Annotated in this window: 52 protein-coding genes and 1 other annotated feature; of the genes, 10 read left to right on the plus strand and 42 right to left on the minus strand. The window is 38.3% G+C overall.

Annotated elements, in window-relative coordinates:
- Positions 1 to 179: 179 nt before the first annotated feature.
- From pyc to M3210_RS12670, 3 genes are all read right to left on the minus strand, one after another.
- Complete coding sequence (gene pyc, locus M3210_RS12660; protein ID WP_251514919.1) at positions 180 to 3,620, minus strand: pyruvate carboxylase; 3,441 nt, start codon at positions 3,618 to 3,620, stop codon at positions 180 to 182.
- A complete protein-coding gene (gene ftsW / locus M3210_RS12665) occupies positions 3,598 to 4,794 on the minus strand; it encodes a putative lipid II flippase FtsW (RefSeq protein ID WP_251514920.1) in 1,197 nt (398 codons plus the stop codon). Before ftsW ends, pyc begins: the two co-directional genes overlap by 23 nt.
- Before the next feature lie 193 nt (positions 4,795 to 4,987).
- A complete protein-coding gene (locus M3210_RS12670) occupies positions 4,988 to 5,269 on the minus strand; it encodes an Fpa/YlaN family protein (protein ID WP_251515048.1) in 282 nt (93 codons plus the stop codon).
- A gap of 193 nt (positions 5,270 to 5,462) precedes the next feature.
- On the opposite strand from M3210_RS12670, the gene M3210_RS12675 reads away from it, so the two are divergent.
- Entirely contained in the window at positions 5,463 to 5,954 is a 492-nt protein-coding gene (locus M3210_RS12675; protein ID WP_251514922.1) for a hypothetical protein, read from the plus strand.
- 84 nt (positions 5,955 to 6,038) lie between these two features.
- Positions 6,039 to 6,644 carry a YhcN/YlaJ family sporulation lipoprotein gene (locus M3210_RS12680; protein WP_251514925.1) on the plus strand — a complete coding sequence of 202 codons (606 nt, stop codon included), beginning with the start codon at positions 6,039 to 6,041 and terminating at the stop codon, positions 6,642 to 6,644.
- Positions 6,645 to 6,725: 81 nt separating this feature from the next.
- Here M3210_RS12680 and M3210_RS12685 read toward each other — a convergent pair whose 3' ends face one another.
- Positions 6,726 to 7,013: a YbyB family protein gene (locus M3210_RS12685; RefSeq protein ID WP_251514929.1), complete on the minus strand. Its 288-nt coding sequence runs from the start codon at positions 7,011 to 7,013 to the stop codon at positions 6,726 to 6,728.
- Positions 7,014 to 7,155: 142 nt separating this feature from the next.
- On the opposite strand from M3210_RS12685, the gene M3210_RS12690 reads away from it, so the two are divergent.
- Entirely contained in the window at positions 7,156 to 7,359 is a 204-nt protein-coding gene (locus M3210_RS12690) for a YlaI family protein (RefSeq protein WP_251514933.1), read from the plus strand.
- A gap of 38 nt (positions 7,360 to 7,397) precedes the next feature.
- Here M3210_RS12690 and M3210_RS12695 read toward each other — a convergent pair whose 3' ends face one another.
- The 14 genes from M3210_RS12695 to citZ all read right to left on the minus strand — a co-directional run bounded on the left by M3210_RS12695 (position 7,398) and on the right by citZ (position 24,804).
- Entirely contained in the window at positions 7,398 to 7,709 is a 312-nt protein-coding gene (locus M3210_RS12695) for a YlaH-like family protein (RefSeq protein WP_251514936.1), read from the minus strand.
- Positions 7,710 to 7,929: 220 nt separating this feature from the next.
- The gene (gene thrS / locus M3210_RS12700; protein WP_251514940.1) at positions 7,930 to 9,873 is read right to left on the minus strand and encodes a threonine--tRNA ligase; all 1,944 of its coding nucleotides are present in this window, start codon (positions 9,871 to 9,873) and stop codon (positions 7,930 to 7,932) included.
- Between the two features lie 256 nt (positions 9,874 to 10,129).
- Positions 10,130 to 10,364 (minus strand) — a binding site (T-box leader).
- A gap of 71 nt (positions 10,365 to 10,435) precedes the next feature.
- Positions 10,436 to 11,284 (minus strand): sporulation protein YtxC, encoded by an 849-nt coding sequence (ytxC, locus tag M3210_RS12705; RefSeq protein ID WP_251514943.1) that lies wholly within the window; start codon positions 11,282 to 11,284, stop codon positions 10,436 to 10,438.
- A 143-nt stretch (positions 11,285 to 11,427) separates the two neighbouring features.
- Positions 11,428 to 12,354 (minus strand): primosomal protein DnaI, encoded by a 927-nt coding sequence (gene dnaI, locus M3210_RS12710; protein WP_251514946.1) that lies wholly within the window; start codon positions 12,352 to 12,354, stop codon positions 11,428 to 11,430.
- Between the two features lie 26 nt (positions 12,355 to 12,380).
- Positions 12,381 to 13,718, minus strand: coding sequence for a replication initiation and membrane attachment family protein (locus M3210_RS12715; RefSeq protein WP_251514949.1), 1,338 nt, complete (start codon positions 13,716 to 13,718; stop codon positions 12,381 to 12,383).
- A gap of 4 nt (positions 13,719 to 13,722) precedes the next feature.
- Positions 13,723 to 14,196, minus strand: coding sequence for a transcriptional regulator NrdR (nrdR, locus tag M3210_RS12720; RefSeq protein WP_251514952.1), 474 nt, complete (start codon positions 14,194 to 14,196; stop codon positions 13,723 to 13,725).
- 165 nt (positions 14,197 to 14,361) lie between these two features.
- Complete coding sequence (locus tag M3210_RS12725; protein ID WP_251514956.1) at positions 14,362 to 15,396, minus strand: glyceraldehyde-3-phosphate dehydrogenase; 1,035 nt, start codon at positions 15,394 to 15,396, stop codon at positions 14,362 to 14,364.
- A 176-nt stretch (positions 15,397 to 15,572) separates the two neighbouring features.
- Positions 15,573 to 16,184 carry a dephospho-CoA kinase gene (gene coaE / locus M3210_RS12730; RefSeq protein WP_251514960.1) on the minus strand — a complete coding sequence of 204 codons (612 nt, stop codon included), beginning with the start codon at positions 16,182 to 16,184 and terminating at the stop codon, positions 15,573 to 15,575.
- An 11-nt stretch (positions 16,185 to 16,195) separates the two neighbouring features.
- On the minus strand, positions 16,196 to 17,023 hold the full coding sequence (gene mutM / locus M3210_RS12735) for a DNA-formamidopyrimidine glycosylase (RefSeq protein WP_251514963.1): 828 nt from the start codon (positions 17,021 to 17,023) through the stop codon (positions 16,196 to 16,198).
- A 14-nt stretch (positions 17,024 to 17,037) separates the two neighbouring features.
- The gene (polA, locus tag M3210_RS12740; RefSeq protein WP_251514965.1) at positions 17,038 to 19,677 is read right to left on the minus strand and encodes a DNA polymerase I; all 2,640 of its coding nucleotides are present in this window, start codon (positions 19,675 to 19,677) and stop codon (positions 17,038 to 17,040) included.
- A 174-nt stretch (positions 19,678 to 19,851) separates the two neighbouring features.
- Complete coding sequence (gene pnpS / locus M3210_RS12745) at positions 19,852 to 21,213, minus strand: two-component system histidine kinase PnpS (RefSeq protein WP_251514967.1); 1,362 nt, start codon at positions 21,211 to 21,213, stop codon at positions 19,852 to 19,854.
- Positions 21,210 to 21,905 carry a response regulator transcription factor gene (locus tag M3210_RS12750; RefSeq protein ID WP_251514969.1) on the minus strand — a complete coding sequence of 232 codons (696 nt, stop codon included), beginning with the start codon at positions 21,903 to 21,905 and terminating at the stop codon, positions 21,210 to 21,212. The genes pnpS and M3210_RS12750 overlap by 4 nt, the downstream gene beginning before the upstream one ends.
- Positions 21,906 to 22,334: 429 nt before the next feature.
- Complete coding sequence (icd, locus tag M3210_RS12755; protein ID WP_251514971.1) at positions 22,335 to 23,603, minus strand: NADP-dependent isocitrate dehydrogenase; 1,269 nt, start codon at positions 23,601 to 23,603, stop codon at positions 22,335 to 22,337.
- A gap of 79 nt (positions 23,604 to 23,682) precedes the next feature.
- Positions 23,683 to 24,804, minus strand: coding sequence for a citrate synthase (citZ, locus tag M3210_RS12760; protein ID WP_251514974.1), 1,122 nt, complete (start codon positions 24,802 to 24,804; stop codon positions 23,683 to 23,685).
- A gap of 282 nt (positions 24,805 to 25,086) precedes the next feature.
- Between citZ and ytvI the strand changes: the two genes are divergently transcribed.
- Positions 25,087 to 26,199: a sporulation integral membrane protein YtvI gene (gene ytvI / locus M3210_RS12765; protein ID WP_251514992.1), complete on the plus strand. Its 1,113-nt coding sequence runs from the start codon at positions 25,087 to 25,089 to the stop codon at positions 26,197 to 26,199.
- Here the strand turns inward: ytvI and M3210_RS12770 are convergent.
- From M3210_RS12770 to dnaE, 8 genes are all read right to left on the minus strand, one after another.
- Entirely contained in the window at positions 26,196 to 26,585 is a 390-nt protein-coding gene (locus M3210_RS12770; protein ID WP_251514995.1) for an FxsA family protein, read from the minus strand. The two genes, ytvI and M3210_RS12770, sit on opposite strands and share 4 nt — an antisense overlap.
- Before the next feature lie 107 nt (positions 26,586 to 26,692).
- A complete protein-coding gene (gene pyk / locus M3210_RS12775; RefSeq protein WP_251514997.1) occupies positions 26,693 to 28,453 on the minus strand; it encodes a pyruvate kinase in 1,761 nt (586 codons plus the stop codon).
- Between the two features lie 25 nt (positions 28,454 to 28,478).
- The gene (gene pfkA / locus M3210_RS12780; RefSeq protein WP_251515049.1) at positions 28,479 to 29,438 is read right to left on the minus strand and encodes a 6-phosphofructokinase; all 960 of its coding nucleotides are present in this window, start codon (positions 29,436 to 29,438) and stop codon (positions 28,479 to 28,481) included.
- Positions 29,439 to 29,664: 226 nt separating this feature from the next.
- The gene (gene accA / locus M3210_RS12785; RefSeq protein ID WP_251514999.1) at positions 29,665 to 30,621 is read right to left on the minus strand and encodes an acetyl-CoA carboxylase carboxyl transferase subunit alpha; all 957 of its coding nucleotides are present in this window, start codon (positions 30,619 to 30,621) and stop codon (positions 29,665 to 29,667) included.
- A gap of 2 nt (positions 30,622 to 30,623) precedes the next feature.
- Entirely contained in the window at positions 30,624 to 31,481 is an 858-nt protein-coding gene (accD, locus tag M3210_RS12790; protein WP_251515001.1) for an acetyl-CoA carboxylase, carboxyltransferase subunit beta, read from the minus strand.
- A gap of 123 nt (positions 31,482 to 31,604) precedes the next feature.
- Positions 31,605 to 32,207 carry a FadR/GntR family transcriptional regulator gene (locus M3210_RS12795; RefSeq protein WP_251515011.1) on the minus strand — a complete coding sequence of 201 codons (603 nt, stop codon included), beginning with the start codon at positions 32,205 to 32,207 and terminating at the stop codon, positions 31,605 to 31,607.
- Between the two features lie 34 nt (positions 32,208 to 32,241).
- Positions 32,242 to 33,477 (minus strand): NADP-dependent malic enzyme, encoded by a 1,236-nt coding sequence (ystJ, locus tag M3210_RS12800; RefSeq protein ID WP_251515014.1) that lies wholly within the window; start codon positions 33,475 to 33,477, stop codon positions 32,242 to 32,244.
- Positions 33,478 to 33,601: 124 nt separating this feature from the next.
- Positions 33,602 to 36,946, minus strand: coding sequence for a DNA polymerase III subunit alpha (dnaE, locus tag M3210_RS12805; RefSeq protein ID WP_251515016.1), 3,345 nt, complete (start codon positions 36,944 to 36,946; stop codon positions 33,602 to 33,604).
- A gap of 244 nt (positions 36,947 to 37,190) precedes the next feature.
- On the opposite strand from dnaE, the gene ytrH reads away from it, so the two are divergent.
- The 3 genes from ytrH to M3210_RS12820 all read left to right on the plus strand — a co-directional run bounded on the left by ytrH (position 37,191) and on the right by M3210_RS12820 (position 38,361).
- Entirely contained in the window at positions 37,191 to 37,523 is a 333-nt protein-coding gene (gene ytrH, locus M3210_RS12810; RefSeq protein ID WP_251515050.1) for a sporulation membrane protein YtrH, read from the plus strand.
- Entirely contained in the window at positions 37,524 to 38,012 is a 489-nt protein-coding gene (gene ytrI, locus M3210_RS12815) for a sporulation membrane protein YtrI (protein ID WP_251515018.1), read from the plus strand.
- Between the two features lie 148 nt (positions 38,013 to 38,160).
- Entirely contained in the window at positions 38,161 to 38,361 is a 201-nt protein-coding gene (locus tag M3210_RS12820; RefSeq protein ID WP_251515021.1) for a YtzJ family protein, read from the plus strand.
- A 19-nt stretch (positions 38,362 to 38,380) separates the two neighbouring features.
- On the opposite strand, the gene M3210_RS12825 is transcribed toward M3210_RS12820, so the two are convergent.
- Positions 38,381 to 39,328 (minus strand): DHH family phosphoesterase, encoded by a 948-nt coding sequence (locus tag M3210_RS12825; protein ID WP_251515024.1) that lies wholly within the window; start codon positions 39,326 to 39,328, stop codon positions 38,381 to 38,383.
- A 130-nt stretch (positions 39,329 to 39,458) separates the two neighbouring features.
- Here M3210_RS12825 and M3210_RS12830 point away from each other — a divergent pair, with 130 nt between their 5' ends.
- The gene (locus M3210_RS12830) at positions 39,459 to 39,755 is read left to right on the plus strand and encodes a YtpI family protein (RefSeq protein WP_251515028.1); all 297 of its coding nucleotides are present in this window, start codon (positions 39,459 to 39,461) and stop codon (positions 39,753 to 39,755) included.
- Between the two features lie 33 nt (positions 39,756 to 39,788).
- Here the strand turns inward: M3210_RS12830 and M3210_RS12835 are convergent, their stop codons facing one another.
- From M3210_RS12835 to M3210_RS12865, 7 genes are all read right to left on the minus strand, one after another.
- Positions 39,789 to 41,096 carry a DRTGG domain-containing protein gene (locus M3210_RS12835; protein ID WP_251515029.1) on the minus strand — a complete coding sequence of 436 codons (1,308 nt, stop codon included), beginning with the start codon at positions 41,094 to 41,096 and terminating at the stop codon, positions 39,789 to 39,791.
- A gap of 69 nt (positions 41,097 to 41,165) precedes the next feature.
- Positions 41,166 to 41,393 carry a hypothetical protein gene (locus M3210_RS12840; protein WP_251515030.1) on the minus strand — a complete coding sequence of 76 codons (228 nt, stop codon included), beginning with the start codon at positions 41,391 to 41,393 and terminating at the stop codon, positions 41,166 to 41,168.
- Positions 41,394 to 41,901: 508 nt separating this feature from the next.
- Positions 41,902 to 42,666 carry a prepilin peptidase gene (locus M3210_RS12845; RefSeq protein ID WP_251515031.1) on the minus strand — a complete coding sequence of 255 codons (765 nt, stop codon included), beginning with the start codon at positions 42,664 to 42,666 and terminating at the stop codon, positions 41,902 to 41,904.
- 170 nt (positions 42,667 to 42,836) lie between these two features.
- Positions 42,837 to 43,517 carry a metal-dependent hydrolase gene (locus M3210_RS12850; RefSeq protein ID WP_251515033.1) on the minus strand — a complete coding sequence of 227 codons (681 nt, stop codon included), beginning with the start codon at positions 43,515 to 43,517 and terminating at the stop codon, positions 42,837 to 42,839.
- 192 nt (positions 43,518 to 43,709) lie between these two features.
- The gene (locus tag M3210_RS12855) at positions 43,710 to 44,393 is read right to left on the minus strand and encodes a PspA/IM30 family protein (RefSeq protein WP_251515034.1); all 684 of its coding nucleotides are present in this window, start codon (positions 44,391 to 44,393) and stop codon (positions 43,710 to 43,712) included.
- A 173-nt stretch (positions 44,394 to 44,566) separates the two neighbouring features.
- Positions 44,567 to 45,685, minus strand: a complete 1,119-nt coding sequence (ald, locus tag M3210_RS12860) for an alanine dehydrogenase (RefSeq protein ID WP_251515035.1) — start codon at positions 45,683 to 45,685, stop codon at positions 44,567 to 44,569.
- Positions 45,686 to 45,814: 129 nt separating this feature from the next.
- Positions 45,815 to 45,970 (minus strand): hypothetical protein, encoded by a 156-nt coding sequence (locus tag M3210_RS12865; protein ID WP_251515036.1) that lies wholly within the window; start codon positions 45,968 to 45,970, stop codon positions 45,815 to 45,817.
- Between the two features lie 125 nt (positions 45,971 to 46,095).
- On the opposite strand from M3210_RS12865, the gene M3210_RS12870 reads away from it, so the two are divergent.
- Positions 46,096 to 46,524 carry a universal stress protein gene (locus M3210_RS12870; protein WP_251515037.1) on the plus strand — a complete coding sequence of 143 codons (429 nt, stop codon included), beginning with the start codon at positions 46,096 to 46,098 and terminating at the stop codon, positions 46,522 to 46,524.
- Between the two features lie 89 nt (positions 46,525 to 46,613).
- Here M3210_RS12870 and M3210_RS12875 read toward each other — a convergent pair whose 3' ends face one another.
- The 5 genes from M3210_RS12875 to M3210_RS12895 all read right to left on the minus strand — a co-directional run bounded on the left by M3210_RS12875 (position 46,614) and on the right by M3210_RS12895 (position 50,483).
- A complete protein-coding gene (locus tag M3210_RS12875) occupies positions 46,614 to 47,795 on the minus strand; it encodes an acetate kinase (protein WP_251515039.1) in 1,182 nt (393 codons plus the stop codon).
- A gap of 23 nt (positions 47,796 to 47,818) precedes the next feature.
- Positions 47,819 to 48,805 (minus strand): class I SAM-dependent methyltransferase, encoded by a 987-nt coding sequence (locus M3210_RS12880; RefSeq protein WP_251515040.1) that lies wholly within the window; start codon positions 48,803 to 48,805, stop codon positions 47,819 to 47,821.
- Between the two features lie 72 nt (positions 48,806 to 48,877).
- The gene (gene tpx / locus M3210_RS12885) at positions 48,878 to 49,378 is read right to left on the minus strand and encodes a thiol peroxidase (protein ID WP_251515041.1); all 501 of its coding nucleotides are present in this window, start codon (positions 49,376 to 49,378) and stop codon (positions 48,878 to 48,880) included.
- A 109-nt stretch (positions 49,379 to 49,487) separates the two neighbouring features.
- Positions 49,488 to 49,934: a GerW family sporulation protein gene (gene ytfJ, locus M3210_RS12890; protein WP_251515042.1), complete on the minus strand. Its 447-nt coding sequence runs from the start codon at positions 49,932 to 49,934 to the stop codon at positions 49,488 to 49,490.
- A 21-nt stretch (positions 49,935 to 49,955) separates the two neighbouring features.
- On the minus strand, positions 49,956 to 50,483 hold the full coding sequence (locus M3210_RS12895; RefSeq protein ID WP_251515043.1) for a DUF2953 domain-containing protein: 528 nt from the start codon (positions 50,481 to 50,483) through the stop codon (positions 49,956 to 49,958).
- A gap of 215 nt (positions 50,484 to 50,698) precedes the next feature.
- Between M3210_RS12895 and M3210_RS12900 the strand changes: the two genes are divergently transcribed.
- A complete protein-coding gene (locus tag M3210_RS12900) occupies positions 50,699 to 51,499 on the plus strand; it encodes an NAD kinase (RefSeq protein WP_251515044.1) in 801 nt (266 codons plus the stop codon).
- 120 nt (positions 51,500 to 51,619) lie between these two features.
- Here the strand turns inward: M3210_RS12900 and M3210_RS12905 are convergent, their stop codons facing one another.
- From M3210_RS12905 to M3210_RS12915, 3 genes are all read right to left on the minus strand, one after another.
- Positions 51,620 to 51,811 carry an alpha/beta-type small acid-soluble spore protein gene (locus M3210_RS12905; RefSeq protein ID WP_251515045.1) on the minus strand — a complete coding sequence of 64 codons (192 nt, stop codon included), beginning with the start codon at positions 51,809 to 51,811 and terminating at the stop codon, positions 51,620 to 51,622.
- A 103-nt stretch (positions 51,812 to 51,914) separates the two neighbouring features.
- The gene (gene thiI, locus M3210_RS12910) at positions 51,915 to 53,114 is read right to left on the minus strand and encodes a tRNA uracil 4-sulfurtransferase ThiI (RefSeq protein WP_251515046.1); all 1,200 of its coding nucleotides are present in this window, start codon (positions 53,112 to 53,114) and stop codon (positions 51,915 to 51,917) included.
- A 5-nt stretch (positions 53,115 to 53,119) separates the two neighbouring features.
- Complete coding sequence (locus M3210_RS12915; RefSeq protein ID WP_251515047.1) at positions 53,120 to 54,259, minus strand: cysteine desulfurase family protein; 1,140 nt, start codon at positions 54,257 to 54,259, stop codon at positions 53,120 to 53,122.
- Positions 54,260 to 54,391: the final 132 nt, after the last annotated feature.

The raw sequence follows: 54,391 nt of genomic DNA on the forward strand, positions 1-54,391 counted from the left end.
CAACCGCCCATTTAACTTCACTAGAATAAACGTTTTTGCCCACGCAAAAACACCTCCGAATTAGTATTGGTTTGATTATACCATTTCGAAGGTGTTTTTTATTGTCTCATTTTATTGTGTTAGTCTAAATCTTGAGCGATGTTTTTTATTCATATGTTAATTGCTAAGTCAACAGATTATTATTCAAATTCGATCAAGATATCATCCACTTCAATTACCGAACCTTCTTTGACATAAACATCTTTAATTACACCATCGAAAGGCGCTTGAATACTTGTTTCCATCTTCATCGCTTCCGTTGTCAGCAAGTGATCGCCTTTTTTAACCTCGTCACCTTTATTGGAATTTACACTTAAGACAGTTCCAGGCATGGTGGCACCAATATGTTTTTCATTACCTTTTTCGACTTTAGGACGGAATGCAACCGATGAACGGATGTTTTTATCCTTAATGACAATTTCGCGAGTCTGGCCATTGAGTTCAAAGTAAATGACACGTGTACCATCAGGCTTAGGTTCTGATATGGATACAAGGTTGATAATCAACGTTTTTCCTTCTTCTATTTCCACATCAATCTCTTCACCAAGCTTCATTCCATAGAAGAAAGTAGGCGTATCGAGTAAGGACATGTCACCATATTGTTCACAGAATTCTTTATAATCAAGGAATACTTTAGGATACAAAGCATAAGCAATGACGTCTTCATCGGAAGCAGGCTGACCAATTTTCTTCTCAAGCTCTTCACGTAACGCATCAAAATCAACTGGTTCCAACAATTCACCTGGTCGGACGGTAATTGGTTTGCGATCTTTTAAAATCACTTTCTGTAGCTTCTCAGGGAAACCAAGATAAGGTTGACCAATATAACCAGATGCAAACTCAATAACTGATTCCGGGAAATCGATCTGATGGCCTTTTTCATAGACATCTTGTTCTGTTAAGTTATTTTGTACCATAAATAAAGCCATATCACCAACTACTTTTGAGGAAGGCGTCACTTTTACAATATCACCAAACATATCATTTACTAAACGGAAGGTTTTCTTCACTTCATTCCAGCGTTCGCCAAGTCCCACTGCCTTAGCTTGCTGCTGGAGGTTGCTGTACTGGCCGCCTGGCATTTCATGATTGTAGATTTCTGTATGTGGAGCCTTCATTCCACTTTCAAAATCACTATAATACTCTCTGATACCTTCCCAATAGTAAGATAGCTCTTCCACACGCTCAATATCCATTTCTGGTTGACGGTCATGACCCTCTAAAGCATGGAATAAAGTTTGTCCACTTGGCTGGGATGTCATTCCCGCGAGCGGACCGTTGGCAGTGTCGACAATATCCACTCCTGCGTCAATCGCTCTCGCATACATATAAATTCCATTACCACTTGTGTCGTGAGTATGCAAATGGATTGGCAAATCAACTTTTTCCTTTAATGTAGAAATAAGTTGGTATGCAGCTTCAGGTTTCAATAATCCCGCCATATCTTTTATCGCTAAAATATGTGCCCCTGCATTTTCCAATTGCTTACCCAAGTTTACATAGTAATCCAAATCATATTTAGAGCGGCCTTTATCCAACATATTTCCTGTATAACACATCGCGGCTTCCGCTATTTTATTGGATTTCCGAACTGCTTCAATTGCAAGTGTCATTCCTTCAAACCAGTTCAAGCTATCAAAGATCCGGAATACATCTATTCCTCTTTCTGCACTTTTCTCCACAAAGGCATTTATTAAATTATCAGGATAGTTTTTGTATCCTACCGCGTTACTCGCCCGAAGCAGCATTTGAAAGAGAACATTTGGCATTTTCTCTCTTAGTTTTTCTAGCCGTACCCAAGGATCTTCTTTAAGGAAGCGATAAGCAACATCAAAAGTTGCCCCACCCCACATCTCCACGGAGAACAAGTTCGGCTGTATTTTAGCAGTCGGTTCTGCTATTTCCAAAAGATCTTTCGTTCGAATTCGGGTTGCAAGCAGTGATTGATGTGCATCACGGAATGTTGTATCCGTCAATAACACTTTGTCCTGTTCTTTTACCCAATTCGCTAATCCTTCTGGTCCCTGTTCATCAAGTATTTGTTTTGTACCGTTTTCAAAAGGTTGTTGACGATTAACTTTCGGAACAATAGGCTTAGAAAATTCAGGTTTTTCAACTTTTAATGCACCCTCAACACCATTGACAGTGATGTCGCCGATGAAACTCAACATTTTTGTTCCACGGTCTTTCGCTTCTGCAAATTCGAATATTTCCGTTGTTGTATCAACAAAGGTAGTATCATACTTACCTGTAATAAATTTCTCATGATGCATTACTTTCTCAAGGAATGGAATATTCGTCTTAATACCGCGAATCCGAAATTCCCTTAAGTTACGTACCATTTTCTGTATTGCCTGTTCATAGGTTCTTCCCCATGTCGATACTTTTACTAATAATGAATCATAGTGAGGAGTGATGACCGCTCCTGGGAAACCATTCCCTGCGTCCAACCTTACACCGAATCCCCCACCTGTACGATAAGCAAGTATCTTTCCTGTATCCGGCATAAAATTATTTCTCGGATCCTCTGTTGTTACTCTTGACTGTATTGCATAACCATCAACTTTAATGTTTTCTTGGTGTGGTATTTGAATAACATCATCATGCAATTCAAATCCATCAGCAACTAGAATTTGTGTATGTACAATATCAATTCCAGTTATCATTTCCGTTATGGTATGTTCCACTTGAACACGTGGATTAACTTCTATGAAATAAAACTTACCTTCTGAAACAAGAAATTCTACAGTTCCAGCGTTAACATAATCGACATTCTTCATTAAGTCCACTGCAGCATTACAAATTTCGTTGCGCATTTCTTCACTTAAGGACAAACTTGGTGCAACTTCAATAAGCTTTTGATGTCTACGTTGAATAGAACAATCTCTTTCATACAGATGAATAATATTCCCTGCATTGTCTCCCAAAATCTGCACTTCGATATGTTCAGGATTTGTCAGTAATTTTTCAATATAGATTTCATCGTCACCAAAAGCTGCTTTTGCCTCTGATTTTGCTCGATCATATGCTTCAGGAACTTCATCAGCAGAGTTGACAATCCGCATGCCCCTTCCACCGCCGCCAAGCGTAGCCTTAATGATGATAGGATATCCATGCTCTTCGCCAAAAGCCAACACTTCATCTACACTGAATACAGCTCCACTTCCAGGTATAACCGGGATACCAGCTTTAATCGCTTGTTCACGGGCTTTTACTTTATCGCCGAACATGTCTAAGTGTTTGCTTTTAGGACCAATGAAAATAATCCCTTCTTCTTCACAGCGTTTTGCAAAATCAATATTTTCAGACAGAAAACCATAACCTGGATGAATCGCATCAATACCTTTATCCCTAGCGAGTTGAATAATCCCCTCGATATCAAGGTAGGCATCAATTGGTTTTTTCCCTTCACCGATAAGATAAGCCTCATCAGCTTTAAATCGGTGTAGGGAACTTCTGTCTTCTTTTGAATAAATTGCCACTGTCCGAATTCCCAGCTCGGTACAAGCCCGAAAAACTCGGATTGCAATTTCCCCTCGGTTTGCGACTAGAACTTTGTTAATACGCTTTAAATCTCCCATTATTTCCACCTCTATTAATATGTTTTATATTAGTATATTGTGATTCATTTGGGTCTCCTGCTTCACTCTCTCTTTTTCTTACATTCATTGCAATGTTATTTAAAATACCCATTGAGATGAGTAAAACCAGAAGTGACGTACCACCATAACTGACAAAAGGTAAGGTAACCCCTGTAATTGGTAAGATTCCACTGATTGCACCGAGATTAATAAACGCTTGAATTCCCACCATTGATGAGATTCCAATAGCTAGCAGTGCACCAAAACTGTCGGTACACTTCCTTGAAATGAAAATTCCCCTTAACACAATGATTGCAAGTAAACCAATAACGAGCACTACTCCCACAAAACCAAGTTCTTCAGCGATAACCGCCATGATGAAATCTGTATATGCCTGCGTGAGATATCCTAGCTTTTGAACACTTTGTCCAAGTCCTTCTCCTGTTAATCCACCAACTCCGATTGCTACATAAGATTGAATCAATTGGTATCCGTCAGAGTCCGGTGTTTCAAATGGCTTATACGCTCCTGTAAAACGTGAAATTCGTTCATCTGTCACCATGGACGGTGCCGCAATGGCAGCAAGGACAATGCCTATGGCAATTAAAATACCAATATGCTTCCATCGAATCCCTGAACTGATTATGACAGAGCAGGCGATTAAAAATACAATGGAGGCTGTTCCGATATCTGGCTGGATTACGATTAGTCCCACAAAGACACATGTCATAATTAATGGAGGCAATACTCCAATACCAAAACGATCGATGTAGGCTTGTTTTTTGGAATAAACGGAGGAAAGATACATAATTAATGCGAGTTTGGCAAACTCAGAAGGCTGTAAACTCATCGGGCCGATTTGCAACCAAGATTTTGCATTATTAACTTCTGTACCAGCGAATAATAAAGCAACGAGTAGAAGGAGTACAGATAATACAATTATCTTCATGAGCTTTTGGTAGTACTGATATGGGAAAATACTAGTAAAAATAAAAGCTATGAATCCAATTCCAAACCACATTGCTTGCCTTTTCAAATAATATGTACTCTCCACACCGTCCACTACAACCGCTGTTACCATACTAGCACTGTATATCATGACTAGGCCAAACGCTGTAAGAACAAGTGGTGTTATGATTAACGTATAATCATAGTATTTAAGTTTTTGTAACATCTTTCTTCTCCCCAACAGTAGATTTTATTGGAGGGATAAGCTTTAACTTTTTATAAAGTATATCACATTAAAACAAATAGTACATACTATTATAAAAGTTTTTTTATTATCCACATCCTTAATGATAAAACAAAAAAACCTTGCCGAATACTCTAGGCAAAGTTTTTGCTACATGACACACACAAAAAACCATTCACAATGTATTTTGTGATGCTTCATGTAATATATTAAGCTTCTTCTCCAAGTTATCTAGAAGTGCTTTACCTTCATTTTCACTGATCAAGTTCAAGCGCACAGCAAAATCAATCTCCTTTGAGAGACCAAACATTTGAGTATCTAATACTTCTTCGTATACTGGGCACTGTGGAGCCGTTAAATTTTCTATTTGAACTTCGATTAGTCGTAAAATTTTGTCAGCATCAGCCTTTAGAAGGGCATAAGCTTTTTCACGATGATTAACCGTCACCTCTGGAATCAAATATATCCCCTCCGGTAATAAGACTCTTTCTTATATATTAGCTCTTGATTAATAAAATTGCAAACATAATTAAGGGATTTACAGGAAAATATTAGTCTATTACTCATTAGATGAAAATAACGCTTACGTTTGTTATGATTAACAGAGTTAATTCCTTATTTAACAAAAAGATGGATGGGAGAGTTACAACATGCAGATTATACCAGTTTCCGGAAAGGTAAAATTTCCGATTACTCTTGATGCAGGTGTTTGGATATTCGATGATCGAAAGATAAAGTTGGAGGATGCTTTCAATAAAGAAGATCAATTAGAAAATATTGAAGAAAACAAGCACACTTTCAGCTCTGATGAACGATTCAACCGTGAAGTATATGAGGCTACAAATGACAATAAACCAATTCCTCGTAAAGAGGTCGACGAAATATTTAAGAATACATATGTTATGCCTTTTGAACCATTCTATAACAATGTTGAAGTGAGTGACGAAGCTACTGACGCCATTCTCGTTCAAGAAGATGGAAATGAAATTGCCATCTCACTGGACCAACTGAAACAAAGCTTTTTATTGTTCTCCCGCGAAGGGAAACCTTTAAAGGAAGATGGCCCAGTCCATGTTTACTTTGGAGATGGTTCAAATCGGGATAATCCGATTAAGGCAGTAAAGAAAATTATTATAGATTAAGCTTTCAATAATTAATTGCTTACGAATATTTTACTTCATTCTGCTAAAAATAAGCCCAGCAGCTTTATTTTAGGAGGAATGATCATGTATATTCGTAAGTGTTGCTTTTTAATTTTTTGTATGACACTTCTTTTTGGTTGTCAAAATCAAAATGCAGACGAAGCTAAACTTGAAGAGGACAACCAAACAAACAATCGATTCTTACAAGTGGAGAATACAAAAACAAATGAGACAGAGCAATTGTCAAATACAGAAATAGCAAACCATCTCGCTAAAGTCGCGAGTAGCGTACCTGAAGTCAACCAAGCTTCTGCATTAGTAGCCGGCCCATACACTGTAGTTGCGATAGATGTAAATGAAGACATCGACAGATCCCGTGTTGGGTCTATAAAATACTCTGTCTCGGAAGCTTTATATCATGACCCTTGGGGCAAAACTGCTGTCGTAGTAGCAGATGCTGATTTGATGGCAAGATTACGTGGAATGGGTGATCAAGTTCAAGAAGGTTATCCAGTTCGTGGAATTGTTGATGAACTCTCTGCTATAGTTTCCCGTTATATGCCAGAGTTCCCTGTTAATGATGATCAGCCGCAAGAGAACGACGATAACAAGGAAATATTGCCGGACGAGGAACAAAATCAATTAGATGATATACAAGAAGAACAATCAAATCATAGGAAGGAATTGTAACGGAATAAAAGCAATTTCCCATTAAGGAAATTGCTTTTATTCCGCTTGACTGTAGTCCATGTTATCAACTACTGACTGATTTTATTGAAGTGGAGTCTCTCCTCTTTTTTCATTATAGTATTGAACTCCGAATTGCGAGCCTTCAGATACCATCTTTGAATTTTCCAAATCAGCAATATCTCTCGCATCCACTTGATCCGGATGACCTGCTTTTTCAAACGTCAGTTCTTCGTTATCTTGTTTATTCATGAAGTTATTAATTTTGTCCTTGATTTTGGATTTTCTCTCATCATTCATCAGTAAATAGCTTGCTGCACCAGCTCCAAGTACACTTGCACCGACTGCAGTAATGATATTTCGTTTTCTCATCGACTTTCCTTCCTTTCCCTCTTTTGATACCTATATATTTCCCCGAATCAAATGAATCAAACATACTTCTATAAAAAGATTTTCCTAGTTTTTCCCGATTATGGTATACTTATTTCAACATCACAGGTCCCGAGGTGAAAAGATGCAAGTTAAATGTACAATATGTGATAATATAAATGAAATTCCTGACGATTCATTTAAAGCAAAACGCCTTAGGAATCGTCGTACATATATGTATCTGTGTGACGAATGTTATTATCGAGTTGAATCCAACACAAAAGCACGTCATGATACAGGCAAATTCCATTTATACCGTGATAAGCAAGACGAAGATGAATATATTTGACAATCTGGTTTTATTATTCAGAAAAACAAAAAAACGCTTCATGATGAAGCGTTTTTTGCTTTTCTTTGCATATACATTCTTGTCCGATAAATCGTTAATACGATTACAATGATAACTAAACTCTCTGTCATCGGCATTTTCATAATACTGAAAATCGTGGTTAAGTAATTACCGAGAAATAGCATGAAGTAGACAAATACGTTTTTCCACAAACTCAATTTTCTTGCAAAACCTAGTTTATAAGCAATTGCAGAAAGTACGAGATTAATGATATACATTTTCCAAAAAATATTTTGTACTCCATAATTTGCCACAATATAATCCAATACGATACTAAAAGATCCAGTCATAAATATTGTCCCCCATTAATCATCACTCTCTTTATCATACTAAATCTTTCAGCATCATGCTAGGTATAAGAAGGTGATTTTATGACACTTCTCTAACAGAATACGAGCCTTCCTACCGTTTTTCCCATCATTATACATATAGCGAATTAATGGGATGTATACTGCGACTTACTATAGATTAAAGAACAGACAGCTACAAAATAGCTGTCTGTTATCTTTTTTATTTAGTCGATTTATTGGCGATTTCTTCCTTCAACAATTCTTTAAATTCTTCTGTAGAAACAGTTGTTGTAGCTTTCTCGCCATATCGTCTGTAAGTCACTGCTTTCCCTTCAATCTCACTATCCCCTAATACCAGCGCGAACGGGACTTTCTCAGTTTGTGCCTGACGAATTTTATAACCGATTTTTTCGTCTCTTTCGTCAAGTTCTGTACGGATTCCTTCTCTTCTCAGTTCATCAGCAACTTGTTTCGCATAATCAAGATGGACTTGAGGAGATACTGGGATTACTTTTACTTGTACTGGAGCAAGCCAAGTTGGAAATGCTCCTTTGTATTCTTCAATAAGAAATGCAACAAAACGTTCCATAGTTGATACTACACCACGGTGGATTACAACTGGGCGATGTTCTTTACCGTCTTCCCCGATATATGTCAAATCAAAACGCTCAGGAAGCAACACATCAAGCTGGACAGTTGATAAGGTCTCTTCCTTACCAAGAGCTGTTTTCACTTGAATATCCAATTTCGGCCCGTAGAATGCCGCTTCCCCTTCCGCTTCCACATAATCAAGTTGTAACTCTTCCATCGTTTCTTTCAATTGACGCTGAGTCATTTCCCACATAGCATCATCATCAATATATTTTTCTTTATCTTCTGGGTCACGGTAAGAAAGGCGGAAACTGTAATCCTCGATTCCGAAGTCTTTATACACATGCTGGATTAATTCTACAACGCGTTTGAATTCATCCTTTAACTGATCAGGTCTGGCAAAGATATGTGCATCATTCAACGTCATCCCGCGAACACGTTGTAAACCAGCTAATGCACCACTCATCTCATAACGATGCATCGTTCCTAATTCTGCAATTCGTACCGGTAATTGGCGGTAACTCCACAATTGATTTTTAAACACCATCATATGGTGTGGACAGTTCATCGGACGCAATACAAGTGTTTCATTATCCATCTCCATTGGTGGGAACATATCATCTTGATAATGATCCCAGTGACCGCTTGTTTGATAAAGGTCCTTACTTCCAAGTACAGGAGTATAGACGTGATCATAGCCAAGTTTCTCTTCCAAATCAACAATATAACGCTCGATCAAACGGCGGATTGTCGCACCTTTTGGCAACCATAACGGCAACCCTTGACCTACCTTCTGTGAGACAGTGAACAGATCCAATTCTTTCCCTAATTTACGATGATCTCTTTCTTTTCTTTCTTCCAGGATTCGTAGATATTCTTCAAGATGGGATTTCTTTTCAAATGCTGTACCGTAGATACGTTGGAGCTGTTGGTTATCACTATCGCCTCTCCAATACGCACCTGAAATGCTGAGCAACTTAAATGCCTTTATTTTGCTTGTACTCGGAACATGTACTCCTCGGCATAAATCAAAGAATTCGCCTTGTTCATAAATCGTCACCTGTTCATCTTCAGGGATTGCGTCAATCAATTCCAGTTTTAAGTGGTCACCAATCTCTTCAAAACGTTTCTTAGCTTCTGCGCGAGAAACTTCCACTCGTTTAATCTCTAAATTTTCATCAATAATCTTTTTCATTTCTTTTTCAATTTTTGGCAAGTCTTCTGGAGTTAGTTTGTGCTCCATATCGATATCGTAATAGAAGCCCTCTTCGATTACTGGACCAACGCCAAATCGAACTTCCCCGTAAAGACGTTTAATCGCCTGTGCGAGCAGGTGTGCTGATGAGTGGCGTAGGATGTCTATCCCTTCATCATCTCTGTAAGTCAGGATTTGAATTTCTCCTCCTTTTTCTATGGGACGGCGGAGGTCTAGAGGTTCTCCGTCCAATTTAATTGCTAATGATTGTTTTTTTAGACCGGAGGAAATTGAGCCTGCAACTTCTTCTCCTGTTATACCTTTTGGAAATTCTTTTTGATTTCCATCTGGGAAAGTTAAAGTAATTGATTCTGCCATTGCTTTTCATCTCCTATGTTTAAAATGGTAGTAACTAAATAATAAACTTTCTTCTGGAGGTCCGCAGCCCAAATACACCTCCGCTTTCCGTGGGCGGCCGGCGAGCCTCTGCTCCCACTGGAGTCTCCGGTGTATTTGGGCTGCTCCCGGAGAAACCTGAAATAGAGCACTAAAATCCATCTAGGATGATTGTAAACAAAAAAGTGTAATGAACCGAATATAAACCAAATAAAAAAACCGTTCCTTTGCATTGCTGCAAAGGGACGGTATATGGTTATAACGTGGTTCCACCCTATGTTTCGATTAATATGAGTAACTCATAAATCGCTCTGATCTTTAACGCAGATGATACGCTACTATTTACTGAAGGTTTCCATAGTAGGGCTCGGAGGTGGTAATTAATTGACTGTATATAGAAAGCTTTCAGCCTAGGCTTTCTTCTCTTGTCTATACAGGGATTCAATCAATCATGTCCTCGTCAATGCTTCTCATTTTTAATAATTAATTGTATTATAACTCCCGTTTTTTAGAAAAGCAAGCCTATCTTCATTTTTCACTTGAATTAATGCTCATAGGAAGAATAAGTATAAGGAAAATCCTTAAATGATTTTAAAATTACTCGTTCTTGAAAAACATTGATGATAGTCTGCGTTTTTGGATTAGAAGGGTCGTCCACATACATGTTTATCTTTTCTGGAGCCATGGCAATTAATGGTGCTAAATTCCACTCATCCTCTGGGAAGCCAAATAAATAAAGCGGTGCTTTTTTCATGATGTTACGTAACTCAATTTTGGAAAGTTGCCTGCCAACCGTACTGTAGTAACTGAAAGGACTTCCTTCAACTACATGTATTAAGGGAATCATTGGTTCCTTTGTATGAACATATTCCCTTAACGTATTAATAAATGATTGATGTTCCTCTTCCCGTTTAAACTCATCGATAGCTAGTCCAATATAATGAACCAGGTCTTTTTTAAAGGCTTTCATCCCAAACTGTACAATTGAATCAAAGTGGACTGTCTGTGCATTGCGAATATGCATGAGGAAAATCGCTCTCAACAATTGAACAGGATGTTTATGCTTTCTTAACATTTTACTATCTTCATCCACACCTGTTACAATCCATTCCGCCAACTCATAAATCTTTTCAATTTCATGATGATCGGTAAAATAATAAGAATCTCGAATGATTTCATGGATTACTGACCGCAATCGATTGCTGATATAAACATGGACTAAGGAAACTGCAATCGATTGAAATATAATTTCGTTTAAAGGCTCATAGTTGATCGTCAGTTGATTCCCCCATTTTTCATTCACTTGCCAATGCACGGCTATCTGTTTGTTTTGCTGGAATACATGCTCACAGAAGCAAATTACCTCCTTGTCTGATTCAAAGAAAATATCCATTCGTAACATCACCCTCATCTACAACCAAACTGTTATATTATATGGAGGGCTTTATGGAAAAATGATAAGATTGGTTAATCTAGTGAAAACAAAAATAAAAAACTTCCTTCTAGTATCGTATCTTGTACTAGAAGGAAGTTTTATTAATTTCTACGATTATACCCTTCCAAATGCAACACTTCACTAACCTGTCCGATTCGTTCAATAATCCTTGCTGCCTTTATCGTCTCTGTCCCTGAACGAGTGGTTGCCAAATGCCCTTTGAGCTGTTCCAAATCATAGTTCGATGTAAAGAAAACAGGTAAGCCTTCCATCATTCGATACTGGAGAATGGAACTTAAAATCTCATCGCGGAACCAGGCTGATTGCATTTCTGCACCAATGTCGTCCAACATGAGGATATCCGTCTTTTTAAAAAGATCAATTTTGTCATTAACAGAATCATCTTTTAATGAAGCTTTAATTTCACGTACAAACTCAGGCATATAAATAATCGTGGAAGATATATTGTACTTTTTCAACTCATTCGCTATCGCACCTAATAGAAACGTCTTGCCGACCCCAAAAATTCCATATAGATAAAGACCTTTGTTAGGAAGCTTGGTCTTCGCTTCATTAAGGAATTCAAAAACCTTCAGCAATACTTTTGTACGGGATGCATCATTATCTATATCCGACATTCTTGCTTCCAATATTTCTTTGGGCATATATAAACTACTAATGAGCTTATTACTTTCTTGTTCTTTTTCATACATGATTCGGCTATGGCACTTCTCATATCGAATGTGTATTTCTTCATTCTCCACTTGAAGGATTGGAGAATAGCCTTGAATCATGTTTTTGCATTCACCGAATGATGCACAATGATTGCACTGCTTTGATTGAGTTTTATATTCGTATAATTTGACTAGACTTTTGTCTATTTCATTTTGACTTAATTCTGGATGGAGCGCGATAAATTCTTTGATTTCTTCGTCTTCCAAGAGTTCTGTTTTCATTTTATTATAGTTTTCTTTAAAGCTTTCACTGCGCGCCATCCAGGCTTTCAAGCTTGATTGAATTGGCTTCACTAAAAATCATCCTTTAAACGATTGGTTTAATTTCCTTCAGAAAATTGTTTGAGAAGTTGTGCTACTTTCCTTTGCTCTTCATTCATATCGATGGATTGAGACTCTTTAGGTTTTTCTTTATGTTTTCCTGCTTTATACCAATCAGGAATGATATCTTTGCTTGCCACCTTCTGATATCCACCTTTGCGTCTTGCTTTTGCCTTTTCATAGTTTGCGCGTTCTTGCTTAGCAAAATTCATAGCTTCTTTCGCGGTCTTCAGTTTAGCTCGTGACCAGTGGCTAGCGATTTTTTCAATATATGCCCTTGAAAGCTTCATATTTGTTTGGAGCAGCACGTAATGGATTAATACATTCATTACAGGGGCTGGAAGACCTTGAGTAGTCATTACATCACTAATCAGCTTCATGTCTTGTTCAGAGGCAAAATTTCCACTTGATAAATCTTCTAGAAGTTGCTTTGGCGAGATGGTTTCAAGCTCCTGTATGAGCAGCTCTTCCCTTGTTAATGGCTTTTTATCAGTTTGTTGATTAATGGAAGTTTCCGTTTTTGGAATCAAACGGATCGGTTTGTTATCATTCTTGGCACGATATATATCATGGCAAGCCTGCTTAAATTCTTCCCTGTCAAGATGGTTTTCTTCAGTAAGAGACCAGATAATGGCTTTATCAATTTCGAAGCTTTCTAAATCGTACAGAACAAGCATCTGCGTGATTAATTTACGGTTATCCTTTGTCAGTATACGATGGACAGGTATCATCCGTTGTTTCAACATATGTTCAAGCCATTCAAAATCTACAGTTCCATCTTCTTCGACCATTACCTCTTCTCCAGCAGCAACTTGAACAAGACTTGCTGTTTCTGTAGTCTGGAAAACCTCTTGAAAATCAGCTGTAATATTTTCACCGACTTCAGGTTGCACTTCCACTGTAAAGAAATCTTTTAACCTATCAAATTTCTGACTACCGATATAATGGTACAGGAGGGATGAAAACATAGCATCCTCAAAAAAACTATTCGGATCATAAGGAGATTGGAGATCATATGTGTAAATCGTCATCCCATCGTCTTGTTTCTTATACGTTCGAAGTAATCCGATAGCCTCTAATTTCCGTCTGGCTTCATAGATTTGATCAAGTGGCAACATTAAATAATTCATTAATGTATGATGAGTTTGTGGTGTTGATTCTTCCTGTAACGGCACTTCATTGATTAAGGTTTGATAGAGCATTAATGCCTCAGGACCAATGAGCGGCTGGTATAAGTGGGTCAAAGATTGTAAAAAGTTCTCTGGCAACGCTTCTTGCAACCTTACAAAGTATCCGTCTACTGGTAGTAGTTGTCCTATTCTCATCACGATTTTCACCCTTTTACTCTTCCTTTTCTTGCTTGTCACTACTAATTAATTCCTTAAGTTCATCTAAAAAGACAGATACATCTTTAAATTGACGATACACAGAGGCAAAGCGAACATAGGCCACTTCATCAACCTTAGAAAGTCTTTCCATCACCATTTCGCCAACGAGTTTCGAATCAACCTCTGAAGATCCGAGACCACGCAATTCCTTCTCTACTTCCAATGCAATAGTTTCAATGGTTTCCACAGGAACTGGTCTCTTCTCACAGGCACGGATTAGGCCTCTGGTAAGTTTTTCACGTGAGAACTCCTGCCTCATTCCATCTTTCTTCACGACAATTAACGGAACTTCTTCCATTCTTTCAAATGTAGTAAAACGTTGACCACATTTCTCACATTCTCTTCGACGGCGAATAGCTTTTCCATCTTCAATTGGTCGTGAATCAGTAACCTTTGTATTTTTATATTCACAGTTTGGACAGCGCAATTTTCACTCACCCCTCTGTCGTCAATTTACATTCCAATATGTAGGCGATAAAATAGATATCCTCTATTTTAACACGTTTTAGCCAAATGTTCTATTCATCCTAAAAAAGATGCATCTTAATTTCCATATAACAATGGATAAGATGCATCTTATATTTAGATTCTATCAGGATATTTTAGCTGTTTCTTTATTCGTCAAATTTACACCAACAAGTTTTGTTAAATCTAGCACACGTGCAGAATAACCCCATTCATTATCATACCATGCCAGAACCTTTATCTTATTTTCCCCCATTACCATAGTCGATAATCCATCAACTACTGCTGAATAATCCGTTGTAGTGAAATCGACAGACACGAGTGGTTCCTCCGTAAATTGAACAATTCCATGGTAGCCATTCTCCGCAGCTTCCTTGAATGCCTGATTTACCTCTTCAGCTGTAACACTCTCTTCCACATCAACAACCAAATCCACAAGTGATACATCTGGTGTCGGAACACGCAGTGCCATTCCGTGTAATTTACCGTTCAGATGTGGCAATACTACTCCAAGCGCCTTTGCAGCACCAGTGGAAGTCGGAATGATCGATTGAGTACAGCCCCTCGCTCGGCGAAGATCTTTATGTGGATTATCAAGGTTTTTCTGATCATTTGTAAAAGCATGGACCGTTGTCATTAATCCATTTACTATTTGAAAACGATCATCCAATATCTTTACTACCGGTGCTAAACAGTTAGTAGTACAAGAAGCATTGGAAATAATATGGTGTACTTCACTATCATACTCATTATCATTGACACCCATTACAATCGTTTTATCAATTTCTTTACCAGGTGCCGTAATGACAACCTTTTTCGCTCCAGCTTGAAGGTGAAGTCCAGCAGTTTCATTCGTAGTAAATTTTCCCGTTGCTTCCACAACAACATCTATATCCAACTTATTCCAAGGAAGCTTATCCGGCTCCCTGGAGCTAACAAGCTTAATCTCTTTATCATTAACTTGAATTGAGTTATCAAGCGCTTTCACTTCTCCGTTAAAAATACCATGGACACTGTCATATTTAACTAAATGCGCTAGTGTTTCAGGTGGATAACTCGCGTTTATAGCTACTACATCAAACTGTTCATCTACAATTGCCTGACGAAAAACCATTCTCCCGATACGACCAAACCCATTTATTGCAATACGAATCTTATCCATTGTAACCCCATTCCTCCCAATAAAGTTATACTAATTATGTATTTCTGTAATTAGTATAACACATTTCAGGTTAAATGTGCGTCATATTTAAAGTAAATATAATGTTATAATATTACGAATGTTGGTTCTGATGGTATATCGTATGCAATAATTGGTCAATTTGGCACGTTTAAGCTCTACAATCCACGTTCCACTATATTCCATTCTTTTAGTATGTCTTTTAATTGTTCAAATGAATCTTGAATGGAACCTCTGTTATCAATAATTGCATCAGCGAGCTCTGCTTTTTTCTCTACAGGTATCTGCGAATTGATTCTTTGCATCGCTTCTTCTTTTGTAAAGTCGTTTCTAGCCATTAACCGTTCCAATTGTGTTTTCTCATCAACATATACAACTAGTATCTTTTCAACAAGATGCTCAAGCTTACTTTCAATTAATAACGGAATATCCAATACTACACATCTCTCTCCCGCTTCAATACATGCATCTCTTTGTTCAAGCATTCTTTTGCGAATGGCTGGATGCACAATTTCATTTAATTGCTTTCGCTTGGACTCATTGGAAAAAACAATTTCACCTAATCGATTTCGGTCAATGGTTCGATCTTCAAGGAGTATTTTTTCCCCGAATGATTCTACAATACGTTCATAAGCTTCTTCGCCCGGTTCAACAACTTCTCTTGCCAGTTTATCTGCATCGATTACTGGAATATCAAGTTTTGTAAACATGGATGACACTGTGCTTTTACCGGTGGCGATGCTACCCGTTAAGCCGATGACCAAACTCATCTAATCCCCCCTTACAGAGGCTGACATGCAGCACATATATGAGTGCCTCTGCCAGCCACTTTCAGTTTGATTATTTCTTCTCCACAATCTTTACATGCCTTCGTTTGTTGACCATACACATAAAGTTCTTGCTGGAACATTCCCATTTCACCTTGAGAATTGACATAGGAGCGAATGGTCGTCCCTCCAAGTTCCACAGCTTCCTTCAATGTAATAATTGCGGCCTCACGAATTCTTTTGATTTCCTCATCAGAGAGGGTATTGGCCCTTCTCATCGGATGTACACGTGCTTTAAATAAAGTCTCATCCACATAAATATTTCCCAAGCCAGTAACAATGGTTTGATCAAGGAGCACAGCCTTGATCAGTCGTTCTGTTTTATTTAATTTTTGCTTAAAGTAATCAAATGTAAATGCTGAATCAAATGGTTCCGGACCCAATTTCTTCAGTGGGGCACGGTTCATCTCTTCCCCAATCGGATATAGATGCATCGTTCCGAATTTACGGACATCATTATAATAGAGTGCTTCTCCATCCGTAAACGTAAAAATGACATGTGTATGTTTGTCTTTTTCCGTTAATACAGGCAAGACCCGATATTTACCTTCCATTCTTAAATGGGAAACCAAAACATAGTCATCAAGATAAAATAATAGAAACTTACCTTTCCGACCGAGCCTCCGAAATGTTTGGCCGATTAAAAGCTGTTTAAACCGTTCCACATCATCGGGTGCTTTTATGATTTTCCCCCAGTGAACATCGACAGCTTCAATGGTTTTATTTAACACTAATTGTTCAAGTGTACGTTTAATCGTTTCAACCTCTGGTAATTCTGGCATAACTTCCTATCTCCTTACTTAGCATCAAACCAACTATTGCCGTATTCATAATCCACTTTAAGCGGAACTGATAAATCTACGGTATTCTCCATAATTGCTGGTACAATTTTTATTAAGCGATCCAATTCGGTCTTTGGTGCTTCCAAGATTAATTCATCATGTACTTGAAGCAACATTCTTGCCTCAAGTTTTTCATCCAGTAATTTATGATGAAGATCGATCATCGCCTTTTTAATAATATCTGCTGCACTACCTTGAATTGGAGTATTCATTGCCGTCCGCTCTGCAAAGCTTCTGCGGTTGAAGTTACGGCTTGTAATTTCTGGTAAGTATCTTCTCCTCTTCATAAGCGTTGTTACATACCCTTGTTGTTTCGCGGTTTGGACAACATTATCCAAATACTCTTTGACACCAGGGAAGCTTGCAAAATATCTGTCAATAAAATCCTTAGCTTCTTTCCGGGTCGTACCAAGGCTTTGTGATAGGCCGTAGTCACTGATTCCATAAACAATTCCGAAGTTCACCGCTTTTGCTTGCCTGCGCATGTCTGAAGTGACTTCATCCTCTGCAACATGGAAAACATCCATCGCAGTCCTCGTGTGGATATCCATATCATTATTAAAAGCATCCACTAATTTTTCGTCCTGAGCAATATGGGCGAGGATCCTTAATTCTATTTGTGAATAGTCAGCTGCAAAAATAATCCAGTCCTCTTTAGAAGGTACAAAAGCCTTCCTAATCTTTCTTCCTTCTTCAATTCGAATCGGTATATTTTGCAGGTTAGGATCTACTGAACTGAGACGACCTGTTTGAGTAAGTGCCTGATTAAAGCGTGTGTGAATCTTACTCGTCTCTTTATTGACCACTTTTAATAACCCTTCAATATAAGTGGACTGCAATTTACCTAGTTGACGATAAAGAAGAATCTTTGGAATGATATCATGTGCATGCTGGAGTTGTTCCAAAACATCTGCAGCGGTCGAATAGCCGGTTTTTGTCTTTTTGATAACAGGAAGTCCTAATTTCTCAAATAGAATAGGCCCAAGCTGTTTCGGTGAATTGATGTTAAATTCTTCTCCAGCAAGTTCGTATATCTCTTCCATTAATGTATTTAATCTTTCTTTTAAATCGATTTCCATCTCTTTCAGCTGATTGGTATCGACAAGAACACCTTGGTGCTCCATTTCACCAAGAATCAAGGCTAATGGCATTTCAAGTTCGACTAACAACTCATATTGCTCATTTTCCTTCAATTGCGTAACCATTCCTTCTTGGGATTTATCAAGAGCTATTGCCTTACGAACGATGTGCTCAGCGAGAATGTCCTCTTCTGGCACTTTTCTCTTGGCACCTTTCCCATAAACTTCTTCATCAAATTGAACATCTGTGTAGCCGAAACGACTGCCAATTGCAGGTATATCATGATTGTTCTCAGAAGGATTTAACAGATAAGATGCCAGTAGAAGATCGAAGCTGATTCCTTTGAGATGTATTCCATTTCGTAACAAGGCAACAACCGTTTCTTTCGCATCAAACACCGATTTTTTCTTAGTGGAATCTTCTGCCCATGTTTTAAACAAATCAGATTTCAGTGCCACTTCCGTTGGAATGTAATAATTACCAGACTCATTTACTATGCTGATCCCGATTATTGGAGACTGATGATAGTTTTCTTCAATAATCTCAACTACTAAAGCAGAATACTCGGTGAACATCTCTTCCTTCACTTCAGAAACAATTTCCATATCTATTGCAGTCATTTCAACTGCTACGCCTGATTCTTCATCAATGGAACCTGATATTTTATTCAACAAGGAATTGAAGCCAAGTTCTTTAAATACCTTAGTGACTTTATTTTCCTCGTAGCCATTATACGTGATTTCATCAATTTTAACTTCGATTGGGGATTCTCGATTGATGGTTACTAGCTCCTTACTCATAAAAGCTTCATCTTTATAATTTGTAAGGTTTTCTTTTAATTTTTTCCCACCAAGAGAATCGATATTTTCGTAAACTTCTTCTAAAGTCGGGTATTCTTTCAATAATTTTAATGCTGTTTTCTCCCCGACCCCAGGTACTCCTGGAATATTATCAGAGTTATCTCCCATCAACGCCTTTAAGTCGATGATTTGATCTGGTGTAATCCCCATTTTTTCATGTAAATACTGCGGTGTATATTTATCAACCTCACTAATCCCTTTTCTCGTAACATGCACAGTTACATTGTCGGATACGAGCTGTAAAAGGTCCTTGTCCCCTGATATGACAGTTACTTCCCAATCTGCAGTATCAGTAACTTTTGATAATGTACCGATAATGTCATCAGCCTCATATTGATCCAGTTCATAATGAGGAATGTGGAAAGCATCGAGTAACTCTCTAACAATCGGGAATTGCTCGGATAATTCAGGTGGAGTTTTTTGTCTACCACCTTTATATTCTTTATAGGTTTTATGACGAAATGTTGTTTTACCTGCATCAAAGGCTACTAACATATGAGTTGGTTTTTCCTCTTCCAAGATGCGTAGCAACATCGTCGTAAAGCCATAGACGGCATTTGTATACACTCCCTTATCGTTATTCAACAAGGGTAATGCAAAGAATGCACGGTAAATAATACTGTTCCCATCTATTAACACTAACTTTTTTGACATTTGGACTCCTCCATTAGCTTTCTAGTTATGTTCATTTTATCATTGTATGGATAGAAATGAAAAAATAACGAAATTCAGACTCGTAAGGATGGTCGGTCTAGTAATAGGGCTATTTTGTATTTATACACAAAAAAAGCATAAGTAATGTACACTTATGCTGACAGATATAATGAATTATGTTGGTAAGCAAACAGTAATGATAGTGCCTTTATCAACTTCACTATCAATGAGGATTTCTCCATCATGGACTTCGATAATATGTTTGACAATAGCAAGACCTAAGCCTGTACCGCCTGAATTTCTTGTTCTCGCTTTATCAATCCGATAGAACCTTTCGAAGATTCGCGGCAATTCCTTTTCCGGTATTCCAATTCCCGTATCGGAAACTTCTATTTTTATCCTATCTTTTGCTTGATAAACCCTTAAAGCGACTGTACCTTCTTCCGGTGTATAGTGAAGTGCATTATCAATTAAATTAATAATGACTTGAGTGATCCGATCCTTGTCCGCTTTAATGTCGATATCTTCAATATCTTGGGTAAAAGTAATGCCTTTTTCCTCAGCTTTATACATAATAGCCGGAGTCAATGATTCAACTAATTCAATTGCATTTATTTTATGGAGTACGAGACGGAAATTATCACTCTCTAACTTGGAGAGTGCAAGTAAATCTTCAATCAACAGCTGAATTCGGTTACTTTCATTGTATATGATTTGAAGAAATTCTTTACTTATATCAGGGTCTTGCATCGCTCCATCAAGCAATGTCTCGGAGAACCCTTTTATGGAAGTAATAGGAGTACGCAATTCATGTGATACGTTAGCTACAAAATCTTTACGCATTCCCTCCAGTTTTTTCAACTCGGTTATGTCATGAAGAACCAATACCGCACCTTTCAGCATGTTCCTCTCATTAATAATCGGAGCACCAGAGATTTCTATATAAAACTTTTCTATTCCGATATAATGCTTAAATGAGTCTTTTACATTCGTTTCATACAAGAACACTTTCTGTATTGCATCTTGAACAGTCTCATTCTCCAATACTTTATGGTAGATAGAACCAATATAATCCTTCTCCGACTTACCAAAGTAATCCACAAACTTACGATTCACTAAATGGATATAGCCTTTTTCATCAAGCAATACCAACCCACTCTCCGTATTATCTATTAGGGTCGATAATTGCTCCGATTGAATTTGTTCTTGAAGTGAAAACTCAGTCAACTCCCTAGCAAGCCTATTGATACGATTACTTAGATTACCAAGCAGAGAATTTCTTGTGAAATGAAACCTCGCTTGGTAATTTCCTTTTGTAATTTCTTCTATTGTTTTTGATGCTTTACTAATTGGATGAATATAATCATGGTGAATCCTAATAAACATACTGCAAACTATCACATACACGATAATTAAAACAGCAATTAAAAAAATCATGTTTTCAACAAAGGTAGAAATTATTAGTCCTGCAACAAGTAAAATAAAAAACAAACTTATTACGTAGGAGAGTAATATTTTTGAAAATGGTGCTCTCATCGAGCAGGTTCCTCCATTTTATAACCGAGACCACGGATAGTCTTAATGTAAATTGGTTTTTTTGTATCCGGCTCGATTTTATCTCGCAAATGACTTATATGGACATCGACGATACGGGTATCTCCTACAAAATCATAATCCCATACACCGCTCAGCAACTGATCTCGTGATATTACTTTCCCTTTATTTTTAGCTAAGAAATATAACAACTCAAATTCTTTTCGAGTGAAGGTGACTACTTTTCCATCCATTTCCGCTTCATATCTTTCTGGGAAGATGGTTATGTTTCCGACTGAAATAGAACTAAAGCTGTTCTGATTTGCTTTTGTGGTCCGTCTCAGTATAGCTTTTATTCTTGCGATTACCTCTTTAGGGCTGAATGGTTTCGTCAAATAATCATCTGCCCCAAGTTCCAACCCCAGTACTTTATCAAATTCTTCATCTTTTGCAGTGAGCATGAGGATTGGTGTTTCAATCTTATTGTTTCTTAAATATTTACATACTTCAATTCCATCCATTTCTGGTAGCATTAGATCTAAAACAATCAAGTCATAATCATTTGTCTCTGCTTTTTGGACAGCTTCAGCTCCGTTATATGCTTCGTCTGTTGTAAACCCTGATTTTTCTAGATTGTATTTTAATAATGTAACAATTGGTTTTTCATCATCTACGATAAGAATTTTTTGACTCATTGTAAATCCTCGTCTCCTCTTATAACTAGTTATCTATTAATACAACTCTATCTTAACATTGAAACTTAAGTTGAGTATAACAAATACCTTAATATTAAGTAATTTTAACATAGTTTACAGTAAATTATTATTGACGCATATGGTGAAGAATATAATATTGAGTTGAATAGTAATATTCATAGTCCCTACCTAAGTCCGCAGCCCCGATACACCTTCGCTTTCCATGTGGCTGGTGAGCCCCCGCAGTGAAGAGAGCCAGACTAAGAACGACACGTCCTGTGCGTCGGGGGCTCGCGGGCCGCCTGCGGAAAGCGAGAGGTATTTAAACTGCGGGACCTCCAAAAGAAAAGCCGCTGAGACAAAGTTGTTTTCACAAAAATAAAACCACCATTCTATGAATTTCATAAAATGGTGGCTTTGTTATATGTCTTATAGATTTTTGATTAGCTCGTCTGCGAATTCAGAGCATTTAACTTCCGTTGCGTCGTCCATTAGACGTGCGAAGTCATAAGTTACTACTTTTGATTCAATCGTCTTGTCCATTGACGCTGTAATTAGATCTGCTGCTTCTCTCCAGCCTAAATGCTCTAGCATCAACACTGCAGATAAGATAACAGATGACGGGTTAACTTTATCTAAGCCAGCATACTTAGGCGCAGTACCATGTGTAGCTTCAAAGATTGCATGTCCTGTGTCATAGTTGATGTTTGCTCCAGGAGCAATTCCGATTCCGCCTACTTGTGCAGCAAGTGCATCAGAAATGTAATCTCCGTTTAGGTTCATAGTAGCAACTACATCAAATTCTCTTGGACGAGTTAAAATTTGTTGTAGGAAAATATCTGCGATAGCATCTTTAATGATGATTTTACCAGCTGATACTGCATCATCCTGTGCTTTATTAGCAGCGTCTTTTCCATCTTTTTCAACAATGCGGTCATATTCAGCCCAAGTGAATACTTTATCGCCGAATTCTTCCTCAGCTACTTCATAACCCCACTGTTTGAAAGCACCTTCTGTAAATTTCATGATGTTACCTTTATGTACAAGCGTAACACTCTTACGGCCTTCATTGATGGCATATTCGATAGCAGAACGTACTAGACGTTTTGTTCCTTCTTCAGATACTGGTTTAATTCCAATACCAGAAGTTTCTGGGAAGCGGATATTTTTAACGCCCATTTCGTTTTGAAGGAAATCAATTACTTTTTTCACTTCTTCAGAGCCTTTTTCCCATTCGATACCAGCGTAGATATCCTCTGTATTCTCGCGGAAAACAGCCATATCAACGTCTTCAGGACGCTTTACAGGTGAAGGAACTCCGCTGAAATGACGTACTGGACGTAAGCAAGTATATAAATCTAGTTCTTGACGTAATGCAACGTTTAATGAACGGAATCCTCCTCCAATTGGAGTTGTAAGAGGTCCTTTAATTGCAATTTTATATTCATCAATTTTATCAAGCGTTTCTTGAGGTAACCATTCACCAAATTTATTGAATGCTTTCTCACCCGCATAAACTTCTAACCATTCAATTTTCTTTTCACCATTATAAGCTTTTTCAACTGCAGCATCGATTACACGACTTGCAGCTGCCCAAATATCCGGACCAGTTCCATCTCCTTCAATAAAAGGAACAATTGGGTTATTTGGTACATTCAATACCCCATTTTCTACTACAATCTTTTCTCCCTGTGTCATGACACAACCTCCTATGTATATTCATTAAGAATAGCTGGATATGTGATCCAGCTATCCCTACTATCTATCTATAACTTAATTACTCTCGATTTTCAAGTGGAATAAACTTCGCATGTTCTGGGCCTACGTAATCTGCACGCGGACGGATTAAGCGGTTATTCTCATATTGTTCAAGAATATGTGCCAGCCAACCAGATGTACGGCTAACTGCAAAAATCGGAGTGAATAAATCATGATCAATACCTAAGCTGTGATATACGGATGCACTGTAGAAGTCTACGTTTGCAGGCAATCCTTTTTCTTCTTTTATATAGTCTTCTATTTTAATACTCATCTCAAACCATTTCTCTTCGCCCACTAATTCAGTAAGCTGTCGAGACATTTCTTTTAAATGTTTAGCGCGCGGATCTCCATTTCGATAGACACGGTGACCCATTCCCATAATCTTTTCTTTATTTGCTAGTTTATCTTTTACATAAGGAATAGCGTTATCCACTTCGCCAATTTCAGTCAACATCTTCATTACCGCTTCATTTGCTCCACCATGGAGTGGGCCCTTCAATGCACCGATAGCAGCAGTGATGCCTGAATACATATCAGATAGCGTTGCTACACATACACGTGCTGTAAAGGTTGAAGCATTCAATTCATGATCTGCGTGAAGCACAAGTGCTTTATCAATTGCTTCAACTTCAATATCTTTAGGTGCTCTACCATTTAACATATAAATAAAGTTTTCAGCAAAAGTATATTCCGGTTTAGGCTGAACAGGTTCTTCCCCATTACGGAGACGTGCAAACGCTGTCACAATTGCACCTAAATTCCCTTGAATACGGATAGCACGCTTCAAATTGGATTCCCTGTCCAGTTTTTCAGGGTTTTCGTCATACAATGACATATACGAAACAGCTGTACGTAATGCTGCCATTGGATGAACCGATTTAAGGTCATAAGACTTTAAATGTGCAATGAGACCCTCTGGCACTTTCATGTTTTCAACCAATGCTTTTCTTATCTCTTCTAACTCAGTTTCATTAGGAAGCTTTAAATTCCAAAGCAGATAAACTACTTCTTCAAAGCTCGCATTTTCTGCTAAATCATCAATTGGGATACCGACATATGTCAATTGGTCATCAATAATGGAACTGATTGAAGACTCAGCAGCTACTACTCCTTCTAACCCCTTAGTTGGTGTTGTCATAACAAAACCTCTCCTTTTTCTATATATTTGTTCACTCTAACTTTCTTGCGACAATATTATATTTAAAAAGGCATTAAACTTATATATTCATGTATTTTCATATATTTAATAGACTGATCATATAATATTGTCTACCCCAAGTCCATTATATAGGAAATGACGCATAAAGTGAATTGAAAGCGTTTAAACACAGAAAAATTAGCTGAATTCCTGAATTTTTAGTCTAATATTTCTATTAAAAACATATGTATAGAAAGAACCGAAGTTTTTGGGGGATTTTTAATGGACAAGTCAATTTTAACAAAAACATTAAAATTATGCATCATTTTACTTCTCATTGTCAGTATATATTTTATTTTCCGCTATACTTTTTCTCTTATATTTCCCATGATCATTGTTTTTCTTATCGCATATCTTATGGAACCAGCAGTCAAATTTTTACATACAAACCTCAAGCTTCCAAGAGCATTGGCAAGTATCCTCACACTGCTGACTCTATTATTGGTTGGCATAGGAATATTGTTTATGGTTGTTACAGAGATTTATGAAGGAATAGCTTATCTTGCAGAAATTCTTCCAGAACAGCTTCATCAATTCGGGACAATTATGGATCAGTTTTTCACTCAGAGGATTCTGCCAATCTATGAACAGATATTATTACTCTTTAATCAATTGACAGCGGATGATCAACTTTTTGTTGAGGAGTATATTACAGATTTATTCAAACATGTTGCAGGTCTTGTTGGCATGTTTTTTCAAAGTTTGTTATTCGCCATACCTCGTAATCTTGCAGCGATACCAGAATCGATAACCGTGACTTTCTTCATTTTGCTGGCCAGTTTTTTATTATCAGCAGATTACCCAGGAATCAAACACTTTTTTGCCAAACATATTCCAATAAAAGTATCTACTAAGCTCCAACATATCGTCTATCATCTTAAGAAATCAACACTAGGTTATTTAAAAGCACAATTCATTTTGGTAGCCATATCCTTTCATTTGATATTCCTTGGTCTATCCATTATCGGAGTCAAACATGCTCTTACCATCGCTCTATTTATGATTCTTGTCGATTTAATCCCATTTCTGGGGACAGGCTTATTGTTCATACCTTGGATCGGCTACTCCTTTATAACAGCTGACTATCCGATGACAATTGGACTATCCATTGTGTATGGAATTGTGATTATCACAAGACAATTGATCGAACCAAAAATATATTCAATGAATATGGCAATTCATCCACTCGCCTGGCTCGTTGCTGCTTTTATCGGCATGAGAATATGGGGAGTCCTAGGCTTATTGCTTGCTCCATTTGCCATCATTATCCTTAAAGGACTTATCGATGCCGGGTTGTTTCGATGGCTAATAGGTTATATCAACGGAAAAACTTAAAATCGGAGATATATTATCGGACCTTTTTGAACAAGTTTATAGAGTAATTTCGAAACTATCCGCTTGCACATAGATCGTGAAAAAGGTAATAGAAAAGTCAATCCAATAATATCTGATATCAATCCTGGTGCAATCAATAATAAGGAACCAACGATGATACAGAGACCATCTACTATTTCCGCCGCCGGCACTTGGTTTGATTGCATGGATTGTGATGCTCGTTCCCATGTTTTGAAACCTTGCTTCCTGCCAACAGCAAATCCGAGTAGAGCTGTTAATATGATGAATAGAAGCAGCGGCCATACCCCTGTGTTGCTGCCAATCCAGATAAGTAAACCAATTTCAATTAAGGAAAACACACCAAAACCGATTATTAACCAACGCATGATATCACAGCCTTTCCTTTTTTATGTCCAATATTATTGGCTGTATAAAAGAAGGATAAGCAATGCTATTGAATTTTAGCATTGCTTATCATTACCTTTATTATTATTTACAATACACTTGCATGACCGTTATAAATGTCACCTTTTGTTCCGTCGATTGTTACATGTTGTCCATCTTCCAATACCTTCATTGCATTTTCTACACCGACAATCACCGGTATACCTAGACTCAATCCGACAACTGCTGCATGGGAAGTCAAGCCGCCTTCCACAGTAACAATTGCACCTGCTTTTTCGATTGCTGGCATCATATCCCTATCTGTGCCATACGTTACAAGAATATCTCCTGGGCTGACTTTTGCAATCGCTTCTTCTCCACTACGAGCAATGACGACTTTTCCATACGCACTTTGACGTCCAATTCCTTGTCCTTTTGCGATAACATCTCCTATGATATGGACTTTAAGAAGATTAGTCGTACCACTTTCGCCAACAGGAACACCGGCTGTGATAATTACTCTGCTGCCATGACTGCAAATTCCTGAAGCTACTCCACGCTCAATTGCCACATCCAGCATCTCATCTGTATTACTCGCCTTTTCACTCATAATAGGCTGTACACCCCATACAAGAGCCAATTGACGATTTACTCGCTCATGAAAAGTGACGGCTATAATTGTTTGTTTCGGTCGATATTTAGAAATCATACGAGCAGTATGTCCACTTTCAGTCGGAGTGATGATTGCCTCCACATCTAAATTCATCGCTGTATGAGTGACCGATTGACTGATGGCTTCAGTAATCGTCATTTCAACTAACTTTGATCTTTCACTTAAGATACTTTTATGTTCAAGAGCTGATTCTGTTTTCAATGCGATATTATTCATCGTTTTTACCGATTCAACTGGATACATACCGGCTGCAGTTTCTCCAGATAACATAATAGCATCTGTACCATCAAAGATGGCATTTGCAACGTCTGATGCTTCAGCACGAGTCGGTCTTGGGTTCCGTTGCATGGAATCCAGCATTTGAGTTGCAGTAATCACCGGTTTGCCAGCAAGATTACATTTCTTAATTAGCTGCTTCTGTACAAGCGGTACATCTTCAGCTGGAATTTCAACTCCCAAGTCGCCTCGGGCAACCATTAGTCCATCGCTCACCTGTAAGATCTCATCGATATGATCTACGCCTTCTTGGTTTTCGATTTTAGGTATGATTTGAATATTAGTACCGAGATGTTCTTCCAATACTTCCCGTATTTCAAGTACATCCGATGCACGACGGATAAAGGATGGTGCAATGAAGTCCACGTTATTTTTTATTCCAAAAATAATATCTTCCCGATCTTTGTCAGTAATTCCAGGTAAATTCAAGGAAACGTTAGGTACGTTAACACCCTTTTTATTTTTGATTTCTCCTGAGTTGAGAGCTTTTGTTTCGATTTCATTTTTCTCCTTGTGAATCTCTACAACTTCCAACTCAATTAAACCATCATCCAGTAAAATCTTGGACCCGACCGCAACATCATGGATCAGTCCCGGATACGTAACTGAAAATCTTTCCGCATCGCCTTCAACTTCATCCATTGAAATAAACACGGTACTGTTCATTTCAATATCTGCTCGGCCATCTTTAAAGTTACCTGTACGAATCTCTGGCCCCTTCGTATCTAAAAGAATGGCGATATTTTTCTTTTTATTGGCTGCCGCTTCACGGATATTTTGGATACGAGCACCATGCTCCTCAAAGTCACCATGAGAGAAATTAAGCCTGGCCACATTCATTCCAGCATCAATCAACTGTTCTAAGATTTCAACTGACTCTGAAGCAGGGCCAATCGTGCATACTATTTTTGTACTTCTCAACGTAATTCCTCCTTAAATTTTAGAGCTATATAGATAATTCTTTTGATAATCGATACATTTCATCATGTATTGTATTAGATCCATTAAAAATATCATTAAAAGCATAATCCACAAGTCGATTATTCTCTATACCAACCATTCTACCCGCTTTACCATCCATTAAAAGCTCTATAGCTCGACCACCAAGTCTACTTGCGAGTACACGGTCCGTCGCAGATGGTGAACCACCGCGCTGGATATAACCAAGAACAGTGACACGAGTTTCCAATTTTGTTTCTTTCTCTATCTTTTCACCGTAGTCAAATCCGCTGCCGACTCCTTCGGCCAACAGAATGATACTATGTTTTTTACCACGTTCATGTCCACGTTTTAATCTATCAATAATATCCTGGAAATCTTCTTTCTTCTCAGGGATAATAATCGACTCTGCACCACCGGCAAGACCAGCCCATAACGCAAGATCGCCTGCATCCCTTCCCATTACCTCGATGATGTAAGTTCTTTCATGGGAAGTCGCTGTATCACGAATTTTATCAATCGCTTCAATAACAGTATTTAGAGCCGTATCAAAGCCAATTGTAAAGTCAGTGCCAGTTATATCATTATCAATTGTAGCTGGAATGCCGATACAAGGAAATCCTTTCTTCGTCAGAGCCTCCGCTCCACGAAAACTTCCATCGCCACCAATGACGACTAATCCTTCTATCCCGAACTTTTCCAACTGTTCAATTGCTTTTTGTTGTCCTTCATCGGTCTTAAACTCTTCACTACGTGCTGAGAACAGAGCTGTTCCTCCCCGTTGGATAATATCACCAACCGAACCGATTTCCATTTTTTCTATATTGCCTTCCATTAAACCTTGGAAGCCATATTTAATCCCATATAGTTCAAGTCCGTGATAAATTCCTTTTCGAACGACAGCGCGAATCGCTGCATTCATTCCTGGTGCATCTCCACCACTTGTCAGTACTCCAATTCGTTTCAACATGATCACCCCGTAAAATAGGTTTTTCTAATTGATAAATTGATTGCAATAAACTGTACTAATAATTTAATAGAACCTGTTACATATATACCCACTATCTTTAAAGATAAATAAAAAACGTCAAAATAGCAATTATTTAACCGTTAAATTTATGTTTATCAACTATTTCTACTATTTTTCGAGAAAAAACGTGGTACAGACCCATACAGGTACGTACCACGTTTTCTTATAATATATCAAATTGACCAATCTGTTTATATTTTTCCCATCTTTTCTCCAACAATTCTTCCTCATTCAGTTGTGATAAATTCTGGAGCGATTTGGATAGGACTGTATCGATAAATTTGGACTGTTCATCCACATCTCGATGCGCCCCACCTCTCGGTTCAGGGATTATTTCATCAATCACTTGCAACTTTTTCAATTCATAGGAAGTGATCCCCATCGTTTCCGCAGCTTTTTTTGCTAAGCTGGCATCTTTCCAGAGAATAGAAGCTGCTCCTTCTGGTGAGATAACAGAGTAAGTGGAATTCTCCAGCATATGGACATGGTCACCCACACCAAGCGCCAGAGCTCCACCACTACCACCTTCACCAATGACGATACATACAATCGGCACACGTAACCCGGCCATCTCCATTAGGTTTCTGGCAATCGCTTCACTTTGGCCACGCTCTTCTGCAGCCTTACCAGGATATGCACCTTTTGTATCAATAAAACAAACAATCGGACGCTTGAACTTTTCTGCTTGCTTCATATGACGGAGTGCTTTACGGTAACCTTCCGGATGCGGCATGCCGAAGTTGCGGCGAATATTTTCTTTCGTGTCTTTACCGCGCTGATGACCGATAACGGTAATTGGCTTGTCTTTATAGAAAGCAATTCCAGCTACGATGGCAGCATCATCACCGAAGTTGCGATCTCCATGAAATTCAATGAAATCAGTGAAGATTCTTTCGATATAGTCTAGTGTCGTCGGACGTTCCCCGTGTCGTGCCATTTGCACCCGTTCCCACGGTTTTAGATTACCATATATATCATCTTCTAAGACCCTTAATCTCTCTTCTAACGTCGCTATTTCTTCAGATAAATCAATTTCACTATCATTAGTGAACTTTTTCAGTTCAGCTATTTTTTCTTTTAAATTGACTACCGGTTTTTCAAAATCCAATACTTGCTTCATTTTTAATGCTCTCCACCCTTCTTATGTAGCTTCAGCAATGTAGAAAGGGTGTCTTTCATATCTTTACGATGAATAACCTTGTCCAATTGCCCATGCTTCAACTGAAATTCGGCGGTTTGAAAATCTTGCGGCAATTTTTCCCTAACGGTTTGTTCGATAACTCTTCTTCCGGCAAAACCAATTAAAGCTCCCGGCTCAGCAAAGTTGTAATCACCGATAGAGGCAAAGCTTGCAGATACTCCTCCAGTCGTTGGATGAGTCATAACAGAAACCATTAGCCCACCAGCATCACTGAAGCGTTTAATTGCAATCGACGTTTTCGCCATCTGCATCAAGCTTAATACCCCTTCTTGCATCCTTGCTCCACCGGAAGCACAGAAAATAATAAATGGAATGGATTCTTTTCTGGCATTTTCAATAGCACGAGCTATCTTCTCTCCAACCACGGAACCCATACTTCCCATGCGGAAATTGGAATCCATAACAGCAAAAGCAGTTTCTTGTCCGTCAATGGTGCCTTTACCTGTTACAACAGCTTCGTTTAAGCCAGTTTTTTTCCGGTCTTTTTCCACCTTTTCAATATAATCCGGAAAATTCAACGGGTTTGTAGAAGTGATGTTTGCATCCCATTCTACAAAAGTTCCCTCATCAAATAGGCTATCAATCCGTTCCCATGCGGTCAGCGGATGATGGTAGCCACAATTCACACAAACATGAAGCATCTTTTTGATTTCTTTTCTATAAAAGATTTTATTACAACCTTTGCATTTTTGCATAAGGCCTTCAGGAACATCGACCTTGCCATTTTCACTCGGTATCGATGCGTAACGTCTACGCTTGCTAAATATATCTTTCAGCAAGGATCATACCTCCTTCTCAAAAGCAACATACGAAGCATATCCACCACTCATCATAGCTTATCCTATTAGAGAAATTTGTCATAATTTGCAAGGAGCTATAAATTATTTATTATTGATATGATTTTACTGCTCGTATAAACTTTCTAACGCGTTGTTGTCTTTCTCTGCGATTATTTCCAAGAGCTTATCATAAAATACCTGGCTCTCATATACACTATCAATCGAATGCGAAAATTCTTCCAACAACATCCAAATTTTTAACAATAATTTATTATTTGCTTGTTGTAGCACGCATGTGAAAAAGTCGATATGTTTCTTCTCGGATGGCGCACTGCTTTTCACAATTGCTTCCAGCTTAGTTAAAGTATCCTCCTGAATCAGAGGCAATGCCATTTTGACTGCTTCTTTTTCAATCATGCGTTTAACTTGATGAAGCTCATTTCTTGTTTGATCCTCTAATAAAATGAAAGAAGATAATAATTCCACAGATTGCAATGATTGATAGGATCTAAGAAATGTTCCTTCACCGTGTCGAGTTTCAATTAATCCCAATAATTCCAAGGCTCGTAATGCCTCACGAATGGATGACCTTCCAGCCTGCAGCTTGTCGGAAAGCTCCCTTTCTGAGGGGAGCTTATCACCCGGGGATAGATGGTTATCACGGATATACATGCGTACCTCTTCTAAAACTCCTTGATATACTTTTGGTTTTGAAGACTTTGACATAACCTAAAATCCCTTCTGCAGCGTCATGAACGATCTATTCAAATTTTCCTGTAAGCTGCCTAGTTTTTTCCGCAACCTCTTCAGGATCAACTTGAAGACGTGCAACACCAGACTCCATCGCAGCTTGAGCTACACTTTTGGCAACAATTGGTGCTACACGGGCATCAAATGGAGCTGGAATAACATAATCTTCATTCAACTCCTCCTCAGAAATGAGGGATGCAATCGCATGGGCAGCTGCTACTTTCATTTTTTCATTAATGCGTGTCGCTCTAACATCTAAAGCTCCACGAAAAATTCCTGGAAATGCCAACACATTGTTGACTTGATTTGGGAAATCTGAACGGCCAGTACCAATTACTTTTGCTCCAGCTTGTTTGGCTATTTCAGGCATAATTTCCGGTTCCGGATTTGCCATTGCGAATATAATTGGATCATCATTCATTTTTGCAACCATTTCTTCCGTTAGTGCGCCAGCAACAGATACACCGATAAATACATCTGCACCTTCCAGCATATCTTCCAACGTTCCTTCTTTTCTATCTAAGTTGGTAAATTGCGCAACCATTTCTTTAACCTCATTCATCCCATACGGTCGACCTTCAAATATCGCACCTCGAGAATCACACATTACCATACTTCTAACACCGAAGCTTTCTAATAAACGGGCAATTGCAATACCAGCTGCCCCGGCACCACTTAAGACTACTTTAATATCTTTAAACTGTTTATCAACAAGTTTCAATGCATTAATTAAACCGGCAACAGTCACAATAGCTGTTCCGTGTTGGTCATCGTGGAAAATCGGAATGTTCATTTCTTCTTTCAAACGGTCTTCTATGATGAAGCAATTAGGTGCTGCAATATCTTCCAGGTTGACTCCGCCAAAAGTCGGCTCCATTAACTTCACCGCATTCACAATCTGATCAACATCCTGCGTAGCCAAGCATATCGGGAATGCATCCACTCCAGCAAAACTCTTAAACAGTACCGCTTTGCCTTCCATAACTGGAAGTGAAGCTTCCGGACCAATGTTTCCTAATCCTAATACTGCTGAACCATCACTTACGACTGCCACCATATTCCCCTTCATGGTATAGTCGTACACACGGGATGTACGATCATAAATTTCTTTACATGGCTCTGCAACCCCTGGTGAATAAGCGAGGCTCAAGTCTTTTGAATCGTTTACTTGAACTTTGGATTGGACTGACAATTTACCTTGATTTACTTTGTGCATATGCAATGCTTCATCTCTTAAGCTTGCCATGATTTTATTCTCCCCTTTTTTAACATTCCTGAATTGATGGTTTACAGCAATCCAAGTGGTCTGACCACCCCTAATGACTTCTATATTATAACAAAAGAGATTTATCTGTAAAGCTCATACGCGTTCAGGTTTTCTTCACAACCACGTTGTCCCTGCCAAAAAATGTTCGTAACTGCTGTAGACAGGCACCCGTCGGTTCAATAAAATAACTTTGATTCAATTTATACGATTGTTTTTCTGCTTCATTATATAAAATGATCGGGACATTTCCTGGATACAATTTCGAAGCTTCGCCAATAACCGGCAACGCCTGTGGATTTGTTTGCTTCGTCGTTTTAATAAACATCATTTTATCAAATTTATGCTCAAGCTCTTGTTCTGTGAAAAGCTGGATATTATCAATAACAAATTGTAGCTTTTGATTCCGTTCTTCGACTTTTCCAATAATCATCACGATTTGTTCTTCCTCAAGCCAGCGTTTCACTTCACGGTACTTATCAGGAAAAATGACAGCATCGAGAATATCGTGTTCATCCGCAATCGTGAGAAAAGCCATTTGATCTCCGCGTTTGGTACGTATCTGCTTGATTTCCTGCAGAATAACAACAGTCTTCACGTTTTTCCTGCCAGCCAATGGTTCCATTGAAGCTATGGGAAGAAACCCGTTTGCTCGTAATTGGGAGCGATAATTTTTTAATGGATGGCTAGAAAGATACATTCCGACCAATTCTTTTTCATCCTGTAGTTTTTTAGTGATTGTAAAATCTTCAATCTCTACATAGTTTACGTCTAGGTTAAGCTGATTCTCAAATAGATTCGGCTGATCGTGGAACTCACGGAACAATTCACCTTGTTCTAATGCTTGATCAATGGATGCTAGCAAACTCGCGCGATTATTAAACAACTCATCAAAAGCACCAGCTAATATCAAATTCTCTATTGTGGAACGCTTAACCGATTCATTCGGCACTCGGAGACAAAAATCAAATAGATTTTTGAATGCTCCCCCATTTTTTCTGGCTTCAATGATTGCCCGTATCGCATCATTTCCAATCCCTTTTATCGAACTGAGACCCATCCGTATTTTATCTTTTTCAACAGTATATTTACCGAAGCTTCTATTTACCGATGGTGGTAATAGTTCCATGCCGATTTCATTCATTTCTTTAATATACAAATGCAATTTTTCTTGTTGATTTCTAGATCTCGTCAAGATTTCAGCAAAAAAACTTGCAGGAAAATTCGCCTTTAAGTAGCTTAATTGATAGGAAATCTTACTATAGGCGACCGCATGGCTCCTCGGAAAACCGTAGTTTGAAAAACGGACAATCCAACTGAATATTTCTTCCGCTACTTTTTCTGTATAGCCACTTTTCAAACAACCATCAATAAACCGTTGCCGCTCCTCCTGCATCACTTGATGATTTTTCTTACTGACGGCTCTCCTTAATATATCGGCCTCCCCAAGCGTAAAACCGGCAATCCGACTTGCAATTTGCATGATTTGTTCTTGGTAAACAAGCACACCATACGTAGTTTCTAAAATCGGCTTTAAATCTTTATGTGGATAAACAACTTCTTCCTTTTGATGCTTTCTCGCAATATAGTTAGGAATGAAATCCATTGGTCCTGGACGGTAAAGGGCATTAACAGCAACAATGTCTTCAAAACCAGTTGGTTTAAGCTCGCGTAGGACACGCTTCATCCCAGCCGATTCCAATTGGAATACTCCATTCGTTTTACCTTCACGAAGAAGTGAGTAGGTTTTTTCATCATTTGCAGGAATTTGTTCTAAACGTATTGGTTCTTTTCTGCGATAATTGATTGAATCTATGACCCTTTCCAATAAGGAAAGATTGCGAAGCCCAAGAAAATCCATTTTTAAAAGTCCGATCGACTCTAAATCATTCATTGCAAACTGGGTCAAATACGTATTTCCAGTGCCTGTTGTAAGTGGCACATGTTCAACCAGTGGTTGCTCACTGATCACCACACCTGCAGCATGGGTTGAAATATGCCTCGGCAAACCTTCTAGACGGACCGCGATAGAAAACAGAAGCTTCAACTTCGGTGACTGTTTAATATATTCCTTCAGTTCTGGAAGTCCCTTCATCATTTCTACAATCGATTTCGATGACTGGGTCGGAATCTCCCTTAAGATGAACTGGGCATCTTGTCCGTCAACTGCTAGGGTTTTAATCAACTCCCGAATGAGAGATCTCGCTGCAAATGTACCAAACGTAATGATTTGTGCGACATGTTCATGTCCATATTTTTCCCGGACATAGTCGATTACTTCGTCTCTCCTTTCATCAGAGAAATCGATGTCAATATCCGGCATTGTTTGGCGTTCAGGATTTAGAAATCTCTCAAATAATAGGTTGTAGTGAATAGGGTCAACATCCGTTATTCCAAGGACATAAGCCACAAGTGAACCGGCAGACGAACCACGTCCTGGACCAACTGCAATCCCTTGTTGTTTAGCGTAGGCGATAATATCTGCAGTAATGAGGAAGTAATCACTGAAGTCCATTCTTTGTATTACTGATAACTCATATTCCAACCGTTCCCTTATTTCTGCTGTAATGTTTGAATACTTTTCTGGAAGCTTCATGAAACATTGCTTTTCTAAATAGTCATGAACATCGACCCCATCCTCTAATGGATAGGTAGGCAACAGACGCTTTTGGAAATTAAATTCAACGGAACATCTATCCGCAATTTTCGCCGTTTCATGAATTGCATCCGGGAAAAGTCCACCAAGTTCCAATTCCACTTCTTGTACCGTTCGCAAATGCTTATTCCTTAATGCTTCATTGGATACTTGCATACTCCATTCTCTTCCATGTTTCATCGCTAGAAGACAGTCATAACTGTATACATCTTTCTCTTCCAAATAATGTACGTCGGTGGTTACGGTTATATTTGCTGGATAATTGTTCGTATAGTGCTTTAATAATGTTGTTTGCTTACTATTATTTTCTACACCAATGTAGAAATCTCCTTGTTCAAATAATCTTTCATACATACTCAGGTAAGAGTGGACTTCTTCAAAGCTACTTTCTTCAAGTCTTTTGGAAAGCTCCACATCATTTACCGGAAGAATCCCAATCAAACCAACCGTGTGATCTGATAATTCATGTACAGTGATTCCTTCTCTTCCTTCAACTTGGAGTATCGTACTGAGACGAATGAGATTCTTGTAGCCTGAATTATTTTTCGCTAACAATGTAATCTTCGTATGTAAGTTATCTTCTCTTGAAACAGGAATAATCAACCCGATAATCGGCTTGATTCCAACCTTCTTACACGCTTTATAAAAAGGGATCACTCCATATAGAACCCCTTCATCCGTCAAGGCGAGTGCGGAAAAGTTCATTTCTTTTGCCTTAGCCACTAAACGATCAATGGTAATCGTACTATTCATAAGGCTGAAACCGCTTCTGACCTGTAAATGTGTATAAGACATACAATCCCACCTTCTGTTCTATGTGTACTATTATACCAAGGAAATAGGAACATGCATACGGTTAACACCTAATACCTGTTGTAACTGTATATCCTCGAAATATGAAACCTCTATCGGAACGATCGCTTCACACCGATATTGATGAACAATTTACGCAAGTTAATCAAGGTACTGTAATGGTTCATATTCATTCAGGATTCAACATAACATAATAAAGGACAGGCTAAAGGGAGTGAAGCAATTGATTGAGGAACGCTTTTTTGCCGCATTTATACACTGCTTTTTTATTGCTTTTGGAGTCATTCTCGGTGGCTCTGTCATTGGAAGTATCGGAGACTTCGCAACTGGAGATCCCCCGCTGTCTTCCATGACAAGAATTGCAGATCGACTTAGAATTTGGGCGATTGTCGCAGCAATTGGCGGTACATTTGATGCCATTGCCAATGTGGAAAGAGGATTATTTGGCGGTTCAACCTTTGATCTCCTGAAGCAGGTCCTTCTAATTGTCTCAGCTATGGGCGGTGTCAAGGTGGGGCTGACAATCATTGAATGGATTACACAGAAAGGTATGTCTTAAATGCATTTTCCACCATACTATAAGAGACCTGGTTGGCAGCGATTCTTCGTCGGTATGTTTACTGGTGGTGTGATTGGATATTTTATTTTACTTTATATGTACGGGTCGATGTACGAGAATCTACTAACTGAAAACTATGATTTACAGGAAGCGATTATTGACCTAAGAGAACAAAATAAAGTATTACTGGAAACTCAAGAAAATCAAGATACGGCATTATCCATTCAAGAAATAGAGATTATTATTTCCAACCCAGATATTATTAAAGATAGCTTACTTATATCACAGTTAAAAACATTAATAAAAGAAGAAATCAGTCATCTAATCGGGGTAGAAGTTCAAGTCGTTTCTGCCAGTGAAGAGTTGCTTATCTCAGCGATTGAAAACAAGGCATTCACAATCGATAAAGTCTCCTATCATTTTACAGTCTCCAGACTTACATTCGCTCCAAAACTTAAAATCGTAGTTGACGCGAATATTCTAAATTGAACAATTTATGAACATTTTAGACTTTTCGTTTAACGAAGGGTCTTTTTGTGTATGATGGAAATAACATATAATGTAAGCGCTCTAATTGAGTATAGGCACCTTTTCAAGATTATTCCATACGATAAAAGAGTATAAGGAGGGGAGAAACATGATTATTCCTGCGAAATCATTGGTAGTAGAAAATATGAAAAGATTAAAGAACGGAGAAACAGCCTTTGCTGAATCAACTGAAGTGATTCGGCTATTAGAGCGTGATATTGCCCGAGAAAATTTAAATGTTTTTATTGACAAAACACCAGCCGGTTGTTGGATTATTCCTCAAAAAGATTCTACAAAAGTTATGGAATAACCCAGACCAAAGGTCCGGGTTATTTTCTGTAATTTTTACATGTTATATCTAAATCATGGATGACCGCATCTGCTTCTTCCCAGCTGTAAACCGTCGCTCCCGAAGCCAATGGGTGTCCCCCACCGTTATATTTCGCTGCTATCTCATTAATCACTGGACCTTTAGAGCGGAGTCTCACTCTTATCAAATCATCTTCTTCGATAAAGAACACCCATGCTTTAATCCCTTTAACATCACCGAGTACATTAACGAGTTGTCCTGTCTCATCTGCAGAAACTTGATACTCATCCAACAATTCTTTTGTCAGCTTTATTGCACACAATCCAGACTCGAACATTTTAAAGTCCTGCAGGATATGACCTCTAAGCCGCATAATATTCGTCTCTACACTGTAAAGATTTTGATATAATTCCGGGCGGTCAAATTGATAGGTAACAAGCTCAGCAGCAAATTGGAACGTTTTCTTCGTTGTGCTTGGAAATAAAAATCTACCGGTATCACCTACTATACCAGCATATAGTAATCTCGCTCCCTCATCACTTAACTTGAATCCCTCGCTCTTTCCTGCTTCAAACAATTCATAAATCATTTCGCTTGTTGAGCTTGCATCGGTATTAACCCACACAACATCTCCATACGCATCCACATTCGGATGATGATCAATTTTAATTATCTTCTCACCCAACTTATGGCGCTCATCATCTATTCTTGGTGTATTCGCCGTATCACATACAATAACAAGAGCCCCTTCATACACATCCTCAGAAATGGTGTCCATTTTAATAAGAAATTCAAACTCGGGGTCGTCCACTCCAACAATATAGACATTTTTATCAGGGTAAGATGTTTGGATGATTTCTTTTAATCCACCTTGAGAACCAAGTGCATCTGGATCAGGGCGGACATGACGATGAATAATAATTGTTTCATATTGTTTTATCGCTTCAATAATACTACGTTTTTCCATAATACAGCTCCAATCTCCTTAAGGGAAAACCTATTATTTAGTCTTACTCCGTACATAACTAGAAAAATACTGTAAAACAAGTTAGAATAGAATAGTGATTTAGTATTTAAGGTAGTTTAGGAGAGATGATATGATAATTTTCCCTATAGGTATCGTGATTTCCCTTGTACTATACGTTTATTATAAGGTTGCTATTGTGAAAAGCAAAGATATCTTAACACAAAAGTATTTTAATGGTAAGTCCCGTATCTGCCTAGGTGCTTTTATTCTGCTGTTTGGAATTAACCAATATTTCTTTTATGAGACGACACTTTCTCTAATTATCGGCATTATATTTGTACTTTTAGGTGGTTTGCAGGTAACTCGTGGTTATAACGAAGCAAGGCATTATCGAAATGAATATCGGAGATTGAATCCTAGCGAATAAAAAACATGCACCTTCTCTTAGGTGCATGTTTTTTTAACGATTAATCAATTGTGCCATTAATAAGCCTTTACCAATAAGGTTTTTCTCATCAAACACTTCAACGTCCACTTTCGCATATAGTCGTCCAACCTCTAGGATAGTCGGCTTAATCCGGAGTTCACTATCGATTTGCACCGGCTTCGTGAAGTAAACGGTAATATTTTCAATGGATAATTCCGCTCTCCGTTTATCCATCAACAATCTACTGCTTGCCTCTATAATCAAAGCAGTGAAGACTCCGTGACCTAAGGTTCCTAAATGATTCGTCATTTGTGGTACAACTTGTGAAACGAATACATTTTCCTCATCAGGAGCAGCTTCCAAATTACTTGTAATGATATCTGTAATGGTCTCCCCTACTTGTGGCTGACGTTGTATTTGCTGCATTGCCTTCAGTACATCCTGTCTGGACACTACACCAATTAAAATTCGAGAATCATCTACTACCGGCAAGAGTTCAATACCTTCCCAAACCATCGTATGAGAAGCAGACGCCAGTGAAGTTTTAGACTGCACGGTATGAGGTTTCTTACTCATCACTTTGTCGATACTTATCTGTTCATCCTGACCTACAATATCTTTTGAGGAGATCATCCCAACTACGCGCATCTTACTGTCGACCACTGGAAAACGTGTGTGGGTGGAACGTCTATTTAATACATACCAATCCTCAATCTTATCCGTATTACGCATATAAAATGTATCTTCCAATGGAGTTGCGATATCTCCTACAAAGATAATTTCCTTTTTGATCAACTGGTCATAAATTGCACGGTTAATCATAGAAGCTACGGTAAACGTATCATAACTTGTAGAAATGATCGGCAAGTCCTTCTCGTCCGCAAGTTGCTTATTCCTTTCTTCTGTATCGAAACCCCCGGTAATCAACACAGCAGCTCCGGTCTGCAACGCACGATAATGCGCTTCCACCCGGTTACCAACAATAAGTAAAGAACCCGCATCCGTGTAACGCATCATGTCTTCCAGCTGCATGGCACCGATCAAGAATTTACTTAATGTCTTATGAAGGCCATCACGTCCTCCAAGTACTTGTCCATCAATTATGTTGACAACCTCTGCAAATGTCAGCCGCTCGAAGTTTTCTTTTTTCTTCTTTTCAATCCGAATGGTACCGACCCGCTCAATCGTACTTACAAGCCCTTGATTTTCCGCTTCCTTAATTGCCCGGTAGGCAGTTCCATCACTTACATTCATGACTTTTGCAATTTGGCGTACGGAGATCTTTTGGCCAACTTCTAAAGATAAAATATGTTGCAAAATCATTTCGTGTTTCGTAGCCATCTTAAACACCGCCTAATCTGTACTATAGCAATACTTCTAATTCAATTATACAGATTAGAACCCAACTACTCAACGATTAGCACGTATTTTGTTTTCCTCAAAAGACTGTTCCATTACAGGCGGTGCGATCATTTGTAAAAGATTCGCCAAATTCGCTCCAACTACAAGCAGCAAAAATGCCAGCCACATACCCCAAAACGTCATCTCCAAGCCTGAAGCTGCAAGTGTAAACTTCGGCCAGGCGAAATAGAGCATGAGAGCTGCCAGAAGTAGTCGGAGGGTGGGTAGGTTTTTCATAGTATGTTTCCTCCTTTTTAAATATATATATGGAGTAATCATGTGTGAAAGAACAATTATTATGTAAAGTGACTAGTCGTACCAAACGTCAATTGTCGGTTGATGTGAATCGTCCCATTCAATTATTGGATTATCCTCTCTGTCACTATCACCAGGATTACCTAGATTTACATCACATTTTCCTTTTATTTCTTTGTAAGCATTCTCTTCTATAATTGGATCCTTCGCTCGCCAACTTTCAATTTGCTCATCGAGAACAATTTTGCCTCTTTGCGATCCATACCCTCTAACATGATGTTCGCAATTTCCAATCCATTGGATATGTTTCCATTCGCTTCTAAATTTTGTAAAAATAGAGGGTGAAGTGAGATAGCAGATAATGAAACGATACTTATAAACAACAATATTTTTTTAAAAGGAACATTCTTCTAAAAAACAGGCTCCATATGGTGCATAAGCATGAATGGAAGGACGGTTGTACCAGTTGCTCCATTTTTTCAACGTAGATCTAACAGTTTATGTAAAACAACTGCATGTACCAATGAATCATCTCTTCCCCATAAAAATAAGAAAGTAATGCACCTGCAACTATATACGGACCAAATGGAATCGGCTGTTTTCGTTCAACAATTTTAAGTGCCATTAACGCTATTCCCACTACAGCACCTAATAGACATGCCAAAAAGAAAGCTAGGAGTACATTTTGCAGTCCTAATACAATTCCTAACACTCCAAATAACTTCATGTCCCCAGCACCCATACCTCCACGGCTAATAATGATAATCAACGCAAGCAGTGCAATTGCTATAAGCGAGCCGACAATCGGAGACCACCAAGGATCCAACGGACTGATAAATCGCATAATGATAAAAAATGGCAGGAAAAATCGCAATACATTGTTTTGAATGATCATATAGTGAATATCAGAAACGAGTATAATCATCAACATGGATACTAGCATTAATGCTATGACTAACTCCCAGTCGAATCCAATCTGCATGTAACTGAATAGAAATAAACATCCAGTTAATGCTTCAATTATCGGATATACAGGTGAGATTCTTTCACCGCAATACCTACATTTCCCAAACTGGATGAAATAAGACATAATAGGCATTAGTTCATACCAAGACAATGTTTTTTTACATCTTGGACAATAGGAGCGGTCATTTATAAATGTTTCATTTTTCGGTCCTCTAAGTCCTACCACGTTATAAAACGAGCCGAATATCGCTCCAAATGTAAAGAATAACAGACAATATATGTACTCCAACCTCCGGCCCCCCTCAGCTATATCGCATGTAACTTTTCACCCATGATTATAGCACTATATGGAAGTAATTTCATGAATCTACACAAAATTATTATGAAATTTACAATCAGAAAAAGCCCTATAAACAGTAAACTGTTTATACGGCTAACATTCGCAATATTTATCTATAACTATAATTCGATGGATTCGCCAATTTTCAATGCACGACCTTCTCCGGTTTTCACTTTACTTGCCCAAGCATCTGGATCTTGTTCAATCACAGGGAAAGTATTGTAATGGACCGGTACACTAATCTTCGCATTAATCCAATCAGCTGCAACTAAAGCATCTTCAGGTCCCATCGTGAAGTTATCTCCAATCGGGATAAACGCAATATCAATGTCATTCATTTCCCCGTACATCTTTAAATCGGTAAACAATGCTGTATCACCAACATGGTAAATCGTTTTTCCTCCGACAGTAAGTAAGATGCCGCCTGGCATTCCTCCGTAAATTACTGTTCCATCATCTTCCGCATAGGACGAGCCATGAAAGGCTTGTGTGAATTTTACTTTTCCAAAATCGAATTCACGGGAGCCGCCAATATGCATCGGATGGGTTACAACCCCTTTTGTTCCGAGATATACAGCAAGTTCGTTCGGTGCAACAATCAATGCATCTGTACGTTTTGCAATCTCCACTGCATCACCCACATGGTCATTATGGGCATGTGTCAATAATATAACATCTGCATCCACCGTACTTGCATCTAAATCACAAGCCTCATTGCCAGAGATAAAAGGGTCAAATAAGATCGTATGTGAACCTGTTTCAACTTTTACGACTGAATGACCGTGATAGGATACTTTCATTGAACATCTCTCCCTTTTTAATAATTCTATCTATATTCAAATTAAAACATAATGTATGGTGAAAGTTAAGTTATAACTGTTCGTTGAATTTATAAGATGTGGTTATGAGAAATTGAATATAGTATGAGTTCCTCTTACTTTCACCCTTGTAATGTAAAAAAAGCACCATCGGGTGCTTTTTTGATTTGTGCATTATTCTGTTGGGCTTTCGTCTTTACCTAGTTTTTTCTTTAGTGCTGCAAGTTCATCATCTACATCATTCGTAATTAAATCTTTGAATTCATCATCTAACGTCCGGCTTGCTTGCGAGATATCCTCAGATGTTTCAGCTTCAGCCTCAAAACGTAATACCTTTTCTTCCATACGTTCGAAACCTTGCCTGGATTCATCACCACTGATGGAAGACATCGTACGGTTCATCTTTGTTCTCGTTTTCGCGGATTCTGCACGAGCTTTCAAAGAATCCTTCTTCAATTGCATCTCACGGTATTCACGTTTCATTTCATCTAATTTATCACGGAGAGATGATACATCAGCTTGGGCACGTTCCCAAGACTCTGTTAAGCTTGCCAATGTATTTTCATGGTCTTTCTTATCTTGAAGTGCACGACGAGCTAAATCATCATTGCCTGCTTCGACAGCTTTTTCAGCTTGTTCTTGACGACGATCCACCATCACTTGAGCATCATTTACTTTTCGTTTCAACATTTTTTCATTGGCGATTTGTTTAGCTACCGCAGCCTCTGCTTCTCGAATGTCTTCACCCATATCCCTTAAAAATTGGTCAAGCATTTTCACTGGATCTTCGGCTTTGTCAATCATTGCATTAAGTTCTGAACTGACTACTGTTCTAATCCTTTTAAAAAATTGAAACACAGTTATCTCCTCCTTAATTTTAGCTAATGTATTGTTTCCCTTTTACAAAGGATAACATTCCTGTAATCTTCTATTCCTTATGTATTACGCATTGAAAATGAAAAGGTTTCAAGAAAAATGTAAAAAACTCTTATAAAAATAAAAGCACTGATTAAAAAATCAGTGCTTTTCCTCTATTTGTTCAACAATACTTTAACATCCTCATATTCCATTTGATGAGCATCTGCAACAGCTTTGTAGGCGACGTAACCACCTAATGTGTTTATACCATTGAGAAGTGCTGCATTATCCTTAACAGCCTGCTTCAATCCTTTATTAGCAACTTGCAAAATATATGGTGTTGTAGCATTCGTTAAACCTACCGTCGCTGTTTGTGGGACGGCTCCAGGCATATTAGCCACGGTATAATGGACAACATCATGTTTCATATAAGTCGGGTTATCATGCGTTGTAATCCTGTCACTCGTTTCAAAGTTACCACCTTGGTCAATAGCAACGTCAACCATTACAGAGCCTGGTGCCATTTGTTTCACCATTTCTTCTGTAACTAAAACTGGAGCTTTAGCACCTGGTATGAGTACTGCACCAATAACCAAATCAGATTCGATAACAGACGTATAGATGTTGTGCGGATTTGATACTAACGTATTAATGGAATTTCCAAAAATATCATCTAGTTGACGTAACCGGTCAGGGTTTAGATCAATTATCGTCACCTTTGCACCTAGTCCGACTGCTATTTTAGCGGCATTCGTTCCAACTACTCCACCACCAATAATTGTTACCTTTCCTCTGGCGACCCCAGGTATTCCTGAAAGAAGGATCCCTTTACCACCATGGATTTTTTCAAGAAATTGCATACCGACTTGGGTAACCATTCTTCCCGCCACTTCACTCATAGGAGTCAATAATGGTAAAGCCCCATTCGGCAGCTGAACCGTTTCATAGGCAAGTCCGGTCACTTTGTTCTCTACTAAAGCCTTTGTCAATTCAGGTTCATTTGCTAAATGTAAGTAGGTGAATAAAATAAGTCCTTCACGGAAGTATTTGAATTCTTCTTTTTTTGGTTCTTTTACTTTTAAAACCATATCCTGATTCCAAGCTTCTTCAGCAGTATCGACTATAACTGCACCCACTTCTTTATATTGTTCATCGAAAAAGCTAGAGCCTTCGCCCGCTCCTGTTTGAACGTACACCTCATGCCCTGCCTGCGTTAAAGAATATACACCTGAAGGGGCCATCGCAACACGATTTTCATTATTAAGTATTTCTTTTGGTATACCGATTCTCATTTCCAATCCTCCTATGTAGCATATTCAAATCTAAGCCTATTGTAACAAAAGAAAGACTATTAAGCATTCTTGGAAATAGAATTATTTGTCTGGAAGAGAATTAACTCTCTTCCAGACGAACGATACAGATTACCTGTTTTGGTTATTGAAGTGATGGACTCCACGGTTATTCTTCAACTGATCCTCAACTACTCCACTCTGATAACTTTCATTCAGCTGGTTTTTTACAGCGTCAATTCCTTTAGGGTCGGTAAACAGTTTGTTCTGCTTTTTTATTTTTGCCAAATCAGTCACCTCCTTGAATTTAGTGTGCCCAAGAACCTGTAACAAAGTTGTTATTTTTACTGGCAATATTTGATTGGAACACTTTCCGTTAGGGTATATAATTAAAGTAGGAAGGGGAGATAATTATGAAATATAAAAACATTGTTGTTGCTGTGGACGGTTCTGAAGCCGCTGAGAAAGCGTTCAAGAAAGCTGTTTCTATAGCTCTACGTAATGATGCTCGCCTTATTATTTCTCATGTTATTGATTCCCGGACGTTTGCGACAGCTGAAGCTTATGATCGTACACTTTCCAATCGTGCCGAGGAATATGCAAAAGAATTATTAGACACGTATATTGAAAGCGCAAGAAAAGAAGGACTGACTGATTTGGTAAGATGTATCGAATATGGATCTCCAAAAGTTAAAGTCCCACGTGACATCGCGGAGAACTTCAAAGCAGATTTGATCGTTTGTGGTGCAACTGGTATGAACGCAGTTGAGCGTTTCTTAATTGGCAGTGTCTCAGAAAGCATCACAAGACATGCCAATTGTGATGTGTTGGTGATCAGATAACACAACTTATATTAATTTGAAAGCATCCTTTATAGGATGCTTTTTAATTTTAACTAAAAAATGGGAAAGAGGCTGAAACCTCTCACCCATTAACTTAAGCGTACAGTGTCGCGTGCAATCATGACTTCTTCGTTGGTCGGAATCACGATTACTTTTACAGGCGAATGCGGATAATTAATAAATTGTTCTTTTCCACGTACGTTATTCAGTTTCGGATCCCAATAAACTCCCATGAATTCCAAACCTGTTAAGATTTTCTCACGTACTACATCACTATTTTCACCAACACCTGCTGTAAAAATAATCGCATCTACACCAGACATTTTTGCGGCATAAGAACCAATGAATTGGTGGATTCTTTCAGCAAATACAGTTAGAGCAAGTTCTGCACGTTCATCTGAAGCTGCCCTCTCTTCAATATCCCGTAAGTCACTGGAAAATCCGGAAAGTGCCAACATTCCACTTTCCTTATTTAATACGTGCACAACTTCATCGGCAGTTTTACCCGTTTTGTCCATAATATAAGGAATCAATGCAGGATCGATATCTCCCGATCGTGTTCCCATCGTCACTCCTGCAAGTGGAGTGAAGCCCATTGATGTATCAATGGATTTCCCTCCTTCGACAGCTGTAACACTTGCTCCATTTCCTATATGACAAGTGATGAGACGTAGATCCTCGATTGGAGTGCCGATCAATTCTGCAGCTCGCTCTGATACAAATTTATGGCTTGTTCCATGGAAACCATATTTCCGAATGCCATATTCCGTATAATAGTTTTTAGGTAAACTATATAAATAAGATGATTTTGGCATGCTCTGGTGGAATGCTGTATCAAAGACTGCCACCATAGGTACATCAGGTAAGATTTCCTGGAAAGCTCGAATTCCTGTCAAGTTTGCAGGATTGTGAAGCGGAGCCAACTCGGAAACATTTTCAATCGTTTGAATCACTTCATCCGTGATCAGTACGGAATCACTGAAGTATTCACCACCATGAACAACACGATGTCCAACCGCATCAATCTCCTGAAAGCTTTTGATGACACCAGAATCAGTCAATGCTTTGAGCAATAATTGTACTGCGACACCATGGTTTGGGATATCTGAAATTGACTTCTCCTTATTACCATTCACTTCCATTTTAAAGATCGAATTATCCAGACCAATTCTCTCAATAACACCGATAGCAGATACCTTCTCTTCTGGCATCTGAATCAATTGAAATTTTAATGATGAACTTCCTGCATTTATTGCTAATACATTTTTCATAAAATCACTCCAGCATTCAAGTATTATCTACCTTCATAAGTTTGAAACCAACGATTCATTTGTCCAAGAATGTCGGCCATCGCTTGATGGTTTGTTAAAGACGGAAGTTGCACCAAGAGTGGCTGTTTTGGACTTGAAGTTTCTTCCCCTTTTTTCTGAAGGACTAAAATGCTTTTAACATTCCTCGATGATTTAAAAATGGATTCCGGTAATCGAAGGACCCCAACGATATGTGCGTGTTCCTTCAAATAACGATTTAACTGTTCGGATTGATCACTTGTGAAAAGGAAATCAGGAATAACGAATATTAGGAACCCTGCTTCTTTCGTGTATTTCAAACTTTGTTCAATGAACAAATGATGTGAATAGGAATGCCCACTTCCCGCCTTCAACTTATAATCATTTGCTCGAATATCATCCGGATAATACCCAACTGGCAAGTCAGCTACAATCAAATCAACTGGGTCAATCAGAAACGGTGCCAAACTATCTTGATGGAAAAACTCAATTTCCTTCTTCAATAAATTGGCACTGCTTACGGCAAGCTGAATCAGCGTTGGATCTACCTCACTTGCATAAGCTGTCTGTTTTTGTGACAGTTGCTCCATGACTGTAAAAAGTAAATTGCCCGTACCTCCTGCTGGGTCGAAGATACGGATTTCTTGTTTATTCTTCATTAATTGATCCGCCAAATAGGCAACGATGAGTCCGATAGATTCCGGAGTCATGACATGTTGTTCTTGGACAGAATCTTTCATTCCTTTTAAAATAGCCAACTGGAGCGCCTTTTTAAGGTCGGTAGTCGAGTATTTAATTTCTCCCAGCTCGTCCAATGCATCATTCAGCTTCTTAGTTAATATGTCGTTGAATTCTTCGTTGGGTGAATCAAAAAACACCGTGTCCATTACTTCACTGAGACTATCTAAATACGGTTCATCCATATGAGCTTGAATTATTTCTGTTGTCTTCTCAAACCATTTAAAAAGTTGTTCTACTGTTGACTTTTCCATTCCATACCTCCACTAAACATCATATCCTTTGCATGAAAAATCTCTCTCGCGTCGCCTTGAGAGAGATTGAATTTACTTCGCTTGTTTGACAGCTTCTAAAGCAGCGTCGTAATCCGGATGGTTTGAAACCTCGTCAACATACTCCACATAGGTCACCACATCATTTGAATCGACAACAAAGATCGATCTTGTGAGTAAACGCAGCTCTTTGATAAGTACACCGTACTTTTCACCAAAGTCCCCATCGCGGTGGTCAGACAATGTGTCCAGGTTTTTGATGCCTTCTGCTGCGCACCAGCGTTTCTGAGCAAATGGCAAGTCCATACTAATCGTTAGAACTTGAACATTATCCAGCTTTTCCGCTTCCTCATTAAAAGTTCTTGTCTGCTTTGAGCAAACTCCTGTATCAATAGAAGGTACAACACTGATCAGCTTTACTTTTCCTTTGTATTCATCAAGAGATACTTCTTGTAGATCATTTGTGAGTACTGTAAAATTAGGGGCCTTGTCTCCAACCTTGATTTCTTTACCTACTAAAGTAACTGGATCATGATGGAATGTAATTTGCTTCATTTGTATCCTTCCTCCCATTATCTTTCTTTCCTCTATTATGAAGAATCCTTTAATCATTGTCCAATATTTCACACCTGGAAGGAAGTGTACATGTTAAATTGTTACTTGTCTAAATATCAAAATTAATCGGATTTGTTTTTTCTTCTTTTCCACCCTTTTCTTTTTTCTCATTCCTTGATCCTTTATCTTTTATCATTTTTTCAACTTTCTCAATCACTTGCGGAGTCATATCTAGAAATTTCTCATAGAGATGGCTATTCTGATCAAGACGAACCATCTTCACATTTTCGTCCTTTATAATTAAAAAAGCTATCGGTGTAAGGGATACCCCACCACCACTTCCACCTCCAAATGGTAACGTTGCATCACTTTCGTTCGATTGAGAATTAAACTCACTACCTCCTGCAGCAAATCCGAATCCCACTTTGGAAACTGGTATAATGGTACTTCCATCTGGAGTTTCAATCGGGTCACCGATTATCGTGTTCGTCTCTACTAAAGATTGTAAACTTTCCATCGCAGTCGTCATTAAGCCTTGAATTGGATGTTCTTCCATATTTCATTACCTCCATCAATATTAATTTAGTTTTTGTAATTCCAACTTCAACTTCCTATACGTACGGAAGCTTAGAATCAGTTTGCAATCAAACTTCGAATAAAATCCCTCACCATGATAATTTGGTTGTACTTTCATGACGGGGTGCTGCACTGCTTTGAAATAGTTTGTCAACGCATGAACTGCCATTTCTTTTCCTGCCCAAATAAAACCTGTTAAGATTCCCGTAAAATGAGCTTCGCCAATACCGATTCCTGTCTCCCATTTTAGATTCTCCACTTTAATTTTTCTTAATAAAGGGAGTGACTCTCTCCACGCTACCGGAGATTTAGATGGGAAAGCAGCATCTTCATCTTCTAAAAAATCGGTTAATATCGGCAAATAAAAAGTATGCGACCACCAACGTACCTTAAACAATAAAACAGTTATCTTGATTCGATGGGTGTCAGTAAAGTTAATTCGGTAGTTTATATGGACTTGGAATCTAAGTAATATAAACAATAGGACAAGCAAGCAGACAATCAAGCAGAAAATTACAGACCAAATCATATCTCTTAATCCTTTTCCTTGAGTTCTATCGGCATTCCTCCCTATCCTAGTATGGATACAGAGAATCTGATTCTCTAACATCAGATTGAAATACCATCGATTACCACTTAGCTTGTCTATATATCAATTTTTTTATCCTATTAAGTATAAAATTGGATAATTTTATTTGAGATGATATGATGAAAATACAATGAGATTTGGGGAGGTTTTCCAATTTGGCACATAGGAATCATTTATATTTCTACTATCTTAAAGATGAAGATACAGACGAAAAAGTGTCACAGCTAACTGAAGTTGCTCAAAGTAACGGTTACAAAATTGTTGATCATACGGATGAAGCAAACATTATTGTGAGTATTGGCGGTGATGGTACCTTTCTTCAGGCCGTAAGAAAGAGCGGCTTCCGACAAGATGCCCTTTATGTAGGCATTACCCGTGAAGGGGAGTCCGGACTATATTGTGATTTCAATTTAGATAACTTTAATGAAATGCTCCATCTTCTCATGCATGAAGAATTGGAGGTACGCCGATTCCCAGTAATTAAAACACGCATCAATAATGGAACCGATCATTATTGTTTAAATGAGGTCAGCATACGCTCAACTATTGTTAAAACAATTGTCATAGATGTACTTATCGACGATTGTCATTTTGAAACTTTCCGTGGGGACGGGTTAATTGTTTCCACCCCTACTGGAAGTACAGCTTATAACAAATCTGCAAACGGAGCGGTCGTTGACCCTCTTATTCCTAGCTTTCAAGTTTCTGAAGTCGCTTCATTAAATAATAATCAATATCGTACACTCGGTTCCTCTTTTATTTTGAATAAAGACCGGAAATTAACGTTAAACATTCAATCGACTGGAAATGATCATCCAATAATCAGTTTGGACAATGAAGCAAATCCAATACGTAAAATTGATTCCATAGAGGTTGAAATGGATGATGCGGTTATTAAAACAGTGAAATTAAAAAACAATTCCTTCTGGGATAGAGTAAAAAGAACTTTTCTATAGTAGTAGTATTTACCAATAGACTAAAGTCTATATCAAAAAGCAGGACGTTCATCCTTTGTATTGGATGGTCGTCCTGCTTTTGCCTATCTAGGCTAGTACTCATTTGTTAATGTTAATTAACTATTTTAATTGTTGTTGTGCCATGGAAACTAGTCTTTTGGTAATTTCTCCTCCAACAGATCCATTAGCACGAGAAGTAGTGTCAGCACCCAGGTTTACACCAAATTCCTGAGCAATTTCGTATTTCATTTGTTCTAAAGCTTGTTCTACACCAGGGACTAGCAATTGATTTGAGTTATTATTGTTAGCCATGTAGCTCACCTCCTTGGTAAACATAGATTGTGTAATTTGGAGGTAAAACATACATAACTACTATTAACAGTTCTTGGAAATAAATCTAGATTAATCCACGATATTAAAACAGATCCTCAAACTCTGATTCCTGTTGTTTCGATGTAATCTTTATCGTTTCAATACCTTCAATCGCTTCATTAATTGATTCACTAAAATCATGACGAGCCTCGTAAGCATTTACTTTATCACGTCTAGGTTTGGTTTTAGGAGATTTTGGAACAAAGATTGTACAGCAATCCTCATAAGGTAAGATTGATATATCATAAGTTCCAATCTTCCTGGATATAGCAATGACTTCTTCCTTATCCATCGCAACCAATGGTCTGATTATCGGATAGTTGGTCACTTCATTGATCGTATGCATACTTTCCATTGTCTGACTCGCAACTTGTCCTAAGTTCTCACCAGTCGTCAATGATAAAATTCCTTCCTGTTGGCAAACAGCTTCCGCAATTCGGAACATCATACGTCTCATAATAGTCATGCCATAGTTTTCCGGCATCTCACGAAAGATTTCCTGCTGGAGTTTCGTAAAAGGCACAATATGGACACGAATGGATTTCCCATATTTGGTCAATTGCTTAGTAAGGTCAAGAACTTTTTGTTTTGCCCGTTCACTAGTATATGGAGGTGAGTGAAAATGGATTGCTTCCAATTGAACCCCGCGCTTCATTGCTAGATATCCAGCAACAGGGCTGTCGATACCACCTGATAGAAGCAATAATGATTTTCCTGAAGTTCCGACTGGTAAACCACCAGCTCCAGGAACATTTTCCGAAGTGATATACGTTGCTTCGGCACGAATTTCAACCTTCACTTCCACATCTGGATGATGTACATCGACGGTAATATCATCCGTATTTACTAAAAGATGTGTTCCAAGCAATTGATTCATTTCAGATGAACCATGCGGAAACTGTTTATTTACACGTTTCACACTAACTTTGAATGTCTTTACATCCTTCGCTTTCTTTAAAGCATATAAAGCAGCCTCTTTAATTTGCTCAACATCATTGTCAACTTTAATTGCTAACGATAAACTATGGATTCCAAATACCTTTTTACAGATATCCATAATCGGTTCAGGGTCATGTCCATTCAAAAGAATAAACATTCTTCCTTGGGTCCGCTTAATTTTAACTTGGGGAAATTCTTTTAATTTAGCAAGAAGGTTTTCCTGCAATGTCAAGATGAAACTGCGCATATTTTTCCCCTTTAACGCCATTTCACCATACCGAATCAATATATGTTCATATTCCATATTATCTACCTCAAGACTTGTTTAAATTGATTTAAAGATCTACTGAATACATCAATAAATCTTTTCATTTCTTCCATTGTATTGTCATAAGAAAGACTAATCCTTAGGCCGGAAATAGCAACATCTCGAGAAAAACCGCAAGCTACTAAAATTTTGCTTTCATCTTTTTGTTTCGATGAGCATGCTGATTTTGTAGAGATATAAATGCCTTCTTCTCCAAGCATATGGATCATCACTTCCGGTTTGAGACCAGGCACTGAAATATTAAGAATATGTGGTGCGCCATCTTCCGGACTATTTATAATTACGTCATCAAATTGCTTCAATTCTTTCCACAAATAATCACGCATTTCTTTTAAGTGGTTGGCATACTGTTTTTCTTTTTCATGGATAAGGCGCAATGCTTTCACCATGGAAACTGCTCCTGCCACATTTTCCGTGCCAGAACGAAGCCCATTTTCTTGGCCACCACCATGAAACAACGGAAATAATTTCGTTGTTTTATTTACAAATAGGATACCAGTACCTTTTAACCCATGAATCTTATGGCCAGAGAACGTACAGAGATCGATACCTGACTCATAAATATTAACTGGTACTTTTCCTAAGCTCTGAACTGCATCAACATGGAAAAACAATTTAGGATATTGACGTAGTATTTTACCGATCTCCTCTATAGGCTGAATGGATCCAATTTCATTATTCACATGCATGATACTAACGAGAATCGTATCTTCTCGAATTGCTCTTTTAAGATCCTCTAAATTGATAATTCCCTTTTCATCAACCGGAAGCATGGTAATTTCAAACCCTAGTTTCTCTAGACTTTGACAAGCTTCTTCAACAGATGGATGCTCAATCGCCGTTGTTATAATGTGTTTTCCACGATTTTGATGTTCCAGTGCAATTCCTTTTATGGCAATATTATTTCCTTCTGTTCCTCCAGATGTGAATATAATTTCGTTCGCTTCAACTTGCAGGATGGATGCTGCTTGCTCTTTAGCCTTTTGTAAAAGCTTTTCTGTTGTTCCCCCCAATTGGTGAATGGAGGATGGATTTGCAAAAAACTTTTCAGAAGTTTTTTGAAAGCTCTCGATGACTGCTGAATCTGGCTTTGTGGTTGCACTATTGTCTAGGTAAATCATATTTCCTCCCCCTCGTATATTATGTTTAGGCCTACATTTTCCGCCTATTATTTCCTTGTAATTCACCCTGTTGATATGTCAAATGACTTGGACGCTCTGGGATATTCCTAGATAATGGTCTTAGGATCATTT

Source organism: Oceanobacillus luteolus (assembly GCF_023715655.1).
GTDB lineage: Bacteria > Bacillota > Bacilli > Bacillales > Amphibacillaceae > Oceanobacillus > Oceanobacillus luteolus.

Excerpts from the sequence above, each read along its gene's own strand:
- M3210_RS12770 (WP_251514995.1), bottom strand. The coding sequence starts at position 26,585 with ATGCGTTGGTTAATAATCGGTTTTGGTGTGTTTTCCTTAATTGAAATT.
- ystJ (WP_251515014.1), bottom strand. The coding sequence starts at position 33,477 with ATGGCAAGCTTAAGAGATGAAGCATTGCATATGCACAAAGTAAATCAA.
- M3210_RS12850 (WP_251515033.1), bottom strand. The coding sequence starts at position 43,517 with ATGAAAGTATCCTATCACGGTCATTCAGTCGTAAAAGTTGAAACAGGT.
- M3210_RS12875 (WP_251515039.1), bottom strand. The coding sequence starts at position 47,795 with ATGAAAAATGTATTAGCAATAAATGCAGGAAGTTCATCATTAAAATTT.
- M3210_RS12820 (WP_251515021.1), top strand. The coding sequence starts at position 38,161 with ATGATTATTCCTGCGAAATCATTGGTAGTAGAAAATATGAAAAGATTA.
- M3210_RS12695 (WP_251514936.1), bottom strand. The coding sequence starts at position 7,709 with ATGACTGGATCTTTTAGTATCGTATTGGATTATATTGTGGCAAATTAT.
- M3210_RS12915 (WP_251515047.1), bottom strand. The coding sequence starts at position 54,259 with ATGATTTACCTAGACAATAGTGCAACCACAAAGCCAGATTCAGCAGTC.
- tpx (WP_251515041.1), bottom strand. The coding sequence starts at position 49,378 with ATGAAGCAAATTACATTCCATCATGATCCAGTTACTTTAGTAGGTAAA.
- M3210_RS12685 (WP_251514929.1), bottom strand. The coding sequence starts at position 7,013 with ATGAGAAAACGAAATATCATTACTGCAGTCGGTGCAAGTGTACTTGGA.
- M3210_RS12880 (WP_251515040.1), bottom strand. The coding sequence starts at position 48,805 with ATGGAAAAGTCAACAGTAGAACAACTTTTTAAATGGTTTGAGAAGACA.
- dnaE (WP_251515016.1), bottom strand. The coding sequence starts at position 36,946 with ATGTCTTATACACATTTACAGGTCAGAAGCGGTTTCAGCCTTATGAAT.
- M3210_RS12905 (WP_251515045.1), bottom strand. The coding sequence starts at position 51,811 with ATGGCTAACAATAATAACTCAAATCAATTGCTAGTCCCTGGTGTAGAA.
- M3210_RS12830 (WP_251515028.1), top strand. The coding sequence starts at position 39,459 with ATGATAATTTTCCCTATAGGTATCGTGATTTCCCTTGTACTATACGTT.
- M3210_RS12690 (WP_251514933.1), top strand. The coding sequence starts at position 7,156 with ATGCAAGTTAAATGTACAATATGTGATAATATAAATGAAATTCCTGAC.
- ald (WP_251515035.1), bottom strand. The coding sequence starts at position 45,685 with ATGAGAATCGGTATACCAAAAGAAATACTTAATAATGAAAATCGTGTT.
- ytrI (WP_251515018.1), top strand. The coding sequence starts at position 37,524 with ATGCATTTTCCACCATACTATAAGAGACCTGGTTGGCAGCGATTCTTC.
- accA (WP_251514999.1), bottom strand. The coding sequence starts at position 30,621 with ATGAAGCAAGTATTGGATTTTGAAAAACCGGTAGTCAATTTAAAAGAA.
- thrS (WP_251514940.1), bottom strand. The coding sequence starts at position 9,873 with ATGGCAGAATCAATTACTTTAACTTTCCCAGATGGAAATCAAAAAGAA.
- polA (WP_251514965.1), bottom strand. The coding sequence starts at position 19,677 with ATGTCAAAAAAGTTAGTGTTAATAGATGGGAACAGTATTATTTACCGT.
- M3210_RS12840 (WP_251515030.1), bottom strand. The coding sequence starts at position 41,393 with ATGAAAAACCTACCCACCCTCCGACTACTTCTGGCAGCTCTCATGCTC.
- M3210_RS12870 (WP_251515037.1), top strand. The coding sequence starts at position 46,096 with ATGAAATATAAAAACATTGTTGTTGCTGTGGACGGTTCTGAAGCCGCT.
- thiI (WP_251515046.1), bottom strand. The coding sequence starts at position 53,114 with ATGGAATATGAACATATATTGATTCGGTATGGTGAAATGGCGTTAAAG.
- icd (WP_251514971.1), bottom strand. The coding sequence starts at position 23,603 with ATGACACAGGGAGAAAAGATTGTAGTAGAAAATGGGGTATTGAATGTA.
- coaE (WP_251514960.1), bottom strand. The coding sequence starts at position 16,184 with ATGAGTTTGGTCATCGGCTTAACGGGTAGCATCGCCACCGGTAAAAGC.
- M3210_RS12680 (WP_251514925.1), top strand. The coding sequence starts at position 6,039 with ATGTATATTCGTAAGTGTTGCTTTTTAATTTTTTGTATGACACTTCTT.
- pnpS (WP_251514967.1), bottom strand. The coding sequence starts at position 21,213 with ATGAGAGCACCATTTTCAAAAATATTACTCTCCTACGTAATAAGTTTG.
- M3210_RS12725 (WP_251514956.1), bottom strand. The coding sequence starts at position 15,396 with ATGGATAAGATTCGTATTGCAATAAATGGGTTTGGTCGTATCGGGAGA.
- ytxC (WP_251514943.1), bottom strand. The coding sequence starts at position 11,284 with ATGGATATTTTCTTTGAATCAGACAAGGAGGTAATTTGCTTCTGTGAG.
- ytvI (WP_251514992.1), top strand. The coding sequence starts at position 25,087 with ATGGACAAGTCAATTTTAACAAAAACATTAAAATTATGCATCATTTTA.
- M3210_RS12895 (WP_251515043.1), bottom strand. The coding sequence starts at position 50,483 with ATGATTTGGTCTGTAATTTTCTGCTTGATTGTCTGCTTGCTTGTCCTA.
- M3210_RS12825 (WP_251515024.1), bottom strand. The coding sequence starts at position 39,328 with ATGGAAAAACGTAGTATTATTGAAGCGATAAAACAATATGAAACAATT.
- citZ (WP_251514974.1), bottom strand. The coding sequence starts at position 24,804 with ATGACAACACCAACTAAGGGGTTAGAAGGAGTAGTAGCTGCTGAGTCT.
- mutM (WP_251514963.1), bottom strand. The coding sequence starts at position 17,023 with ATGCCAGAATTACCAGAGGTTGAAACGATTAAACGTACACTTGAACAA.
- pyc (WP_251514919.1), bottom strand. The coding sequence starts at position 3,620 with ATGGGAGATTTAAAGCGTATTAACAAAGTTCTAGTCGCAAACCGAGGG.
- M3210_RS12835 (WP_251515029.1), bottom strand. The coding sequence starts at position 41,096 with ATGGCTACGAAACACGAAATGATTTTGCAACATATTTTATCTTTAGAA.
- M3210_RS12675 (WP_251514922.1), top strand. The coding sequence starts at position 5,463 with ATGCAGATTATACCAGTTTCCGGAAAGGTAAAATTTCCGATTACTCTT.
- ytfJ (WP_251515042.1), bottom strand. The coding sequence starts at position 49,934 with ATGGAAGAACATCCAATTCAAGGCTTAATGACGACTGCGATGGAAAGT.
- M3210_RS12750 (WP_251514969.1), bottom strand. The coding sequence starts at position 21,905 with ATGAGTCAAAAAATTCTTATCGTAGATGATGAAAAACCAATTGTTACA.
- ftsW (WP_251514920.1), bottom strand. The coding sequence starts at position 4,794 with ATGTTACAAAAACTTAAATACTATGATTATACGTTAATCATAACACCA.
- M3210_RS12795 (WP_251515011.1), bottom strand. The coding sequence starts at position 32,207 with ATGTCAAAGTCTTCAAAACCAAAAGTATATCAAGGAGTTTTAGAAGAG.